This is a genomic window from Streptomyces sp. NRRL F-6492 (genome assembly GCF_001280125.1).
Taxonomy (GTDB): Bacteria; Actinomycetota; Actinomycetes; order Streptomycetales; family Streptomycetaceae; genus Streptomyces.
The window spans coordinates 1-50,675 of record NZ_LGEG01000232.1; the positions used below are offsets into that span (position 1 = coordinate 1).

At 74.0% G+C, this 50,675-nt stretch carries 47 protein-coding genes and 1 pseudogene; 23 read left to right on the plus strand and 25 right to left on the minus strand.

What is annotated here, in order from left to right; all coding sequences use genetic code 11:
* Window positions 1-103: 103 nt before the first annotated feature.
* Window positions 104-802, minus strand: a complete 699-nt coding sequence (locus tag ADL08_RS22925) for a uridine kinase family protein (protein WP_078968370.1) — start codon at window positions 800-802, stop codon at window positions 104-106.
* 52 nt (window positions 803-854) lie between these two features.
* Here ADL08_RS22925 and ADL08_RS22930 point away from each other — a divergent pair, with 52 nt between their 5' ends.
* Window positions 855-1,253 carry a hypothetical protein gene (locus ADL08_RS22930; protein ID WP_053645963.1) on the plus strand — a complete coding sequence of 133 codons (399 nt, stop codon included), beginning with the start codon at window positions 855-857 and terminating at the stop codon, window positions 1,251-1,253.
* A 57-nt stretch (window positions 1,254-1,310) separates the two neighbouring features.
* Here ADL08_RS22930 and ADL08_RS22935 read toward each other — a convergent pair whose 3' ends face one another.
* Genes ADL08_RS22935 through deoC form a run of 3 tightly spaced genes read right to left on the minus strand, consistent with a single transcriptional unit; the run spans window position 1,311 to window position 4,628 of the window.
* Window positions 1,311-2,204 carry an aldehyde dehydrogenase family protein gene (locus ADL08_RS22935; RefSeq protein WP_053645965.1) on the minus strand — a complete coding sequence of 298 codons (894 nt, stop codon included), beginning with the start codon at window positions 2,202-2,204 and terminating at the stop codon, window positions 1,311-1,313.
* Window positions 2,197-3,633 carry an aldehyde dehydrogenase family protein gene (locus tag ADL08_RS22940; protein ID WP_053645967.1) on the minus strand — a complete coding sequence of 479 codons (1,437 nt, stop codon included), beginning with the start codon at window positions 3,631-3,633 and terminating at the stop codon, window positions 2,197-2,199. Before ADL08_RS22940 ends, ADL08_RS22935 begins: the two co-directional genes overlap by 8 nt.
* Before the next feature lie 5 nt (window positions 3,634-3,638).
* Complete coding sequence (gene deoC / locus ADL08_RS22945) at window positions 3,639-4,628, minus strand: deoxyribose-phosphate aldolase (RefSeq protein WP_053646030.1); 990 nt, start codon at window positions 4,626-4,628, stop codon at window positions 3,639-3,641.
* Window positions 4,629-4,912: 284 nt separating this feature from the next.
* Here deoC and ADL08_RS38795 point away from each other — a divergent pair, with 284 nt between their 5' ends.
* From ADL08_RS38795 to ADL08_RS22960, 3 genes are all read left to right on the plus strand, one after another.
* Complete coding sequence (locus tag ADL08_RS38795; protein WP_053645969.1) at window positions 4,913-6,406, plus strand: hypothetical protein; 1,494 nt, start codon at window positions 4,913-4,915, stop codon at window positions 6,404-6,406.
* Between the two features lie 150 nt (window positions 6,407-6,556).
* The gene (locus tag ADL08_RS22955; RefSeq protein ID WP_053645971.1) at window positions 6,557-7,183 is read left to right on the plus strand and encodes a class F sortase; all 627 of its coding nucleotides are present in this window, start codon (window positions 6,557-6,559) and stop codon (window positions 7,181-7,183) included.
* Window positions 7,184-7,217: 34 nt separating this feature from the next.
* Window positions 7,218-7,889 carry a PH domain-containing protein gene (locus tag ADL08_RS22960; protein WP_053645973.1) on the plus strand — a complete coding sequence of 224 codons (672 nt, stop codon included), beginning with the start codon at window positions 7,218-7,220 and terminating at the stop codon, window positions 7,887-7,889.
* Window positions 7,890-7,968: 79 nt separating this feature from the next.
* Here ADL08_RS22960 and ADL08_RS22965 read toward each other — a convergent pair whose 3' ends face one another.
* The 3 genes from ADL08_RS22965 to ADL08_RS22975 form a co-directional block, all read right to left on the minus strand.
* A complete protein-coding gene (locus ADL08_RS22965; protein WP_053646032.1) occupies window positions 7,969-9,621 on the minus strand; it encodes a phospho-sugar mutase in 1,653 nt (550 codons plus the stop codon).
* 348 nt (window positions 9,622-9,969) lie between these two features.
* Window positions 9,970-10,773, minus strand: coding sequence for a purine-nucleoside phosphorylase (locus ADL08_RS22970; protein WP_053645975.1), 804 nt, complete (start codon window positions 10,771-10,773; stop codon window positions 9,970-9,972).
* Between the two features lie 192 nt (window positions 10,774-10,965).
* Window positions 10,966-11,403 carry a gamma-glutamylcyclotransferase gene (locus tag ADL08_RS22975; RefSeq protein ID WP_053645977.1) on the minus strand — a complete coding sequence of 146 codons (438 nt, stop codon included), beginning with the start codon at window positions 11,401-11,403 and terminating at the stop codon, window positions 10,966-10,968.
* A gap of 204 nt (window positions 11,404-11,607) precedes the next feature.
* Between ADL08_RS22975 and ADL08_RS22980 the strand changes: the two genes are divergently transcribed.
* Together ADL08_RS22980 and ADL08_RS22985 are read left to right on the plus strand one after the other, a co-directional pair.
* Window positions 11,608-13,047 (plus strand): NAD(P)H-quinone dehydrogenase, encoded by a 1,440-nt coding sequence (locus ADL08_RS22980; protein WP_053645979.1) that lies wholly within the window; start codon window positions 11,608-11,610, stop codon window positions 13,045-13,047.
* A gap of 225 nt (window positions 13,048-13,272) precedes the next feature.
* Window positions 13,273-14,193 carry a DeoR/GlpR family DNA-binding transcription regulator gene (locus tag ADL08_RS22985; RefSeq protein WP_053645981.1) on the plus strand — a complete coding sequence of 307 codons (921 nt, stop codon included), beginning with the start codon at window positions 13,273-13,275 and terminating at the stop codon, window positions 14,191-14,193.
* 64 nt (window positions 14,194-14,257) lie between these two features.
* Here the strand turns inward: ADL08_RS22985 and ADL08_RS22990 are convergent, their stop codons facing one another.
* Both ADL08_RS22990 and ADL08_RS22995 read right to left on the minus strand, forming a co-directional pair.
* On the minus strand, window positions 14,258-14,803 hold the full coding sequence (locus ADL08_RS22990) for a TetR/AcrR family transcriptional regulator (protein ID WP_053645983.1): 546 nt from the start codon (window positions 14,801-14,803) through the stop codon (window positions 14,258-14,260).
* An 84-nt stretch (window positions 14,804-14,887) separates the two neighbouring features.
* Complete coding sequence (locus ADL08_RS22995; RefSeq protein WP_053645985.1) at window positions 14,888-16,642, minus strand: acetyl/propionyl/methylcrotonyl-CoA carboxylase subunit alpha; 1,755 nt, start codon at window positions 16,640-16,642, stop codon at window positions 14,888-14,890.
* Window positions 16,643-16,997: 355 nt separating this feature from the next.
* On the opposite strand from ADL08_RS22995, the gene ADL08_RS23000 reads away from it, so the two are divergent.
* Window positions 16,998-17,447: a hypothetical protein gene (locus ADL08_RS23000; RefSeq protein WP_053645987.1), complete on the plus strand. Its 450-nt coding sequence runs from the start codon at window positions 16,998-17,000 to the stop codon at window positions 17,445-17,447.
* Between the two features lie 13 nt (window positions 17,448-17,460).
* Here the strand turns inward: ADL08_RS23000 and ADL08_RS23005 are convergent, their stop codons facing one another.
* The 4 genes from ADL08_RS23005 to ADL08_RS23015 form a co-directional block, all read right to left on the minus strand.
* On the minus strand, window positions 17,461-18,066 hold the full coding sequence (locus ADL08_RS23005; RefSeq protein ID WP_053645990.1) for a Maf family protein: 606 nt from the start codon (window positions 18,064-18,066) through the stop codon (window positions 17,461-17,463).
* 100 nt (window positions 18,067-18,166) lie between these two features.
* Window positions 18,167-18,295, minus strand: coding sequence for a morphogenic membrane protein MmpB (mmpB, locus tag ADL08_RS38800; protein ID WP_267889585.1), 129 nt, complete (start codon window positions 18,293-18,295; stop codon window positions 18,167-18,169).
* A gap of 245 nt (window positions 18,296-18,540) precedes the next feature.
* Window positions 18,541-18,753, minus strand: coding sequence for an acyl-CoA carboxylase epsilon subunit (locus ADL08_RS23010; protein ID WP_053645992.1), 213 nt, complete (start codon window positions 18,751-18,753; stop codon window positions 18,541-18,543).
* A 29-nt stretch (window positions 18,754-18,782) separates the two neighbouring features.
* Window positions 18,783-20,375: an acyl-CoA carboxylase subunit beta gene (locus tag ADL08_RS23015; protein WP_053645994.1), complete on the minus strand. Its 1,593-nt coding sequence runs from the start codon at window positions 20,373-20,375 to the stop codon at window positions 18,783-18,785.
* A gap of 134 nt (window positions 20,376-20,509) precedes the next feature.
* On the opposite strand from ADL08_RS23015, the gene ADL08_RS23020 reads away from it, so the two are divergent.
* The 6 genes and pseudogenes from ADL08_RS23020 to hutH all read left to right on the plus strand — a co-directional run bounded on the left by ADL08_RS23020 (window position 20,510) and on the right by hutH (window position 27,250).
* Window positions 20,510-21,364, plus strand: a complete 855-nt coding sequence (locus ADL08_RS23020) for a biotin--[acetyl-CoA-carboxylase] ligase (RefSeq protein WP_053645996.1) — start codon at window positions 20,510-20,512, stop codon at window positions 21,362-21,364.
* A 277-nt stretch (window positions 21,365-21,641) separates the two neighbouring features.
* Window positions 21,642-22,781, plus strand: a complete 1,140-nt coding sequence (locus ADL08_RS23025; protein WP_053645997.1) for an adenylate/guanylate cyclase domain-containing protein — start codon at window positions 21,642-21,644, stop codon at window positions 22,779-22,781.
* 69 nt (window positions 22,782-22,850) lie between these two features.
* Window positions 22,851-23,639, plus strand: a complete 789-nt coding sequence (locus ADL08_RS23030) for an enoyl-CoA hydratase/isomerase family protein (RefSeq protein WP_053645999.1) — start codon at window positions 22,851-22,853, stop codon at window positions 23,637-23,639.
* Between the two features lie 96 nt (window positions 23,640-23,735).
* Window positions 23,736-24,833, plus strand: a pseudogene (locus tag ADL08_RS23035) (diguanylate cyclase domain-containing protein); the annotation flags it as partial.
* A gap of 330 nt (window positions 24,834-25,163) precedes the next feature.
* Window positions 25,164-25,628 (plus strand): hypothetical protein, encoded by a 465-nt coding sequence (locus ADL08_RS23040; protein WP_234352236.1) that lies wholly within the window; start codon window positions 25,164-25,166, stop codon window positions 25,626-25,628.
* A gap of 80 nt (window positions 25,629-25,708) precedes the next feature.
* Window positions 25,709-27,250 (plus strand): histidine ammonia-lyase, encoded by a 1,542-nt coding sequence (hutH, locus tag ADL08_RS23045; RefSeq protein ID WP_053646000.1) that lies wholly within the window; start codon window positions 25,709-25,711, stop codon window positions 27,248-27,250.
* A gap of 92 nt (window positions 27,251-27,342) precedes the next feature.
* Here the strand turns inward: hutH and ADL08_RS23050 are convergent, their stop codons facing one another.
* Complete coding sequence (locus tag ADL08_RS23050; protein WP_053646001.1) at window positions 27,343-27,612, minus strand: hypothetical protein; 270 nt, start codon at window positions 27,610-27,612, stop codon at window positions 27,343-27,345.
* A 111-nt stretch (window positions 27,613-27,723) separates the two neighbouring features.
* On the opposite strand from ADL08_RS23050, the gene ADL08_RS23055 reads away from it, so the two are divergent.
* On the plus strand, window positions 27,724-28,065 hold the full coding sequence (locus tag ADL08_RS23055; protein ID WP_053646036.1) for a hypothetical protein: 342 nt from the start codon (window positions 27,724-27,726) through the stop codon (window positions 28,063-28,065).
* 193 nt (window positions 28,066-28,258) lie between these two features.
* A complete protein-coding gene (locus ADL08_RS23060) occupies window positions 28,259-29,530 on the plus strand; it encodes a L,D-transpeptidase (RefSeq protein WP_053646004.1) in 1,272 nt (423 codons plus the stop codon).
* Window positions 29,531-29,589: 59 nt separating this feature from the next.
* On the opposite strand, the gene ADL08_RS23065 is transcribed toward ADL08_RS23060, so the two are convergent.
* The gene (locus tag ADL08_RS23065; protein ID WP_053646039.1) at window positions 29,590-30,453 is read right to left on the minus strand and encodes a helix-turn-helix domain-containing protein; all 864 of its coding nucleotides are present in this window, start codon (window positions 30,451-30,453) and stop codon (window positions 29,590-29,592) included.
* A 128-nt stretch (window positions 30,454-30,581) separates the two neighbouring features.
* On the opposite strand from ADL08_RS23065, the gene ADL08_RS23070 reads away from it, so the two are divergent.
* Together ADL08_RS23070 and ADL08_RS23075 are read left to right on the plus strand one after the other, a co-directional pair.
* Window positions 30,582-31,634, plus strand: a complete 1,053-nt coding sequence (locus tag ADL08_RS23070) for an NAD(P)-dependent alcohol dehydrogenase (RefSeq protein WP_053646040.1) — start codon at window positions 30,582-30,584, stop codon at window positions 31,632-31,634.
* Between the two features lie 82 nt (window positions 31,635-31,716).
* Complete coding sequence (locus tag ADL08_RS23075) at window positions 31,717-32,067, plus strand: DUF1330 domain-containing protein (RefSeq protein ID WP_053646042.1); 351 nt, start codon at window positions 31,717-31,719, stop codon at window positions 32,065-32,067.
* A 43-nt stretch (window positions 32,068-32,110) separates the two neighbouring features.
* Here ADL08_RS23075 and msrA read toward each other — a convergent pair whose 3' ends face one another.
* The gene (gene msrA, locus ADL08_RS23080) at window positions 32,111-32,770 is read right to left on the minus strand and encodes a peptide-methionine (S)-S-oxide reductase MsrA (protein ID WP_053646006.1); all 660 of its coding nucleotides are present in this window, start codon (window positions 32,768-32,770) and stop codon (window positions 32,111-32,113) included.
* Between the two features lie 72 nt (window positions 32,771-32,842).
* On the minus strand, window positions 32,843-33,949 hold the full coding sequence (locus ADL08_RS23085; RefSeq protein ID WP_053646044.1) for a hypothetical protein: 1,107 nt from the start codon (window positions 33,947-33,949) through the stop codon (window positions 32,843-32,845).
* A 73-nt stretch (window positions 33,950-34,022) separates the two neighbouring features.
* Between ADL08_RS23085 and ADL08_RS23090 the strand changes: the two genes are divergently transcribed.
* Window positions 34,023-35,177: a cystathionine gamma-synthase gene (locus ADL08_RS23090; RefSeq protein WP_053646008.1), complete on the plus strand. Its 1,155-nt coding sequence runs from the start codon at window positions 34,023-34,025 to the stop codon at window positions 35,175-35,177.
* Window positions 35,178-35,330: 153 nt separating this feature from the next.
* On the opposite strand, the gene ADL08_RS38350 is transcribed toward ADL08_RS23090, so the two are convergent.
* From ADL08_RS38350 to ADL08_RS23105, 3 genes are read right to left on the minus strand one after another with little or no spacing between them, the layout of a single operon-like run.
* Window positions 35,331-35,591 carry a hypothetical protein gene (locus ADL08_RS38350; protein WP_053646009.1) on the minus strand — a complete coding sequence of 87 codons (261 nt, stop codon included), beginning with the start codon at window positions 35,589-35,591 and terminating at the stop codon, window positions 35,331-35,333.
* Window positions 35,588-36,034: a sigma factor-like helix-turn-helix DNA-binding protein gene (locus tag ADL08_RS38355; RefSeq protein ID WP_053646010.1), complete on the minus strand. Its 447-nt coding sequence runs from the start codon at window positions 36,032-36,034 to the stop codon at window positions 35,588-35,590. The genes ADL08_RS38350 and ADL08_RS38355 overlap by 4 nt, the downstream gene beginning before the upstream one ends.
* A 31-nt stretch (window positions 36,035-36,065) precedes the next feature.
* Window positions 36,066-36,617 (minus strand): MarR family winged helix-turn-helix transcriptional regulator, encoded by a 552-nt coding sequence (locus ADL08_RS23105; RefSeq protein ID WP_053646012.1) that lies wholly within the window; start codon window positions 36,615-36,617, stop codon window positions 36,066-36,068.
* A 149-nt stretch (window positions 36,618-36,766) separates the two neighbouring features.
* On the opposite strand from ADL08_RS23105, the gene ilvA reads away from it, so the two are divergent.
* From ilvA to ADL08_RS23120, 3 genes are all read left to right on the plus strand, one after another.
* Window positions 36,767-37,996, plus strand: a complete 1,230-nt coding sequence (ilvA, locus tag ADL08_RS23110; protein ID WP_053646014.1) for a threonine ammonia-lyase — start codon at window positions 36,767-36,769, stop codon at window positions 37,994-37,996.
* Window positions 37,997-38,112: 116 nt separating this feature from the next.
* Window positions 38,113-39,156 (plus strand): ATP-binding cassette domain-containing protein, encoded by a 1,044-nt coding sequence (locus tag ADL08_RS23115; RefSeq protein WP_053646017.1) that lies wholly within the window; start codon window positions 38,113-38,115, stop codon window positions 39,154-39,156.
* Between the two features lie 5 nt (window positions 39,157-39,161).
* Window positions 39,162-40,016 (plus strand): ABC transporter permease, encoded by an 855-nt coding sequence (locus tag ADL08_RS23120; RefSeq protein ID WP_053646046.1) that lies wholly within the window; start codon window positions 39,162-39,164, stop codon window positions 40,014-40,016.
* A gap of 40 nt (window positions 40,017-40,056) precedes the next feature.
* Here ADL08_RS23120 and ADL08_RS23125 read toward each other — a convergent pair whose 3' ends face one another.
* The 4 genes from ADL08_RS23125 to ADL08_RS23140 all read right to left on the minus strand — a co-directional run bounded on the left by ADL08_RS23125 (window position 40,057) and on the right by ADL08_RS23140 (window position 46,248).
* Window positions 40,057-42,360 (minus strand): protein kinase domain-containing protein, encoded by a 2,304-nt coding sequence (locus ADL08_RS23125; protein WP_053646019.1) that lies wholly within the window; start codon window positions 42,358-42,360, stop codon window positions 40,057-40,059.
* A 4-nt stretch (window positions 42,361-42,364) separates the two neighbouring features.
* Window positions 42,365-45,016 carry a serine/threonine-protein kinase gene (locus tag ADL08_RS38805; RefSeq protein ID WP_078968373.1) on the minus strand — a complete coding sequence of 884 codons (2,652 nt, stop codon included), beginning with the start codon at window positions 45,014-45,016 and terminating at the stop codon, window positions 42,365-42,367.
* Between the two features lie 143 nt (window positions 45,017-45,159).
* Window positions 45,160-45,657, minus strand: coding sequence for a transcription elongation factor GreA (gene greA / locus ADL08_RS23135; RefSeq protein ID WP_053646021.1), 498 nt, complete (start codon window positions 45,655-45,657; stop codon window positions 45,160-45,162).
* 189 nt (window positions 45,658-45,846) lie between these two features.
* Window positions 45,847-46,248, minus strand: coding sequence for a DUF4307 domain-containing protein (locus tag ADL08_RS23140; RefSeq protein ID WP_053646023.1), 402 nt, complete (start codon window positions 46,246-46,248; stop codon window positions 45,847-45,849).
* Between the two features lie 98 nt (window positions 46,249-46,346).
* On the opposite strand from ADL08_RS23140, the gene mca reads away from it, so the two are divergent.
* Window positions 46,347-47,228, plus strand: coding sequence for a mycothiol conjugate amidase Mca (gene mca / locus ADL08_RS23145; protein ID WP_053646025.1), 882 nt, complete (start codon window positions 46,347-46,349; stop codon window positions 47,226-47,228).
* Window positions 47,221-47,457, plus strand: coding sequence for a hypothetical protein (locus ADL08_RS23150; RefSeq protein ID WP_078968374.1), 237 nt, complete (start codon window positions 47,221-47,223; stop codon window positions 47,455-47,457). Before mca ends, ADL08_RS23150 begins: the two co-directional genes overlap by 8 nt.
* 226 nt (window positions 47,458-47,683) lie before the next feature.
* On the opposite strand, the gene ADL08_RS23155 is transcribed toward ADL08_RS23150, so the two are convergent.
* Window positions 47,684-50,675 (minus strand): tetratricopeptide repeat protein (locus tag ADL08_RS23155; RefSeq protein WP_053646029.1); only part of this gene is annotated, 2,992 nt, incomplete at its 5' end.

A 50,675-nucleotide genomic window follows, 5' to 3' on the forward strand; every position in this document is an offset into this window, starting at 1 on the left:
GAGCACGGGGGACCGTACGGGGGTACGGGGGAAAGAAAGAAGCGGATCGTACGGGCCCGGGGGTCTCGTACGGTCCGCTTCCTTCGTGTCGGACGGGGGGTCCCTACGGGCGGGCGGCGGGGGTGCGGTGGCGGCCCGCGGCCGCGGCGGCCAGCCGGCCCAGGGCCTCCGGCTTGGCGCAGGGGTGGGCGCCCAGCTCCGTCTGGCGGGCCACGATCGCGCGCTCGGTCCGCATCAGGCGCCAGCCGCGGCGCAGCAGGAACGGCACCGATTTGCGGCCCTCCTTGAGGTCCCGGGCGAGCCGGCGGCGGAACGTCGTCGAGGGGCGGCCGCGCAGACAGATCGCGTCGGCCAGGACGCCGAGTTCGCGGCAGCGGGTCACGATCTCGGCCGCGAAGATCCCCTCCGCCACGAACAGCGGGGTCCGGCCGATGTCCAGCCCCTCCCGGCCCGTCCGGGAGCTGGTGGCGAGGTCGTACACGGGGACGTCGGTCCGCCCCGTACGGCACAGCTCGACGACGGCGGAGACGGCGGCGTCCGCGTCCCAGGACTGCGGCGAGTCCCAGTCGATGTCCGCGCTGCCGTCGACGAGCGGGAGCGACGGGTCGTCGTGCTCCTTGTAGAAGTCGTCGAGGCGCAGGACCGGGAGGCCGGTGACGGCGGCGAGGGACGACTTGCCGGAGCCGGAGGGGCCCGCGAGCAGGACGACCCGGGTCGGGATCGGTTGGGAACTCACGGAACACCAGTGTGAGGCATTCCCCCGTGCAGGGGACCCCCGAGGGAGGGCATTGGTATCGAGCATCACACCTCCACTACTGTCGGTGTCCGCCCGAACACCCCCTGGAAGGAACGCCATGGCGCGTCACGCAGCCCCCAGCACCTCCCGTCGCAGCGCCCTGCTCAAGGCCGGACTCACCGTCACGGCGGCGGGCGCCGCGCTGGTCGGCGCGGGGGCCGGGGCCCAGGCCGCCGCCCCGCTGCCGCTGCCGGTCGACGCCCTGACGCGGACGGACGCCGGGGCGGCCGGCACGGGCGCGCTCGGCGGGATCGGCCATGCCCTGGGCCCGCTGACCCGGCTCCAGCTCGACCCGCTGGCCAACACCGGTGTCGACCCCCTCGACAACGGACTCGGCACCCAGGTCGCCGACTTCAAGCCGGTGGGCACGAACCTGGTCACCGACCACCTCACGAAGGGCGGGGCCGTGGCGGACCTGCCGGTGGTCGGACCGCTGTCGCAGGGGCTGCTCCCGTAACGCGGACGTGGGAAGGGGCCCCCGGGGTCGTCCCGGGGGCCCTTCCGTACGCGTCTTCTAGTACGAGGAGCCGGAGGCGCCCAGGCTGCCCGTCGGGTGCCAGACCGTCTTCGTCTCCAGGAACGCGGTCATGCGGTCCGTGCCCGGGGACTCCGCGAAGTCCTCGGCGCGGCGGCGCAGGACGCGCTTGAGGTTGTCCGCCGCCGCGATCTCCAGGTCGCGGGCGAGGTCGTCGTCGGACGCGCCCGTCAGGTCGATCGCGTTGACGTCCTGGTGGGCCGCGAGGTGCGGGCCCATCTCGGAGGCCTTGCCGGAGAGGATGTTGACCACGCCGCCCGGCAGGTCGGAGGTGGCGAGCACCTCGCCCAGGGAGAGCGCCGGCAGCGGGGCCTTCTCGCTCGCGACCACCACGGCCGTGTTGCCCGTCGCGATCACCGGGGCGATCACCGAGACCAGGCCCAGGAAGGACGAGTCCTGCGGGGCCAGGACCGTGACGACACCGGTCGGCTCCGGGGTGGAGAGGTTGAAGTACGGGCCCGCGACCGGGTTGGCGCCGCCCGTGACCTGGGCGATCTTGTCGGTCCAGCCCGCGTACCAGACCCAGCGGTCGATCGCGGCCTCGACGACCGCGGCCGCCTTGTTCTTGGACAGGCCCTCGGCGTCCGCGACCTCGTGCACGAACTGGCCCTTGCGGCCCTCCAGCATCTCGGCGACGCGGTAGAGGATCTGGCCGCGGTTGTACGCGGTCGCGCCCGCCCAGCCGCCGAAGGCCTTGCGGGCGGCGACGACCGCGTCACGGGCGTCCTTGCGGGAGGAGAGCGGGGCGTTCGCCAGCCACTTGCCCTTGGAGTCCGTCACCTCGTACACCCGGCCGCTCTCGGAGCGGGGGAACTTGCCCCCGACGTACAGCTTGTAGGTCTTGAAGACGCTCAGACGGTTCGCGTCAGACATCGAGGTAGGCCTCCAGACCGTGACGGCCGCCCTCGCGGCCGAAGCCCGACTCCTTGTAGCCGCCGAAGGGCGAGGTCGGGTCGAACTTGTTGAACGTGTTGGCCCAGACGACACCGGCCCGGAGCTTGTTCGCCACCGCGAGGATGCGGGAGCCCTTCTCCGTCCAGATGCCCGCCGACAGGCCGTACTGGCTGTTGTTGGCCTTCGCCACGGCCTCGTCGGGCGTACGGAAGGAGAGCACCGACAGGACCGGGCCGAAGATCTCGTCGCGGGCGATGGTGTGCGCCTGCGTGACGCCCGTGAAGAGCGTCGGGGCGAACCAGTAGCCGGCGGACGGGATCTCGCAGGCGGCGGTCCAGCGCTCGGCGCCCTCCGCCTCGCCCCGCTCGACCAGGTCGGTGATGCGGGCCAGCTGCTCCGAGGAGTTGATGGCGCCGATGTCGGTGTTCTTGTCCAGCGGGTCGCCGAGGCGGAGCGTGGACAGCCGGCGCTTCAGGCTGTCCAGCAGCTCGTCCTGGACCGACTCCTGGACCAGGAGGCGCGAGCCCGCGCAGCAGACCTGGCCCTGGTTGAAGAAGATGCCGCTGACGATGCCCTCGACGGCCTGGTCGATCGGGGCGTCGTCGAAGACGATGTTGGCGCCCTTGCCGCCCAGCTCCAGGGTCACCTTCTTGTCCGTGCCCGCGACCGAGCGCGCGATGGCCTTGCCGACGGCGGTCGAGCCGGTGAAGGCGACCTTGTTCACGTCGGGGTGCTCGACGAGCGCGGCACCGGCGTCCCCGTACCCGGGAAGGATGTTGACGACGCCCTTCGGCAGCCCGGCCTGGCGGCAGATGTCCGCGAAGAACAGGGCGGTCAGCGGGGTCGTCTCGGCGGGCTTCAGGACGACCGTGTTGCCGGTCGCGAGCGCCGGGGCGATCTTCCACGCCAGCATGAGCAGCGGGAAGTTCCACGGGATGACCTGGCCGGCCACGCCCAGCGGCTTCGGGTCCGCCCCGTAGCCCGCGTGGTCGAGCTTGTCGGCCCAGCCCGCGTAGTAGAAGAAGTGCGCGGCGACCAGGGGGAGGTCCGCGTCGCGGGTCTCCTTGATCGGCTTGCCGTTGTCCAGGGTCTCCAGGACGGCCAGCTCGCGGCTGCGCTCCTGGATGATCCGGGCGATCCGGAAGAGGTACTTGGCGCGCTCGGAACCGGGCAGCGCGGACCACTTCTCGAAGGCCTTCCGGGCCGCCCTCACCGCGCGGTCCACGTCCTCGGCGCCCGCGCGGGCGACCTCGGACAGGACCTCCTCGGTGGACGGCGAGACGGTCTTGAAGACCTTGCCCTCGGCCGCCTCGACGAACTCGCCGTCGATGAACAGGCCGTAGGAGGGGGCGATGTCGACGACGGACCGGGACTCGGGCGCCGGCGCGTACTCGAATGCAGATGCCATGTTGATCAGTCCACCGTCACGTAATCGGGGCCGGAGTAGCGGCCGGTCGCCAGCTTCTGGCGCTGCATCAGCAGGTCGTTGAGCAGGCTGGAGGCGCCGAAGCGGAACCAGTGGTTGTCCAGCCAGTCCTCGCCCACCGTCTCGTTGACCAGCACCAGGAACTTGATCGCTTCCTTGGTGTTGCGGATGCCGCCGGCCGGCTTCACGCCGATCCGCACGCCGGTCTGCGCGTGGAAGTCGCGCACGGCCTCCAGCATGAGGAGCGTGTTCGCCGGGGTGGCGTTGACCGCGACCTTGCCGGTCGAGGTCTTGATGAAGTCCGCGCCGGCCATCATGCCGAGCCAGGAGGCGCGGCGGATGTTGTCGTACGTGGACAGCTCGCCGGTCTCGAAGATCACCTTGAGGCGGGCGCGGTCGCCGCACTCCGCCCTGATCGCGGCGATCTGCTCGAAGACCTCCAGGTAGCGGCCGGCGAGGAAGGCGCCGCGATCGATGACCATGTCGATCTCGTCGGCCCCGGCGGCGATGGCGTCGGCCGTGTCGGCGAGCTTCACGGGGAGCGCGGCGCGGCCGGCCGGGAAGGCGGTGGCGACCGAGGCGACCTTGACGTCCGAGCCCGCGAGGGCGGCCTTGGCGGTGGCCACCATGTCGGGGTAGACGCAGACGGCGGCGGTCGCCGGGGCCGTGCGGTCGGTCGGATCGGGACGGACGGCCTTGGCGGCGAGCGCCCGGACCTTGCCCGGGGTGTCCGCGCCTTCGAGCGTCGTCAGGTCGATCATGGAGATGGCCAGGTCGATGGCGTACGCCTTGGCCGTGGTCTTGATCGAGCGGGTGCCGAGGGACGCGGCGCGCGCCTCCAGGCCGACGGCGTCGACGCCGGGCAGCCCGTGGAGGAAGCGGCGCAGCGCACGGTCGGACGCGGTCACGTCGGCGAATGCGAGAGCGGGGGTACCTCCCTCGCCGAAGGCCGAGGGGGAGGGTGCAGTGGTGGGCATGGTCACCAGTCGAGCATATCTACGCGCGTAGCGACCTGTACAGGGGAGGGGGTCCGTAGAGCCCGAGGTCACAGGCGGGCGGTCGGCGCGGCGGGCTCCGACGTGGGCGGCCGGTCGGCGGGGTGACCCCTGTCACAGGCCCGTGACATGGAGCGGACACGTTCTGAATACAAGATCAATAGATTTCTTCCTGCAGCCAGCCGGACCTCACCGGAAACAGTCGGACCGAGAAAAAGCGGCATGCGGCTCTCCATCCACCACCTGCCTGAAACACAGGAGTCGTTATGCGCACCGCCCTTCGCACCGCCGTCGCCACCGCCCTCGTCGCGGGCGTCGCGATCACCGCCCCGGCGTTCGCCGCCGGCGCCGCCTTCGCGGCCGACGGCCCGGTGGCCGCTTCCCCGGCCCCGGCGAAGCCGGCCGTCACCCCGGCCCCGGCGAAGCCGGCCGTCACCCCGGCCCCGAAGGGCACTCCGGCTCCGAAGGGCACTCCGGCTCCGGCTGCCGAGACCACCGCCCCCGCGCCCGCCGCCCCGGCGGTCCGTACCGTCCAGCTCGCCGGCGGACTGTCCGCCGAGGTGTACGCCAGGGGCGACCAGCACCCGTACTTCACCGCCACCGTCCTCAAGGACGGCAAGGAGCTGGGCGAGCTGAAGGCCGGCGGCGGCCACCCCGCCACGGACACCAAGTACTTCGCCCTGTACGCGGTGACGCTGGACTCCGAGGGCAACGTGAGCGCCGTCAGGGACGTCGACGTGAAGGGCACCCTCGTCCGCACCCAGACCCTCGTCGGCGGCACCATCGCCAAGATCTACGAGGTCAACGCGCTGCACCACCGCGCCGAGCTCTTCCGCGACGGCCACCCGGTCGGCGTCCTGGACGCGAACACCCGCCCCGCCGTCGGCAACGACAACGGCGAGTTCCTCGTCCTGAACCACGACGGCACCACCCACAACTGGGTGGGCAACTACCTCCCCGGCGCCGCCCCCGGCACCTACCGGCTCGCCGACGGCACCGTCCTCGAACTCGGCAGGAAGGACGGCCGCTACGGCCTCCAGCGGATCGTGAACGGCAAGGGCGACGGCTTCATTTACCTCAACGGCCACCGCCAGACCTGGACGTTCGGGAAGGCCGTCGTCGTCCTGGAGGAGGACGGCGGGTTCGCCGCCTACATCCTGGGCTCCGCCGCGCAGGCCGCCCCGCGCCCCGTCGAGGCCACCGCCACCGCCCCCGTCCCCGGCCCCGCCGTCACCATCGGCGAGTGCGCCGTCCGGCAGGTCGTGCCCTCGGTCTTCGGCGTCGGCTGGAGCGTCACCCTGACCAACGACCTGGAGAAGGGCCCGAAGGCCGTCCTCGTCGACGACCGGGGCGAGGTGCAGGGCACCGCCGACCGCGCCCACCCCTTCGACAGCCGCGTCGGCCTCAAGATCGACCGCGCCGGCACCGTCGCCCCGCGCCTCGGCCAGCGCACCCAGGGCGGTGACACGCCGTTCCGCTGGAGCTCCTTCCCGGCGCTGCCGAAGGGCTGCGAGAAGAAGACCTCCGCCCCCTCCCCGGCGCCCTCCGCCACCACCGGCACCACCGGCACCGACGTCACCACGAACAACGCCGGCCAGACCGCCGTCGTCCCGAAGGGCGGCGTCGCGGCCGGCGCCGAGCCCGGCACCGGGAGCGACTCCACCGCCCTGGTCGCGGCCGGCGCCGGTGCCGCCTCGCTCGCCGCCGCGGGCCTCGGCTTCGTCGTCCTGCGCCGCCGGACGGCCGCCGCCCGCGTCTGATCCCGTACGGGGACGATCCGCACCCCGTCGTCCCCCCACCGCGCCACCCGTCTCCCCGCCCCTTGACCCGAGCGGGAGCACCACCCCACCCCGGGCCGGTCGCCGCGTCCCGCGCGGCGGCCGGCCGCACCCGTCCGCCCGGAGCCCGCCGTGAACCGCACCCGCACCCGTCCCCGTACCGCCGCCGTCCTGCTCCTGGCCTCCCTCGCCGCGCTCACCGGATGCTCGGCCGGGGCCGGGGAGCAGACCGCCCCGCCCGCCCGGGTCACCGAGACCGCCGCACCGGCGGCGAGCACCGCCCCCGTCCGGCCGCTGGCGCGCTCCCTGCCCGTCCGGGTCCGGATGGCCTCCACCGGGGTCGACGCCGGACCCGTCCTGAAGCTGGGGCTCGCCGCCGACGGCACCGTCGAGGTGCCCTCCGTCGCGGACGCCGACCGCGTCGGCTGGTACGACAAGGGCGTCACGCCCGGCGAGACCGGCCCCGCCGTCCTCATCGGCCACTTCGACACCGAACGCGGCCCGGCCGTCCTCAAGGACGTCTCCCGCGCCCGGGTCGGCGACGAGATCACCGTCACCCGCGCCGACGGCAAGGACGCCGTCTTCCGCGTCAGGGAGCTGGAGCAGGTCGACAAGGACGCCTTCCCGACCGCCAAGGTGTACGGCGACACCACCCGGCCCGAGCTGCGCCTGATCACCTGCGGCGGCGAGCTGGCCGGCGGCCACCGCCCCGACAACATCATCCTGTACGCCGACCTCGTGGCCGTGCGGGCCGCCTGAGCTCCCGTCCGCCCGCTGAGGCAGAATCGGCGGCATGACGACCCCCGAGCCGACCCCCGAGCCGCGCCCCGAGCCGAGCCCCGGGTCGACCCCTGAGCAGTCCTACGCCGACCGGGTCTTCCGGTCGCCCCTCGGGATCGCGAGCGGGGTGTTCCTGCTGGTGCTCGCGGCCGTGTTCGCCGGCGACGCGATGCTCCGGGGCGAGGGCAGGACCCCCTGGCTCGCGCTCGCGGGCCTCGTCCTGGCCGTGCCGCTGATCGTCGCCTTCACGATCCGGCCCGCCGTGTACGCGAACGACCGGCGGCTCCGGATCCGCAATCCGTTCCGGTCGGTCACGCTGCCCTGGGCCTCCGTCGCCGACGTCCGCGCCGGCTACTCCAGCGAGGTCTTCACCCAGGAGGGCGACAAGTACCAGCTCTGGGCCGTCCCCGTCTCGCTGCGCCAGCGCAAGAAGGCCGCCCGCCGGGCCGCCCGCGCCTCCCAGGACGACCCCCACGGCCGCACCTCCGTCACCGCCGACGTGCGGCAGAGCGCCGCGCGGACCGCGCCCACCGACCAGACCGTCGCCGATCTGCGAGAGCTCGCCGAGCGGCACGCCGGGAGCCCGGAGGCGCAGGGCGAGCCGCGGGTGCGCTGGGCGTACGAGATCATCGCGCCCGCCGTCGTCGGACTGCTGCTCCTGGTGGTCCTGGGCGCGACCGGCTGAGCGGCCGGCCTCCCGGACACGCGTCGGGGCCGGTACGGAGATCCCCTTCCGTACCGGCCCCGACGCGTGTGCCGGCGGCCTACAGGCCCGCGGCCTCCGCCAGGTCCCGCTTGAGCGCGGCGAGCAGCTCGGCGGCCGTGGCGCGGGCCGCCGGCAGCGCGTCCGCCCCGGCCACCGGGACCACGACCTCCAGGTAGCACTTGATCTTGGGCTCGGTGCCGCTGGGGCGCACGATCACCCGGGCCCGGTAGTCGCCCTCCAGGCGGTAGCGCAGTCCGTCCGTGGGCGGCAGCGCCTCCGTGCCCTTCGTCAGGTCCTCGGCCGAGACGACCGTCAGGCCGGCGAGGGCGACCGGCGGGCGCTCGCGCAGCGCGGCCATCGCGCCCGCGATGATCCCCAGGTCCTCGACCCGCACCGACAGCTGGTCCGTGGCGTGCAGCCCGTGCTCCACGGCCAGGTCGTCCAGGAGGTCGGTCAGGGTCCGGCCCTCCTCCTTGAGCACCGAGGCCAGCTCGGTGACCAGCAGCGCGGCCGTGACGCCGTCCTTGTCGCGGACGCCCTCCGGGTCCACGCAGTAGCCGAGCGCCTCCTCGTAGCCGTACCGCAGGCCCTCGACGCGGGCGATCCACTTGAAGCCGGTCAGCGTCTCCTCGTACCCGACGCCCGCCGCCTCCGCGATCCGGCCGAGCAGCGAGGACGAGACGATCGACTCGGCGAAGACGCCCGTGACGCCCCTGCGCACCAGGTGCGCGGCGAGCAGCGCGCCCACCTCGTCGCCCCGGAGCATCCGCCAGCCGCCCCCGGCGGCCGGGTCCGGCACGGCCACCGCGCAGCGGTCGGCGTCCGGGTCGTTGGCGATCACCAGGTCCGGGGCCACGGCGCGGGCCGCCTCGAAGGCGAGGTCCATCGCGCCCGGCTCCTCCGGGTTCGGGAAGGCGACCGTCGGGAAGTCCGGGTCCGGGTCGGCCTGCTCGGCCACGAGCGCGGGCGGCGGGAAGCCGGCGCGCGCGAAGGCGGCCGTCAGGACGTCCTTGCCGACGCCGTGCATGGCCGTGTAGACGGTCCGCGCGGTCCGGGGCGAGCCGGGGGTCAGGACCGCGTCCGTGCGCTCCAGGTAGGCGTCGAGCACCTCGTCGCCGAGGGTCTCCCAGCCGTCCTCCGGACGCGGCACGTCGCGCAGCGAGCGGACGGCGGCGATCTCGGCGGCGATCTCCGCGTCGGCGGGCGGCACGATCTGCGAGCCGTCGCCCAGGTAGACCTTGTAGCCGTTGTCGCGCGGCGGGTTGTGGCTCGCGGTCACCTCGACGCCGGCGACGGCCCCCAGGTGCCTTATGGCGTACGCCAGGACGGGCGTCGGCAGCGGGCGGGGGAGCAGCGCGGCGCGCAGCCCGGCGCCGGTCATCACGGCGGCGGTGTCGCGGGCGAAGTCGGCGGACTTGTGGCGGGCGTCGTAGCCGATGACGACGAGGCCGCCCTCCTGGCCCTTCGCCTTCAGGTACGCGGCGAGGCCGGCGGCGGCGCGGATGACCACCGAGCGGTTCATCCGCATGGGGCCCGCGCCCAGCTCGCCCCGGAGTCCGGCCGTGCCGAACTGGAGCGTGCCGGTGAAGCGGACGGCGAGCTCGTCCGTCGTACCCGCCTCGATGAGCCGCGCGAGCTCCTCGCGGGTCTCCTGGTCGGGGTCCTCGTCGAGCCATGCCTGGGCCCGGGTGAGGAGGTCGTCCTGCGTCACGGTGTGCCTTTCGGAGGGGACGGACTCTGTACTGGTGCGGGTGCGGGTGCGGGTGCCGGTGGGTGCGGGCCGCTGCGCGGAGCCTTTCCCCACCCCGCCCCTTCCCGTAACCGGGGCTCCGCCCCGGACCCCGCGCCGCAAACGCCGGCGGGGCCGGATCTTCCGCCCTGGGGCGGAACTTCGGCCCGTACGGGGTCCGGGGGCTCGCCCCCGGTTCCGGGAAGGGGAGGGGGAGAGGCGGTCCCGCGCGGCCGGCCCTCACCGGAACCGGCGGTCGGAGGCCGCCGCAGCGCCCCGAAGCCCGTTCGGCCCCCCGGGGCCGAACGGTGCGAGGGGCGCGGAAAAGGGCTAGATCCGGTCCAGGACCCGCGTCAGCAGCTCGCCCATCCGCGCCGCCGAGTCGCGGCCCGCCTGGAGGACCTCCTCGTGGTTCAGCGGCTCGCCCGAGAGCCCCGCCGCCAGGTTGGTGACGAGCGAGATGCCCAGGACCTCGGCGCCGGCCTCGCGGGCCGCGATGGCCTCCAGGACGGTGGACATGCCGACGAGGTCGCCGCCCAGGACGCGGACCATGTTGATCTCGGCCGGGGTCTCGTAGTGCGGGCCGGGGAACTGCACGTAGACGCCCTCTTCGAGGGTCTCGTCGACCTCCTTGCACAGCGCGCGCAGCCGCGGCGAGTACAGGTCGGTGAGGTCCACGAAGTTCGCGCCGACGATCGGGGAGGCGGCCGTCAGGTTGATGTGGTCGCTGATCAGGACCGGCTGGCCGGGGCGCATGCCCTCGCGCAGACCGCCGCAGCCGTTGGTCAGGACGACGGTCTCGCAGCCGGCGGCGACGGCGGTGCGGACGCCGTGGGCGACGGAGGCGACCCCGCGGCCCTCGTAGAAGTGGGTGCGGCCCAGGAAGACCAGGGCGCGCTTCTCACCGATCTTGTACGAGCGGATCGTGCCGCCGTGGCCCTCGACGACCGGCGGCGGGAAGCCGGGGAGCTCGGTCACCGGGAACTCGGCCTCGGGGGCGCCGAGGGCGTCGACGGCGGGCGCCCAGCCCGAGCCCATGACCAGGGCGACGTCGTGGCTCTCGACTCCGGTGAGCTCGCGAAGGCGTGCGGCAGCGGCCTCGGCGGCCTCGTACGGGGTGGCAGTTGCGTTCACTGACTTCTCTCGCCTCGGGGAGGGGAGTCCGAGGCGGGCCCCGGACGATTTGATACGCGAAGAAGCGTAGCCGGAGAATCCCTACGCGCGTAGATGACGGTGCTGACGGACATGCGATCGTTGTCTTGTCGTTTCCGACGAAAACCGGAGCGGACCGGTCCGGCGAGGGGCGGCCGGCGCCCCGGAGGCGGCTCAGCAGGGGCGCTTGCGCAACTCCATCACGTAGTCGTGCGGGGCGCCCGCCGACTCGGCCGCGTCCGCGACCTCGCCCAGGTAGCGGGCCGACGGAAGCCCGCCCTCGTAGCCGTTGAGCACGTACACCCAGGCGGGCTCCTCTCCGTCCAGGGTGTGCGCCCGCACCCGCATGCGCCGGTAGACGTCGAGGCCCACGCCCTCCCAGCGGTCCAGGGAGTCCTCGTCCATCGGCGCGATGTCGTAGAGCGCCACGAAGACCTGGGAGCGGGGGGCCTCCACGATGGTGGCGAGCGCTCCCTCCCACCCCATCTGCTCCCCGCCGAAGGTGAGCCGCCAGCCGTTCAGCCAGCCGGTCCCGCGCAGCGGGGAGTGCGGTGCGCGGCGGCTCATCAGCCGCGCGTCCAGGTTGCCGGCGAAAGCGGCGTAGAGGGACATGGGACCGAGGGTACGGGAGGGGGGCGAGGGGGCGGCGGGCTTCCCCCGGAGCGCCGCGGACCCCTTCGGAGGCCCCGGCGCGTGACCGCGCCGGACGTGCGGGACAATGGGGTACGCACTTGAAGCGTGCGGGACAATGGCGTACGCACTGCAGCCCAGCGGGGGGACACCCCGGCAGAACGAGAGCGCGAGGCGTAGATCCCAGTGACCCGGATCGTGATCATCGGCGGCGGACCCGGCGGATACGAGGCGGCCCTGGTGGGCGCCCAACTCGGCGCGGAGGTGACCGTCGTCGACACCGACGGCCTCGGCGGCGCGTCCGTCCTGACCGACTGCGTCCCCTCCAAGACCCTGATCGCCACGGCCGAGGTGATGACCACCTTCGACTCCTCGTACGAGGAGCTGGGCATCATCGTCGCGGACGACACCCCCCACATCGACCAGGCCGCCCGGGTGGTGGGCGTCGACCTCGGCAAGGTCAACCGGCGGGTGAAGCGCCTCGCGCTCGCCCAGTCGCACGACATCGCCGCCTCCGTCACCCGCGCGGGCGCCCGCGTGCTGCGCGGCCGCGGTCGGCTCTCCGGCCGGCAGGCCGTGGACGGCTCCCGCCAGGTGATCGTGACCGCCGCCGACGGCACCGAGGAGACGCTGACCGCGGACGCCGTGCTCATCGCGACCGGCGGCCACCCGCGCGAGGTGCCCGACGCCGAGCCGGACGGCGAGCGGATCCTGAACTGGACGCAGGTCTACGACCTCAAGGAGCTGCCCGAGGAGCTCATCGTGGTCGGCTCCGGCGTCACCGGCGCCGAGTTCGCCGGCGCCTACCAGGCGCTCGGCTCCCGGGTCACCCTGGTGTCCAGCCGCGACCGGGTCCTGCCCGGCGAGGACCCGGACGCCGCCGCCGTCCTGGAGGACGTCTTCCGGCGCCGCGGCATGAACGTCATGGCCCGCTCCCGCGCCGCGTCCGCCAAGCGGGTCGGCGACCGGGTCGAGGTCACCCTCGCGGACGGCCGGGTCATCTCCGGCACCCACTGCCTGATGGCGGTCGGCGCGATCCCCAACTCGGCCGGCATGGGCCTGGAGGAGGCGGGCGTCCGCCTCAAGGACTCCGGGCACATCTGGACCGACCGGGTCTCCCGCACCTCCGCCCCCGGCGTCTACGCGGCCGGCGACGTCACGGGCGTCTTCGCGCTCGCCTCGGTCGCCGCCATGCAGGGCCGGATCGCGATGTACCACTTCCTGGGCGACGCGGTGACCCCGCTCAACCTGAAGACGGTCTCCTCGAACGTCTTCACCGACCCCGAGATCGCCACCGTCGGCTACACCCAGGCCGACGTGGACGCGGGCAAGATCGACGCCAAGGCCGTCAAGCTGCCGCTGCTGCGCAACCCGCGCGCGAAGATGCAGGGCATCCGGGACGGCTTCGTCAAGATCTTCTGCCGTCCGGGCACCGGCATCGTGGTCGGCGGCTGCGTCGTCGCCCCGCGGGCGAGCGAACTGATCCATCCGATCTCGATCGCGGTCGACAACAATCTGACCGTCGAACAGATCGCAAATGCTTTCACCGTGTACCCCTCCCTGTCGGGCTCGATCGCGGAAGTGGCACGGCAGTTGCAGACCCGAAAGTCGGCGGGCGACGCCTAGTCGCCGCGTCCGGCCCCGCTCCCGCCTGCGGGAACGGTTCTCCGACTCGGACAACCCCCGGCAAGCCGGGGCATAGAACGATCAACGACGGGGCCTCCCATACCACTTGGGGGCCCCGTCCGTGCGCAACTTCTGCAATTCGCCGCATACTGCTGAAAAGCATCGCGCGGCCACGTTACTGTCAGTTTCGTGTTCGCTGCAGAACGTCGCCAGTTGATCCTCGAAATGGTGCGCGCCAACGGAGCCGTGTCGCTCCGCGAGCTCGCCCGCGTCGTCCAGACCTCGGAGGTGACCGTACGAAGAGACGTACGGGCCCTGGAGGCAGAAGGACTCCTCGACCGCCGCCACGGCGGTGCGGTGTTGCCGGGCGGATTCACGCGAGAATCCGGCTTCCCGCAGAAATCCCATCTCGCGACCGCGGAGAAGACGGCCATCGCCGACGTCGCGGCGAGCCTCGTCGAAGAGGGCGAGGCCATCGTCGTCGGCGCCGGGACGACCACGCAGGAGCTGGCCCGCCGGCTCGCCCGCGTGCCCGGCCTGACCGTGGTCACCAACTCCCTGCTCGTCGCCCAGGCCCTCGCCCACGCCAACCGGGTCGAGGTCGTCATGACCGGCGGCACCCTGCGCGGCTCCAACTACGCGCTCGTGGGCAGCGGGGCCGAGCAGTCGCTCCAGGGGCTGCGGGTCTCCCGGGCCTTCCTCTCCGGGAGCGGGCTGACCGCCGAGCGCGGCCTGTCCACCTCCAACATGCTCTCCGCGAGCGTGGACCGGGCGCTCGTGCAGGCGGCGGCGGAGGTCGTGGTCCTCGCCGACCACACCAAGCTGGGCTCCGACACCATGTTCCAGACGGTGCCCACGGACGTGATCACCCGGCTCGTCACCGACGAGCCCCCCGCCCACGACGAGCGGGCCGCCACCGAGCTCCAGGCCCTCGCCGACCAGGGCGTGCAGATCGCCGTCGCGGGCACCGGCGGCGGTACGGCCGGTGGTGACCAGCTCCCCCCGGGCGCCCGGCCCCGCCGTGACGTGCCGCTCCCGGTCCAGCGCGGCCGGATGGCGGCGGGCCAGTTCCGGGGTCCGGGCGGCGCGATGGCCGCGGAGACGCTGGAGCGCACGGCCCGGGTGGCGGACCTGCGCCGCCGCTGAGGAGCGGGGGCGCAGGGACCCCGGGCGCCCGGGACCGCACGCACCCGCGTCCCGCGCACGTTCCTCAGGCCTTGATGCCCCGCAGCGTCAGCGCGAGCAGGCGGTCCGGCAGTTCCGTGTCCTGCGGGCACTGCTCCGCCGCGAGCGCGATCGCGTTGGTCAGCCGCAGCAGATCGCCGATCGACACGTCGGCCCGCACCCGGCCCGCCTCCCGGGCCCGCGCGAGCAGTCGCTCGCCCGCCGCGCGCAGCGGGTCGCCGCACCGGGAGAGTGCCGAACTCCGGTCGTGCGAGGCGGACATCAGCGCGTGCGCGAGCCCCCGGTACTCGCCCGCCCGGGCGATCAGGGCCCGCAGCCACTCCACGAGCGCCCGGCACGGCTCGTCGGCTTCCGCCAACGCGCGCGAGTGGTCCAGGAGTTCGGCCAGGGCCTCCTGGAAGACGCCGTTCAACAGGTCGGCGCGGGTGGGGAAGTGGCGGTAGAGGGTGCCGATCCCCACGCCCGCGCGGCGCGCGATCTCCTCCAGGGGCGCGTCGGCGCCCTGGCCGGCGAAGGCGGCGCGGGCCTCGACGAGCAGGCGTTCGTGGTTGCGGCGTGCGTCGGCGCGCATGGGTGACGGAGGCCCTCCCCTCGGCGAAGGGCCCGCGGGCGACTGCCCGCGGGCCCTTCGTACCGTACTGGGTGCGACCGGAGGTCAGTCCTTGATGTCGCAGATGGTGGCGCCGGAGGTGACCGAGGCGCCGACCGCGGCGTTCAGGCCCTTGACGGTGCCGGAGCGGTGCGCGTTGAGCGGCTGCTCCATCTTCATGGCCTCCAGGACGACGATCAGGTCGCCCTCCTTGACCTCCTGGCCCTCCTCGACCGCGATCTTCACGATCGTGCCCTGCATCGGGGAGGCGAGGGTGTCGCCCGAGGCCGACGGGCCGGACTTCTTCGCTGCGCGGCGCTTCGGCTTCGCGCCGGCCGCCAGACCGGTGCGGGCCAGGGACATGCCCAGGGAGGACGGCAGGGAGACTTCGAGGCGCTTGCCGCCGACCTCGACGACGATCGTCTCGCGGCCCGTCTCGTCCTCGTCGGCGTCCGCGCCGGCCGGGGCGAAGGGCTTGATCTCGTTGACGAACTCCGTCTCGATCCACCGGGTGTGGACCCGGAACGGGTCCGCGGTGAACGCCGGGTCGACCACGACCGCGCGGTGGAACGTGAGGGCGGTGGCCATGCCCTCGACCTTGAACTCCGCCAGGGCGCGCGCGGCGCGCTGGAGGGCCTGCTCGCGGGTGGCGCCGGTGATCACCAGCTTGGCCAGGAGCGAGTCCCAGGCCGGGCCGATGACCGAGCCGGACTCCACGCCCGCGTCCAGACGGACGCCGGGGCCGGTCGGGGGCTGGAAGAGGGTGACGGTGCCGGGCGCGGGCAGGAAGTTGCGGCCCGGGTCCTCGCCGTTGATGCGGAACTCGAAGGAGTGACCGCGCACGGCCGGGTCGCCGTAGCCCAGCTCCTCGCCGTCGGCGATCCGGAACATCTCGCGGACCAGGTCGATGCCGGTGACCTCCTCGGTCACCGGGTGCTCGACCTGGAGGCGGGTGTTGACCTCCAGGAAGGAGATCGTGCCGTCCACGCCGACGAGGAACTCGACCGTGCCGGCGCCGACGTAGCCGGCCTCCTTCAGGATCGCCTTCGACGCCGCGTACAGCTGCTCGTTCTGCTCGTCCGTCAGGAAGGGGGCCGGGGCCTCCTCGACCAGCTTCTGGTGGCGGCGCTGGAGCGAGCAGTCACGGGTGGAGACCACGACCACGTTGCCGTGGGTGTCGGCCAGGCACTGCGTCTCGACGTGGCGCGGCTTGTCGAGGTAGCGCTCCACGAAGCACTCGCCCCGGCCGAAGGCCGCGACGGCCTCGCGGACGGCGGAGTCGTACAGCTCCGGCACCTCTTCGAGGGTGCGGGCGACCTTCAGGCCGCGGCCGCCGCCGCCGAAGGCGGCCTTGATCGCGATCGGCAGGCCGTGCTCCTTCGCGAAGGCCACGACCTCCTCCGCGCCCGAGACCGGGTCGGGGGTGCCGGCGACCAGCGGGGCGCCGGCGCGCTGCGCGATGTGACGCGCCGCCACCTTGTCGCCCAGGTCCCGGATCGCCTGCGGCGGCGGGCCGATCCAGATCAGGTCCGCGTCGAGGACCGCCTGCGCGAACTCGGCGTTCTCCGAGAGGAAGCCGTAGCCCGGGTGGACCGCGTCCGCGCCGGAGTCCTTCGCGGCCTGGAGGACCTTGGCCATGTCCAGGTAGCTGGTGGCCGGAGTGTCACCGCCCAGAGCGAACGCCTCGTCGGCCGCACGGACGTGCAGGGCGTCCCGGTCCGGCTCGGCGTACACGGCCACGCTGCCGATGCCGGCGTCCCGGCACGCCCGGGCCACACGGACAGCGATTTCGCCACGGTTGGCGATGAGCACCTTGCGCACGATGGCTCCCTCCTTGAAACAAGCTGAGTTTAGGGACTGCCGACACGGCCTTTCGACCCGTCCCCAGTGGTGAGCTTGCCCACACGGAGCGTGACCCCGGGCCTGCTCGGGTCGTGAATTCCCTTGTCGCACCACGGTACGCAGGGTTCCTTTACGGCACAGTAGCTCCGAGGTGTGGCGCAGGTCTCTGTTCATGCGGCCAGTCGCCGTTCGGGTTTCTTTGTGGGGTCCCTACGAACGGTTCGGCGTTTCTTTGCCCGGCCGTCGGTCGTGGCCCGGCGTGTGCGAACTCTTGTCCAGGGGTTTACCGGCCAGTAGCCTTCCCGCTGTCGATCGTACTGTCGGTAACAGGCGAATGCAGGGGGTGGCCGAGGTGGCCCGCAGACCGATAGCCCTCGTGACGGCCGCGGTGCTCCTCCTCGAAGCGCCCGGCATCGTCGCGATCAACGCCGTCATGGCGCGCTTCGTGGGGGCCCAGTCGATGTCCCTCGACGGCATGGACCCCGACGCGATGGTCACCGGCACCTGGGCCCTCGGCATCGCCTCCGGGGCGGCCCTCGTCCTCTGCGCCCTCGTCGCCCTCCTCGCGGGCCTCCGCGACCGGGCCCCGGGCCGCTTCGGCCGGGGCCTGCTCATCGGCTGCGCGGTCGTGCACGGCGTCCTCGGCGCGGTCGCCGTCGGCCTCCTCGGCTGGAAGGCCTTCGCCTTCCTGATGCTGGTGCTCGGCCTGATCGTCCTCACCCTGGTGGCGTACGGGAAGGAGCCCCGGGAGCCGGTCGCGAAGGAGGCGCCGGTTCCCGCGTAGCCGCCCGGGAGCCTCAGGCCCAGAGGTCCGTGATCTCGACGTCCAGCTTGCGCAGCAGCCGCCGCAGCAGCGGCAGGGACAGGCCGATCACGTTGCCCGGGTCGCCGTCGATGCCCTCGATGAACGGCGCCGAGCGCCCGTCCAGGGTGAACGCGCCCGCCACGTGCAGCGGTTCGCCGCTCGCCACGTACGCCGCCACCTCCGCGTCCGTCGGCTCGCCGAAGCGGACCACCGTGGAGGCGGTCGCCGACTCGAAGCGCTTGGCGGCCGTGTCGTACACGCAGTGACCCGTCTGGAGGATGCCGACCCTGCCCCGCATCGCCTTCCAGCGGGCGACGGCCTCCTCGGCGTCGGCCGGCTTGCCCAGCGCCTTCCCGTCCAGCTCCAGGACCGAGTCGCAGCCGATGACGAGCGCGCCGGACGCCTCGGGCCGGGCGGCCACGTGGGCGGCCTTCGCCTCCGCGAGGGTGAGCGCGAGCTCGGCCGGGGTCGGGGCGTGGACCTCGTCCTCGTCGACGCCGCTCACGATCACCTCGGGGGCGAGTCCGGCCTGCCGGAGCAGACCGAGCCGGGCGGGGGAGGCGGAGGCGAGCACGACACGGCGCGGATCAGCAGTCATGGGGGCAGCGTAGCCAGTGCGGAGGGCCCGGACCCACCGGACGGCGGGGGTCCGCGCGGGGTCGCGCCCCGGCCCGTTGTCCGGGGGCACGCGCGCGGGGTCAGCGCACGCCGGCCGCGAACATCGCCACCACCATCGCGAGTGCGAGGAGCACGCCCGCGCGGCGGAGCATCGTCTGCGTCTCGCGCATGAACTTCGGCGGCTCGTTCTCCGGGTCGGACCACAGCATGCCTACGATCCTGCGGCCGGAAGGGCCGCGGCGCCTGAGTACGGATACTCAACCGGCCCGGTGTCCGGGGACACGCGCGCGAAGGAGCCGGAAAACGGAAGCACGCGCGCGAAGGAGCCGGAAAACGGAAGCACGCGCGCGAAGGAGCCGGAAAACGGGAGCACGCGCGCGAAGGGCCGGACCCCCCGCACACGGGGTCCGGCCCTCCGGCCCTGACGTCCAGGGCCCATCCGGCGGATCGGGGCCTAGGCGGGCCAGTACGACCTCGCCCAGGTCCGCGGGCCCGGACGGGGCCGTACGGCCCGCGCGATGCGGGAGGGGTCCGACCACCCCTCCGGCACCGCCGGGCCGCCGCCCCCGGCGGACGCCGCCGCCGTGGCCGCGGCCCGGGCCTGGACCACCGCCAGTGCGGCGGCCAACTCCTCCGGAGTCGGGTTTCCTCGTACGACCTTGATCATGTCGGCTCCCTGAGGGTCCGGAGGGGCTGCTAGAGCGGGATGTTGCCGTGCTTCTTCGGAGGCAGGGATTCCCGCTTCGTACGGAGCTGACGCAGCCCCTTGACGATCTGCGGGCGCGTGTCGGACGGCAGGACCACGCCGTCGATGTACCCGCGCTCGGCCGCCGTGTACGGGTTGAGCAGGGCGTCCTCGTACTCCTGGATCAGCCGCGCCCGCGTTCCCTCCACGTCCTCCGCCTCCGCGATCGTGCGCCGGTGCAGGATGTTGACCGCGCCCTGCGCGCCCATGACCGCGATCTGCGCCGTCGGCCACGCCAGGTTCAGGTCCGCGCCCAGGTGCTTGGAGCCCATCACGTCGTACGCGCCGCCGAAGGCCTTGCGCGTGATGACCGTGATCAGCGGGACCGTGGCCTCCGCGTACGCGTAGATCAGCTTCGCGCCGCGCCGGATGATGCCGCCGTACTCCTGGTCCACGCCCGGCAGGAAGCCCGGCACGTCCACGAAGGTCAGGACCGGGATGTTGAAGGCGTCGCAGGTGCGCACGAAGCGCGCGGCCTTCTCGGAGGCGTCGATGTCCAGGCAGCCGGCGAACTGCATCGGCTGGTTGGCGACCACGCCGACCGGGAAGCCCTCGACCCGGCCGAAGCCGGTCAGGATGTTCGGCGCGAACAGCGCCTGCGTCTCCAGGAACTCGCCGTCGTCCAGGACGTGCTCGATCACCTTGTGCATGTCGTACGGCTGGTTCGCCGAGTCCGGGATCAGCACGTCCAGCTCGCGGTCCTCGTCCGACACCTCGGTGTCCGCGGTCTCCGGGAAGGCCGGCGGCTCCGACAGGTTGTTCGAAGGGAGGTAGGAGAGCAGGGACTTCACGTACTCGACGGCGTCCTTCTCGTCCCCCGCCATGTGGTGCGCCACGCCCGAGGTCGCGTTGTGCGTCCGGGCGCCGCCCAGCTCCTCGAAGCCCACGTCCTCGCCGGTCACCGTCTTGATGACGTCGGGACCCGTGATGAACATGTGCGAGGTCTGGTCCACCATCACCGTGAAGTCGGTGATCGCGGGGGAGTACACCGCGCCGCCCGCACAGGGGCCGACGACCAGCGAGATCTGCGGGATCACGCCGGAGGCGTGGGTGTTGCGGCGGAAGATCTCGCCGTACATGCCCAGCGCGCTCACGCCCTCCTGGATGCGGGCGCCGCCGGAGTCGTTGATGCCGACGACCGGGCAGCCGGTCTTCAGCGCGAAGTCCATCACCTTGATGATCTTCTGGCCGTACGTCTCGCCGAGCGCCCCGCCGAAGACCGTGAAGTCCTGCGAGAACACCGCCACCGGACGCCCGTCGACCGTGCCGTAGCCGGTGACGACGCCGTCGCCGTACGGACGGTTCTCCTCCAGGCCGAAGTTGGTGGAGCGGTGCCGGGCGAACTCGTCCAGCTCGACGAACGACCCTTCGTCGAGGAGGAGGGCGATCCGCTCGCGCGCGGTCAGCTTCCCCTTCGCGTGCTGCTTCTCCACCGCACGCTCCGAGCCGGCGTGGGTGGCCTCGTCGATACGGCGCTTGAGGTCCGCGATCTTGCCCGCGGTCGTGTGAATGTCGATCTCGTACTGCTCTGCCGGCTCGGACATCGGGATGCGGCTCCCTGCCTGGTCACGGGGGGTTCGATGACTGCGAATGGGCTACTGCTGCCCTACTGACCCGTAGCGTATCCACGCCGATACGGTTCGGCACTGCGGTCTTTGCCACACCTACTCTGGCTTGCATGACGTCCTCACAAGGCTCCGGCGGACGCTGGTCCGACCTCGACCGTCCCCCGCTCAACGAGACCGCCCTGCGCCGCGCGCTCGTCCTCCCCGACGGACTGTGGACCTCGCTCGACGTGGTCCCCACCACGGGATCCACCAACACCGACCTCGCCGCCCGGGCCGGTGAACTGCCCGAGGGCGCGGTGCTCGTCGCCGAGGAGCAGACCTCGGGCCGGGGCCGCCTCGACCGCGACTGGAGCGCGCCCGCCCGCTCCGGGATCTTCGTCTCCGTGCTGCTCAAGCCGGACGTGCCCGCCCACCGCTGGGGCTGGCTCCCGCTGCTCACCGGCGTGGCGGCGGCGACCGGCCTCGCGAAGGCCGCCGGGATCGACATGTCCCTCAAATGGCCCAACGACCTCCTCGTTTCCGTCAAGGGCGAGGAGCGCAAGACCGGCGGCATCCTCGCCGAGCGGGCCGGCACGGACGGCGTCGTCGTCGGCCTCGGCCTCAACGTCACGCTCCGCGAGGACGAACTCCCCGTCCCCGGCGCCGGGTCCCTCCTCCTCGCCGACGCGGTCTCCACCGACCGCGACACCCTCCTGCGGGCCGTCCTGCGCTCCCTCGCCCAGCGGTACGGGGAGTGGACGCGGGCCGGCGGCGACCCCGAGGCCTCCGGGCTCCAGGAGGCCTACGCGGCCGGCTGCGCGACCCTCGGCCGCCGGGTCAGGGCCGAGCTGCCCGGCGAGCGGACCCTGGAGGGCGAGGCGATCGCCCTGGACGGCGACGGGCGCCTGGTGGTGGCCACGGAGGGCGGCGGCACGGAGGCGGTGGGCGCGGGCGACATCGTCCACCTGCGCACGCCGGGCGTCTGACACCGGTGGGCGTACGTCCCGCGGGGGCGTGAAGTCCCCCCGTACGGAGTCCGGGGAGGGCGGCCGCGCTCCCCGGCGCGCGCCGCGCCCTCCCGGCCGTCCGCGCCCCCGTCCGCGCGGGGCGCCCGCGCGCCCGGGAACCCGTACGGCCCGGGAATCCGGAACACGGGCGGCGGCCGTCGGGGCGTGAGCCATTCCACACCTGCCGTATCGTGGAGCGCGATCCAGGCGACAGATCGGCAGGGCAAGTGGGCAGGGAACGGGCAGGAGGCGGCCGGTGACCGTCGACGACGAGGACTCGGGCGGCGCGCCCGAGCCTCCCGCGTACCCCACCCCCCATCACGAGGTCGACCACACGGCCGAGCCGAGCGACGACCCCCTCGCCATCCGCCTCGAACAGCTCATCCTCGGCGCGGACCGCCGCTACACCCCCTTCCAGGCCGCCCGCACCGCCGGCGTCTCCATGGAGCTGGCCTCCCGCTTCTGGCGCGCCATGGGCTTCGCCGACATCGGGCAGGCCAAGGCGCTCACCGAGGCCGACGTGCTCGCCCTGCGGCGGCTCGCGGGCCTCGTCGAGGCCGGGCTGCTCAGCGAGCCGATGGCCGTGCAGGTCGCCCGCTCCACCGGACAGACCACCGCCCGGCTCGCCGAGTGGCAGATCGACTCCTTCCTGGAGGGCCTCACCGAGCCGCCCGAGCCCGGCATGACCCGCACCGAGGTCACGTACCCCCTGGTCGAGCTGCTCCTGCCCGAGCTGGAGGAGTTCCTGATCTACGTGTGGCGCCGGCAGCTCGCCGCCGCCACCGGCCGGGTCGTGCAGGCCGCCGACGACGAGGAGATGGTCGACCGGCGGCTCGCCGTCGGCTTCGCGGACCTCGTCGGCTTCACCCGGCTCACCCGGCGTCTGGAGGAGGAGGAGCTCGGCGAGCTGGTCGAGGCCTTCGAGACGACCTGCGCCGACCTGGTCGCCGCGCACGGCGGCCGGCTCATCAAGACCCTCGGCGACGAGGTGCTCTACGCGGCGGACGACGCCGGCATCGCCGCCGAGATCGCGCTCCGCCTGATCGAGACCCTCGGCCACGACGACACGATGCCCGCGCTGCGCGTCGGCATCGCCTTCGGCACCGTGACGACCCGGATGGGCGACGTCTTCGGCACCACCGTGAACCTCGCCAGCCGGCTCACCTCGATAGCCCCCAAGGACGCCGTCCTGGTCGACAGCGCCTTCGCGAAGGAGCTGACCAGGACCGGCGAGGCGCCCGTCTCGGAGGCGGAGGCGGCCGAGGAGGCGGCCCGCGCCGAGAAGGAGGGCCGCACGCCCGCCGCGTACCGCTTCGCGCTCCAGCCGATGTGGCAGCGCCCGGTCCGCGGCCTCGGCGTCATCGAACCCTGGCTCCTGGGCCGCCGTCCGTCCTAGGATCTCCTCCGTGAACGCCGGTTAACAGCCGTTAACGGGCGGAGCCGGCTGGTGGGAGGGTGTGCGGTCATGTCCGAGCAGCGTTTCGGTGAGTTCGTGGTGGTCCGGCGGGAGGGGCACGTCGCGGAGCTGGTCCTCGACCGGCCCAAGGCGATGAACGCGGTCTCCTCCGAGATGGCCCGCTCCCTCGCGGCCGCCTGCGACGCGCTCGCCGCCGACGCCGCCGTCCGCGTCACCGTCCTCACCTCCTCGAACGACCGGGCCTTCTGCGTCGGCGCCGACCTCAAGGAGCGCAACTCCTTCACCGACGCCGAGCTGGTCCGCCAGCGCCCGACCGCCCGCGCCGCCTACACCGGCGTCCTGGAGCTGCCCATGCCGACCGTCGCCGCCGTGCACGGCTTCGCCCTCGGCGGCGGCTTCGAGCTGGCGCTCGCCTGCGACGTGATCGTGGCCGACGCGACCGCCGTCGTGGGCCTGCCCGAGGTCTCCGTGGGCGTCATCCCCGGCGGCGGCGGTACGCAGCTGCTCCCGCGCCGGGTGGGTGCGGCCCGCGCCGCCGAGCTGGTCTTCACGGCCCGCCGGGTGGAGGCGGCCGAGGCCCGCGAGCTCGGCCTGGTGGACCTCCTGGCGGAGGACGCGCGGACGGGCGCCCTGGAGCTCGCCGGGCGGATCGCGGCCAACTCCCCGGTGGGCCTGCGCGCCGCGAAGAGGGCCATGCGGCTCGGCCAGGGCCTGGACCTGCGGGCGGGCCTGGAGGTCGAGGACGCGGCCTGGCGCTCGGTGGCCTTCTCGGGCGACCGGGCCGAGGGCGTGGCGGCCTTCAACGAGAAGCGGAAGCCGGAGTGGCCGGGGGAGTGAGCCCCTGCCGTCCGACATCCTCCCGATTTGTATTAAATATCACTTAACGTGACGCCCCGGCGGGGAAAACGGATCAAACCTCCCTAAGCTGGAGGAATGGGTGAGGACGGGCGGCTGCGGGCCGTAGTGGCGCTGGCGCAGGGGATGGCGGCGGCGCACACTCCACGGGAGTTCTGGCGGGCGGCTGCGCTCGGGGCCTGCGGCGGGCTCGGCGGGAGCTTCGCCGCCCTCTCCGTCTGGCAGCGGGACCACGGACGGCTCAAGGTCCTGGTGAACGCCGGGGAGCGGGCCGTGGGGGAGGAGGAGTTCCCGGACGCGGAGACGTATCCGGTCCACCAGTTCCCCGAGATCACCGAGTTCCTGCACGAGCGGTGGGCGGGCGGCGGCGAGCCGGACGCCTGGGTGGAGACCGCCGCCGACCCCGTCCCGACCGGCCGGGTCAACGGTCTGCGGCGGCGCGGGCGCGGCTGCTGCGTGGTCGCCCCGATCGTGCTCCACGGGCGGGCCTGGGGCGAGCTGTACGTGGCCAGGCCGCCCCGGCAGAAACCTTTCACCAGCGCGGACGCCGGCTTCGCGACCGTGCTCGCCGCGGTCGTCGCGGCGGGCATCGCCCAGGCCGAGCGCCTGGAGGAGGTCCGCAAGCTGGCCTTCACCGACCCCCTGACGGGCCTGGCCAACCGGCGGGCCGTCGACGCCCGTCTGGACGAGGCCATCGAGCGCTACCGGACGGACGGCTCCGTGGTGAGCCTGGTGGTCTGCGACCTCAACGGCCTCAAGCGGGTCAACGACACCCACGGCCACGCGGTCGGCGACCGCCTCCTCGAACGCTTCGGCTCCGTCCTCTCCCGCTGCGGCGCCCGGCTCCCCGGCGCCCTCTCGGCCCGCCTCGGCGGCGACGAGTTCTGCCTCCTGACGGTCGGCCCGACGGCGGACGAGGTGGTCGCGGTCGCCGAGGAGCTGTGCGTACGGGCGGCGGAGCTGGAGCTGGGCGAGGGCGTGGCCTGCGGGGTGGCGTCCACGGGCGACCCCATCGGACCCCTCAAGTCGGCCCGCCGCCTCTTCCGGCTCGCGGACGCCGCCCAGTACCAGGCCAAGGCCGGCCGCTCGGCGAAGCCCGTGGTGGCGGGGCGCGACGGCACGGTCGTACGCCTCGCGGACGCCCCGCCGGGCGCCCGCGACCGCCGCCGCTTCCGCGACGCGCCGACGGTGGAGCTGCCGGCCCCGGGACCGGCGCAACCCGGCCCGGATCCCGCCCCGGACTCGGCCCCGGCCCCGGACCCCGCCCCCGCCCCGGACTCGGCCCCGGCCCCGGGTCCCGCCCCGGCCCCCGCCCCGGAGCCGGGTCGGGACCGCCCCGGGCCCGCGGCCTGGCCCGTGGAGCCTCCGGGCGAGGAGCCGACGGAGACGGCCCTCCGCCCCGGGGAGCCCCCGTCGGCGGACCGGTGAGACCGGGTCCCGGGTACTCACCTGAGGTGAGTACGCGCGCGCTGTCCGGGCCCGGAGCCGCCGCGGAAGACTCGGCGCATGGAACGGAACGCAGGACAGAACGCAGGACGGAACGCAGGACAGAACACGGGGCAGGACGCGTGGCGGGCGCTCGCCGTCCTCCTCCTGACGGCCCTCCTCGCCCTCGGCGCCTGGGCCGCCTGGCTGGGCTGGGACCAGCACCGCGACCAGCACCCCGACGGATCGGTGAGCGGCCCGTACGAGGTCTGGCAGGTGGCGGGCCTGGTGCTCGGCCTCCTGGTGCCGGTGTGCTGGGCGGCGGCCCGGCGACAGGCCCCGGGCGCCGTCCTCGGCACCACGGCCGGCCTGACCGCCGCCGCCTTCTGGGACTGGTCGGACGACGCCAGCGGCCTTTTCGTGATCGGGGTCGGCATGGTGGCGGCGGGCAGCCTGGCGGCGACCTCCGTCGTCTCGCTCCTGACCGCCCGCGCGACGGGTTCCCCGAGGGGAGGCGGAGCGACGGCGACGGCACCGGCCCGGTAAGGGACGCCCCCCGGTCGGACCGGTGACGAAATCCCCTAGTGACAGGTCGGTCTTCAATCCGTAGGGTGCTGAATATGGATATGCAGACAGTCGTCCTCGGCACGTCCGGCACGACCCCGCAGGACGTCGTCGACGTCGCCCGCCACGGCGCCCGCGTCGAGCTGTCGACCGAGGCCGTGCAGGCCCTCGCCGCCGCCCGGGAGGTCATCGACGCGCTCGCCGCCAAGCCCGAGCCCGTCTACGGGGTCTCCACCGGCTTCGGCGCCCTCGCCACCCGGCACATCAGCCACGAGCTCCGCGCGCAGCTCCAGCGCAACATCGTGCGCTCGCACGCCGCCGGCATGGGCCCCCGCGTCGAGCGCGAGGTCGTGCGCGCCCTGATGTTCCTGCGCCTGAAGACCGTGGCCTCCGGCCACACCGGCGTCCGCCCCGAGGTCGCGCGGACCATGGCCGACGTCCTCAACGCCGGCATCACCCCGGTCGTGCACGAGTACGGCTCCCTCGGCTGCTCCGGCGACCTCGCCCCGCTCTCCCACTGCGCCCTCGCGCTCATGGGCGAGGGCGACGCCGAGGGCCCCGACGGGCGCGTCCGCCCCGCCGGCGAGCTGCTCGCCGAGCACGGCATCGCGCCCGTCGAGCTCAAGGAGAAGGAGGGCCTCGCCCTCCTCAACGGCACCGACGGCATGCTCGGCATGCTGGTCATGGCCCTCGCCGACCTCGACACCCTCTACAAGTCGGCCGACGTCACCGCCGCGCTCTCCCTCGAAGCCCTCCTCGGCACCGAGAAGGTCCTCGAACCCGAGCTGCACGCCATCCGCCCCCACCCCGGCCAGGCCGCCTCCGCCGCCAACATGCTGGCCGTGCTCAAGGGCTCCGGCCTCACCGGCCACGCCCAGGCCGGCGAGGCCCCCCGCGTCCAGGACGCCTACTCGGTCCGCTGCGCCCCGCAGGTCGCCGGCGCCGGCCGCGACACCCTGGCCCACGCCCGCCTCGTCGCCGAGCGCGAGCTGGCCGCCGCCGTCGACAACCCGGTGGTCCTCGCGAACGGCGAGGTCCGCTCCAACGGCAACTTCCACGGCGCCCCCGTCGCGTACGTCCTCGACTTCCTCGCGATCGCCGCCGCCGACCTCGGCTCCATCGCCGAGCGCCGCACCGACCGGCTCCTCGACAAGAACCGCTCGCACGGCCTGCCGCCCTTCCTCGCCGAGGACGCCGGCGTCGACTCGGGCCTGATGATCGCCCAGTACACGCAGGCCGCCCTGGTCAGCGAGATGAAGCGGCTCGCCGTCCCGGCCTCCGCCGACTCCATCCCGTCCTCCGCGATGCAGGAGGACCACGTCTCCATGGGCTGGTCCGCCGCCCGCAAGCTGCGCACCGCGATCGGCAACCTCGCCCGGATCATCGCCGTCGAGCTGTACGCCGCCACCCGGGGCGTCGAGCTCCGCGCGGGCCTCACCCCGGCCCCCGCCTCGCAGGCCGTCATCACCGCCCTGCGCGAGGCCGGCGTCCAGGGCCCCGGCCCGGACCGGTTCCTCGCCCCCGACCTGGCCGCCGCCGACGCCTTCGTACGCGAGGGAAGGGTGGTCGCCGCCGTGGAGCCGGTCACCGGCCCGCTGGCGTAAGGACGTTGGAGTACGGGTGAGGGCCCGTTCCCACCGGATGCCTCCGGCGGGAACGGGCCCTCACCCGCAAGTGCGCGACGGGGGAACGCGGTTCAGGAGGCCCGGCCCCGGCGGCGCATCGCGAGCACCACGAAACTCGCGCCGACCGCCAGGAACGCCGTCCCGCCGAGCAGGTACGGCACCGTGTCCCGGCCGCCGGTCTCCGCGAGGCGCCCGTCGTTCGCGGCCGGGCCACCCCCGCTCACCCCGACCCGTACTCCGCCCCGTTGGTCGGCGGCGTTCGCGGACGGCACGAACCACAGGGCGCACAGCAGCGTTCCCGCGACGGCGGCGGTCAGCAGGAGGCGACGGGCTGCGGACACGGAGATCTCGATCCTCCTTGCGGAAACCACGAATTGTTCGGCGTGCAGATGCTAATGAACACAGCGGGTCGCGGGAAAGCCGAGGCCCTCCGGACCCCTACGCTCCGACTCATGAGTACTTCTGACACCGCACGCTATGTACGCCTTCGCGTCGATGTGGTCCTGGAGATCGACGGACCCGCCGAACTGGCCGAGGCCGCCGAGGCCCGGATCGACGCCGACGAGTTCATGCCCGAGGAGGAGCGGGCACACGCCCGCGCCGCCGCGCGCGAGGACAGCGCCGAGGCCCTCGCCCACCTCGTCGAACCCTTCGACCTGATCCGCGACGTCCCCGGCATCGAGATGGTCCAGGCGTCCTGGAGCAGCGAGGAGATCGATTACGACCCCGATGCGCTGGAATGGGACCTCGGAGAGGAAGATGGGGCGGAGGAAGACGAAGACGACCGGCCGTAGGGCCGGTGTCCTGCCTGCTCACGGGCCCCGGGACACCGTCCCGGGGCCTTTCCGCGACACCGGGCGACCGGCGGGGAACCGAACGCTCCGCCGGTGCGTGTCGATCAGTGGTGTTCCCCACAAACCGTCCGGTTCCCGCACCGAACGGGTTGTCATGGGTAGGGAAGCAAGCGTGCACAGGGAATCGGCGACGATGGAGAAGCGTGTGATGACGGACGGCAAGCGCCGCAGGAGCCTGGCCGCCGCGGCTGCCCTGCTCAGCGGTGTGTTGGTGCTCTCGGCGTGCGACGACGGCGACAAGGGCGGCAGCGGCGCCTCCGGAACCGCGACCCCGCAGTCACAGGAACAGGTCGACGAGGCGGCCGCGCAGAAGACCTCGAAGGCCCGGATCACCATCTCGCCGAAGAACGGCGCGCAGGACGCCTCCATCAACAACGACGCCAAGGTCACCGTCGCCGACGGCAAGCTCACCGAGGTCGTCATGACCTCCGCCGAGGGCGACGCGGTCAAGGGCGAGATAGCGGCCGACGGCCTCAGCTGGAAGCCGACCGGCGCGCTCAAGCGGGCCACGGTCTACCGGATCACGGCCACCGCGGCGGACGCGGCCGGCCTGGAGGCCCACGAGAACTCCTCCTTCACCACCGTCTCGCAGGCCAACAGCTTCATCGGCAACTTCACGCCCGAGGACGGCTCGACCGTCGGCGTCGGCATGCCGGTCTCGATCAACTTCAACAAGGCGATCACCGACAAGAAGGCCGTCCAGAGCGCCATCACCGTCACCTCCAGCTCCGGCCAGGAGGTCGTCGGGCACTGGTTCAGCACCCAGCGCCTCGACTTCCGCCCCGACGAGTACTGGACCGAGGGCTCGACCGTCACGCTGAAGCTGGACCTCGACGGCGTCGAGGGCGCCGACGGCGTCTACGGCGTCCAGCAGAAGACCGTCACCTTCAAGATCGGCCGCAACCAGGTCTCCACCGTCGACGTCGCCACCAAGACCATGACGGTCAAGCAGGACGGCAAGACGATCAAGACCATCCCGATCTCCGCCGGCTCCCCGGAGAACCCGACCTACAACGGTCAGATGGTGATCTCCGAGAAGTTCAAGGAGACCCGGATGAACGGCGCCACCGTCGGCTTCACCGACGACGACGGCAAGGGCGAGTACGACATCAAGGACGTGCCGCACGCCATGCGCCTGTCCAGCTCGGGCACCTTCATCCACGGCAACTACTGGGGCCCGGACTCGATCTTCGGCTCCTCGAACACCAGCCACGGCTGCGTGGGCCTCAACGACGTCAAGGGCGCCGGCGACCCCAACCAGTCGGCCGCCTGGCTCTACGACCACTCGCTCATCGGCGACGTCGTGATCGTCAAGAACTCCAAGGACAAGACGATCGCCCCCAGCAACGGCCTCAACGGCTGGAACATGGACTGGGCGGAGTGGAAGGCCGGCTCGGCCGTCTGACCCGCGCACGAAGGGGCCCCCTCCCGACGGAGGGGGCCCCTTCTGCTTCCCCGACCGCCCTACCGCGCGTCCACGGGCTCGTCCACACCCCACTGCGCGAGCAGCCGCAGCGCGTCCGCCGAGGGCGTGCCCGGCTCCGCGTGGTACGTCACGAGCACCAGGTCCGGATCGGCGCCGGACACCTTCAGCGTCTCGTACGACAGCGTCATCTCGCCCACCAGCGGATGCCGCATCCGCTTCGCGCCGTGCCCCTTGTCCGTCACCGTGTGCGCCGCCCACAACGAACGGAACTCCTCGCTCCGCACCGACAGCTCGCCCACGAGCGCCAGCAGCAGCGGATCGTCCGGATAGCACCCCGCGTACAGCCGCAGCACGCTCACCACCTCGGTCGCCTTGCACTCCCAGTCGAGGTAGAGGGAGCGCGCGTTCGGATCGAGGAAGATCATCCGGGCCATGTTCCGCTCGTGCGGCTCCCAGGTGGTGAAGTCGCCGAGCAGCGCCCGCGCCGTCCGGTTCCAGGCGAGCAGGTCCAGGCGGCGCCCCAGGACGACGGCGGGCACCCCGTCCATCGAGTCGAGCAGGTGCAGGAGCCCCGGCCGCACCTGCTGGGGACGGGAGATCGCCGCCCGCTGCCGCTTCTTCACCGTCGGCTTCGCCAGGTGCGTCAGATGCGCCCGCTCGGTGTCGCTCAGCCGCAGCGCCCGCGCGATCGAGTCCAGGACCTCCATGGACACGTTCCGGCCGTTGCCCTGTTCGAGCCGGGTGTAGTACGCCACCGACACCCCGGCCAGCTGCGCCAGCTCCTCGCGGCGCAGCCCCGGCACCCGCCGGTGCCGCCCGAACTCGGGCAGCCCCACGTCCTGCGGCTTCAGCCGGGCCCTGCGGGAGCGCAGGAATTCACTGAGTTCGGCACTGGGGTCCATCCATCCCATTATCGCCGCCGGACCGCGCCGGCGGACGTACGTTCCTGACCCTGCCAGTGGTAGGCACGCCGGTCGTAGGCAGAACAGGTGTCTGGGTGACACCGGCTTTCCCGGGCAGGCTCGTGGCCATGACCACGAACGTGACCACCGTCCCCGCCTACGCCGCCCCCGCCGCCCACGCCCCCCTCGAACGCACCACCGTGCCGCGCCGGCCGGTCGGCGAACACGACGTCCTCATCGAGATCAAGTACGCCGGCATCTGCCACTCCGACATCCACCAGGCGCGCGACGGCTGGGGCGAGGGCATCTACCCGATGGTCCCCGGCCACGAGATCGCCGGCGTGGTCGCCGCGACCGGCTCCGGCGTGACGCGGTTCACGACCGGCGACCGGGTCGGCGTCGGCTGCTTCGTGGACTCCTGCCGCACGTGCGACCACTGCCTGCGCGGCCTGGAGCAGTACTGCGAGCAGGGCAACACGGGCACGTACAACGCCCTCGACAAGAACGGCGAGCCGACCTACGGCGGCTACTCCACCCACATCGTCGTCGACGAGAACTACACCCTGCGCATCCCCGAGGGCATCGGCCTCGACGAGGCCGCCCCGCTGCTCTGCGCCGGCATCACCCTCTACTCGCCGCTCGCCCACTGGCAGGCGGGCCCCGGCAAGAAGGTCGCGATCGTCGGCCTCGGCGGCCTCGGCCACATGGGCGTCAAGATCGCGCACGCGCTCGGCGCCGAGGTGACCGTCCTCAGCCAGTCCGAGAGGAAGCGGGAGGACGCCCTGAAGCTGGGCGCCGACCACTACCGCGCCACGAGCGACCCGGAGACCTTCACCGCGCTCGCCGGCACCTTCGACCTGGTGATCTCCACCGTCTCCGCGCCGCTGGACTTCGACGCCTACCTGGGCCTGGTGCGCACGGACGGCGCCCTGGTGAACGTGGGCGCGCCCGAGGAGCCGGTCAAGGTCAACCTGTTCTCCCTGATCGGCGGCCGCAGGACCCTCGCCGGCTCGATGATCGGCTCCATCGCCGAGACGCAGGAGATGCTCGACTTCTGCGCGGAGCACGGCCTGGGCGCCGAGATCGAGGTGATCGCCGCGGACCGGATCAACGAGGCGTACGAGCGGGTCGTCGCGAGCGACGTCCGCTACCGCTTCGTGATCGACGCGTCGACCATCTGACGGCGACCGGGCCCGGGCCCGGTTCCGGGGCATGACGTCGGGAGTAATCGACCCGTACGGCATGCTCCGGCACGCTGTCCCCATGACCGCATACGCCCTCGGAAACCTGCACCCGAAGCCCGTCCTCGACGAGGAGGTCTTCACGTACATGGAGCGGATCCAGGCCACCCTGGACCCCCACGGCGGCCGCTTCCTCGTCCACGGCGCCCCCACCCGCGAGGTCCCGGAGGGCACCTGGCCCGGCGCCCTCGTGATCATCGCCTTCCCGACCTACGAGAACGCCCGCGCCTGGTACGCCTCCGCCCCCTACCAGGCCCTGATCCCCCTCCGCACCCGCCACATGACCGGCGACGTCCTCCTGATCGACGGGGTCCCGGAGGGGTACGACCCGGCGGCGACGGCGACGGCACTGCGGGCGGCGACGGCCGGGTGACGGGGCGGCGCGGGGCACTACAGGAGCGCCACGCCGCGCCGCGCTACTCCGCCTTCGCCACCCCGATCGGGCACGAGACCCCCGTGCCGCCGATGCCGCAGTAGCCCGCCGGATTCTTGTCCAGGTACTGCTGGTGATACCCCTCCGCCGGGTAGAACGGGCGGTCGGCGGCCGGCAGGACGTGGGTGGTGATCTCGCCGTAGCCCGAGCCCGTGAGGACCTTCTGGTAGGCCTCGCGGGAGGCCTCGGCCGCGGCGGCCTGGGCGGGGGAGTGGGTGTAGAGCGCCGAGCGGTACTGGGTGCCCACGTCGTTGCCCTGGCGGAAGCCCTGCGTCGGGTCGTGGGACTCCCAGAACAGCTTCAGGAGCGTCTCGTACGAGACCTTCGCCGGGTCGAAGACCACCCGGACGACCTCCGTGTGGCCGGTCAGGCCCGAGCAGACCTCCTCGTAGGAGGGGTTGCGCGTGGAGCCGCCCTGGTAGCCGACGAGGGTCGTCCAGACGCCCTCGGTCTGCCAGAACTTGCGCTCGGCGCCCCAGAAGCAGCCCAGGGCGAAGTCGGCGACCTCCAGGCCCTCCGGGTACGGGCCGACGAGCGGGTTGCCGAGGACCGTGTGGCGCGCGGGCACGGAGAACTCCGGCTCGGCGCGGCCGGGCAGGGCCTGCTCGGGGGTGGGGAGGACGGGGGTGCGGGACAGGAACATGCTGCATCTCTCCTCGACGGTCGTCGGCAGTTCGCACAACAAGGGAGGGGACGCGGGGATTCCCCCGTCCGCTCAGCGCGGCAGCGTCAGCGGGCTGCCGCCGTTCGCCTCGTACCCCGCCACGGCCAGGTTCCGGAAGACCGTGTACTCCGCCGCCGGGTCCGCGCCCAGCGTCCACGGCACCGCGCCCACGTGCCCGTCCACCTTCACGAACTGGTGCATGGCCTCCGCCCAGCGTTCGTCCCGCACCAGGAACCAGACCAGCAGGTGGCGGACGTGCGCCAGCATCGGGTCGTCGGGGCGGGCCGAGTGCACCGCGTACAGCGCGCCCTCGACCGCCTTCGACACCACCGCCGTACGGAAGAAGTCCTGCACGAGCACCACGTCCGGCACGTGCTCGTAGACCGCGAACAGCGGCAGCGCGGCGAGCAGCGAGCCGCGCGGGGCGCGCGCCGCGGCCGTCGTCGCGAAGTGGTCGGCATCCTCGCGCGAACCGTGCCACTTCTCGCACCAGTAGTGCAGCGCCGCCAGGTGCGCCCCCATGTGCTCCGGCGCCCGGTCGATCACCTTCGCCCACACCTGGTCGAACTGCTCGGGCCCGTAGCCCAGACCGCGCGCCACGGCCAGCCGCGTGATGTAGGGGACGGGGTCGCCCGGGGCGAGCAGCGCCGCCTCCTCGGTGACCTTCAGCGCCTCCTCCAGGATGATCCGGAAGTCGTCGCTCCCGGCCGCCGAGGAGCGCCACGCCTGCTGCACCAGGAACTCGGCGTGCACGGCCGCCCCGCCCGGGTCCTTCGGCGCGTCCGCCCGCCAGGCCCGCAGCCACGCCCCGCCGGCGCCCGGCCTCTCCCCGAGCTCCAGGGAGGCCGCGCCCGCGAAGGCCTGCACGCGCTGCCAGCGCGTCTCGCCGTCCTTGCCGGTGCCGGCGAGCAGCTGCGCGGCCGCCCGCCAGTCCTGGGTGGCCTGCACGACGTTCAGCACGTCGAGCAGGTCCTCGTCCGCCCCCGGCAGTCGTACGTCCTGGTCCTCCTGCGGCACGAACCCGTACGCCGCCGGGTCCGCCGCGTCGGGCGACCCCGGCACGGCCAGCCGGATGCCGCCGCTCCTGCGGCGCAGCACGTAGGGGCCGAGGACGCCGAACAGCAGCCCGAGCGCGATGAGGAACCAGAGAATGTCCATGGTGTCCATTGTCCAGGACACCCCATGAGACGAACGCGGCACCGGGGGCCCCGCGGCACTACGCTCCTGAAGCATGAGCGACCAGCACATCCACCAGAGCTTCGAGACCCGCGCGATCCACGCGGGCAACACCGCCGACCCGCTGACCGGCGCGGTCGTGCCGCCCATCTACCAGGTGTCCACGTACAAGCAGGACGGCGTGGGCGGGCTGCGCGGCGGTTACGAGTACAGCCGCAGCGCCAACCCGACCCGTACCGCCCTGGAGGAGAACCTGGCGGCCCTGGAGGGCGGCCGGCGCGGTCTCGCCTTCGCCTCCGGCCTCGCCGCCGAGGACTGCCTGCTGCGCGCGCTGCTGGTCCCCGGCGACCACGTCGTCATCCCGAACGACGCCTACGGCGGCACCTTCCGGCTCTTCGCCAAGGTCGTCGAGCGCTGGGGCGTGGACTTCTCGGTCGCGGACACCTCCGACGTCGCCGCCGTCCGCGACGCGATCAACGACCGCACGAAGCTGATCTGGGTCGAGACCCCCTCGAACCCCCTCCTCGGCATCACCGACATCGAGGCCGTCGCGGGCGTCGCCCGCCAGGCCGGCGTGAAGCTCGTCGTCGACAACACCTTCGCCTCGCCCTACCTCCAGCAGCCGCTGGCGCTCGGCGCGGACGTCGTCGTGCACTCGCTCACCAAGTACATGGGCGGCCACTCGGACGTCGTCGGCGGCGCCCTGGTGACGGCCGACGCGGCCCTCGGCGAGGAGCTGGCCTACCACCAGAACGCGATGGGCGCGGTCGCCGGGCCGTTCGACTCGTGGATCGTGCTGCGCGGCATCAAGACCCTCGCCGTGCGCATGGACCGCCACGGCGAGAACGCCGAGAAGGTCGCCGAGATGCTGACCCAGCACCCGAAGGTGACCCAGGTCCTCTACCCGGGCCTGCCGGAGCACCCGGGCCACGAGATCGCCGCCAAGCAGATGCGGTCCTTCGGCGGCATGATCTCCTTCCGCGTGGCGGGCGGCGAGGAGGCGGCGGTCGAGGTCTGCAACCGCGCGAAGCTCTTCACCCTGGGCGAGTCCCTGGGCGGCGTCGAGTCCCTCATCGAGCACCCGGGCCGGATGACGCACGCGAGCGTCGCGGGCTCCGCCCTGGAGGTCCCGGCCGACCTCGTCCGCCTCTCGGTGGGCATCGAGAACGCCGACGACCTGCTGGCCGACCTGCGCCAGGCGCTGGGCTAGACGACGGGCCGGTAGACGACGTGCCACGGCCGGGCGGGGCCCACGGGTCCCGCCCGGCCGTTTCCGTCTCCTCCGTCGCCCGGCGACCCTCCTGGTCACGTCGGCCTCCTCGGCACCCGTGCGCGTGCCTCTCCCGCCGGCCCAGGACCGTCCTCACCAGGCTTCGAGCGGCGGCGACGTCCCGGCCGGCGGGGGCTCCCACGGGCGGGCCGCCGACGCCCACACCACGAAGGCCAGGAGGGCGAGCGCGGCCAGGGTCCACAGCAGGCGCCGGGCCCGGCGGGCCCGGCGGAGCCGTCTCGCGCCGAGGGCCGCCGCCCGGGGCACGAGGTCGCGCGGGACCGGCGGGTGCGGGGCGTCGAGGAGCCGCCGGACCGCCTCCTCCTTGCTGTCGCCGTCCTCCCGGCGCCTCACGCGGCGGCCCTCAGGGCGGCGACCGCGCCGGCGCAGAAGGCCAGGACGCGCGCCTCGGAGATCCCGAGCAGCGCCGCGACCTGCTCCTCGGCGACCCCCTCGTACAGGTGCAGGACGACGACGAGCCGCTCCCGCGGGCCCAGCGCGGAGAGGACGCCCCCGCGTCCGGCGCGGTGGCGGCGGGCGGTGCGCGCGAAACGGGCCACCAGGTCGCCGCGCGCGCAGGCGTACGGGTCGTCGTCGCGCAGCCGGTCCCACACCGCGTACGTGTGGGCGAGGGCGTCCGTCAGGAGGGCGCGGGCGTAGGGGTTCCGGGCGCGGGTCTCGGCCGTCAGCAGGGTCGCGACGTGCAGCAGCCGCCCCGCCGCCCCGGCCGCGAACGCGTCGAACTCCCGGGCGCGGGAGGCGCGTCGGACGTCCCGGCCGCTCCGCCGCTCTCGCACCCCCTCATCCGACGACAGCGCGGGGACGGGGTCAAGAGGCGGGGGCGGACTCGCTTCCGGGAGCGGTCCCGCCCGCGGTCCCCGGCTCGGCCGGGAGCTGTCCCGCGTGCGCCGACTGGCGTGCGGACAGGGCGGTGTTGAAGCGGGTGAGCAGGGTGCAGAAGGCCTCGCGCTCGTCCGGCGTCCAGCCCTCCGTGACCTCGACCATCAGCTGGCGGCGCGAGGCGCGGACCTCCTCCAGGCGGGCGAGCCCGCGCGGCGAGAGCTGGAGGACGACCGCCCGCCCGTCCTCCGGGTGCGAGGTGCGCTTCACCAGGCCGGTGTCCACGAGCGGGGCGACCTGGCGGGTCACGGTCGAGGAGTCGATCCCCATGCCCGCCGCGAGCGCCTTGACGCCCATCGGACCTTCCTGGTCGAGCCGGTTGAGGAGCAGGTACGCGGCCCGGTCCATGGAGTTGCGGAGCTGGCCGGTGCCGCCGAGGCGGGTCTGCTCGGCCCGGCGGGCGAAGACGGCCACCTGGTGCTGGAGGGCGTCGAGGAGACCGGGGTCGAGAGCGGTCGTCATGTCCTGGGACGGGGGCATGGCTGTGGGTCTCTCTCGTGCGGGAGCGGGCGGACGGTGGGGGACAGAGTACGCGGACCCGGGGGGGTCCGTACCGGGCCCGTCCAAACCCGTCGGGGCGCCCGTCCGCCGGGCGGTCACCAGGGCCGTGAGCTGCGAGACTTGCTGTCATGAGCTTCCGTACACCACACCCCTTGCACCGGCTGATGCTGGACGACGTGCGCGGGGCGCAGAAGATGCTGTCCGGGGTGGCCCGCGTGACGGCGATGGAGGGCAGCCGGTACCTGTCCTCGCTCGTGGGGGCGCCGGTGCACCTCAAGTGCGAGAACCTCCAGCGGACCGGCTCCTTCAAGCTGCGCGGGGCGTACGTGCGGATCGCCGGGCTGCGGCCCGAGGAGAAGGCCGCCGGGGTCGTCGCCGCCTCCGCCGGCAACCACGCGCAGGGCGTCGCGCTCGCCTCCCGGCTGCTCGGGGTGCGCGCCACCGTCTTCATGCCGGTCGGCGCCCCGCTGCCGAAGGTCGCGGCGACCCGCGAGTACGGGGCCGAGGTCCGGCTCCAGGGGCAGGTCGTGGACGAGACCCTCGCGGCGGCGGAGGAGTACGCGCGGGAGACCGGCGCCGTCCTCATCCACCCCTTCGACCACCCCGACGTCATCGTCGGGCAGGGCACGGTCGGCCTGGAGATCCTGGAGCAGTGCCCGGAGGTCCGCACGATCGTGGTCGGCGTCGGCGGCGGCGGTCTCGCGGCCGGCATCGGGCTCGCGGTGAAGTCGCTGCGCCCGGACGTGAAGGTGATCGGCGTGCAGGCCGAGGGCGCCGCCGCCTATCCGCCCTCGCTGGCCGCCGGGCACCCGGTGGTCGTCGAGTCGCCGGCGACGATGGCCGACGGCATCAGGGTGGGACGCCCCGGTGACGTGCCGTTCGACCTGGTCAGGGAGTACGTGGACGAGGTCCGCACGGTCTCCGAGGACGCGCTGTCCTCCGCGCTGCTGCTCTGCCTGGAGCGCGCCAAGCTGGTCGTCGAACCGGCGGGTGCCAGCCCGGTCGCGGCCCTGCTCTCCGACCCGGAGTCCTTCCGGGGTCCGGTGGTCGCGGTCCTCTCCGGCGGGAACGTCGACCCGCTCCTCCTCCAGCGCGTGCTGCGGCACGGCATGGCCGCCGGGGGCCGCTACCTGAGCCTGCGGCTGCGCGTGACGGACCGGCCGGGGGTGCTCGCGTCGCTCCTCGCGGCCCTGACGGTGGTCGACGCCAACGTCCTGGACGTCAGCCACGTGCGGACCGACCCGAGGCTCGGCCTGACCGAGGCGGAGGTCGAGCTGCACCTGGAGACGAAGGGCCCGGAGCACTGCCGGGAGGTGACGGAGGCGCTGCGGGACGCGGGGTACACGGTGCTCGGCTGACCCTTGTGCCCCCCTGGCCTCGGCATGTGTCCCGAGTCACGAATTCACTGGGCGCGGGCCGTCCCGGAAACCTAGGATCGGTGGGAAAAAGGCCCCAATCCATTGGGAGTACCCACATGCCAGGCGCGATCTACGCCGAGGGTCTGGTGAAGACCTTCGGCGACGTACGAGCTCTGGACGGGGTGGACCTCGACGTACCCGAGGGCACCGTCCTGGGCCTGCTCGGCCCGAACGGCGCGGGGAAGACCACCGCCGTGCGCGTACTGACGACCCTCCTGCGGCCCGACAGCGGGCGGGCCGTGGTCGCCGGGATCGACGTCCTCGAGCACCCCAACGAGGTGCGCCGCTCGATCGGCCTCTCCGGCCAGTTCGCGGCCGTCGACGAGTACCTCACCGGCCGCGAGAACCTCCAGATGGTCGGACAGCTCTACCAGATGAAGGCGAAGGCGGCGAAGGCGCGGGCGGGCGAGCTGCTCGAACGGTTCCACCTCGCCGAGGCCGCCGACCGCCCCGCCAAGACGTACTCGGGCGGCATGCGGCGCCGCCTCGACCTCGCGGCGGCCCTCGTGGTCTCCCCGCCGGTCATGTTCATGGACGAGCCGACCACCGGCCTCGACCCGCGCAACCGGCAGGAGCTCTGGGAGGTCATCAAGGAGCTCGTCGCCGGCGGTACGACCCTGCTCCTCACCACCCAGTACCTGGAGGAGGCCGACCACCTCGCCCACGACATCTGCGTCGTCGACCACGGCCGGGTCATCGCGCGCGGCACCTCCGACCAGCTCAAGGCCAGGACGGGCGGCGAGCGCGTCGAGGTCGTGGTCCGCGAGCGCGAGATGCTCACCGGCGCCCGGGAGGTCCTCGGCCGCTACGGCGCCGCGGGCACCGGCGCGGGCGGCGGCGAGGTCTCCGTCGAGGAGCACACCCGCATGCTGACCGTCCCCGTCACCGGCGGCGCCAAGCTGCTCGCCGAGGTCATCCGCGACCTGGACGCCGTCGGCGTCGAGATCGACGACATCGGTCTGCGCCGCCCGACCCTCGACGACGTCTTCATCTCCCTCACCGGCCACGCGGCCGAGCAGGAGGAGGCGGGGGAGGGCGGCGCCCCGGACCAGCCGGGCGGCCGCGGCCGCAAGCATCCCGCGAAGGAGGAGGCGAAGTGAGCACCGTGACCACCGAGGCCCCGAACCGGGCCCCGCGGCCGCGCGGGGGCATCGCCCAGTCCCTCGGCGACTCCCTCGTCGTCGCCAAGCGCAACCTCATCCGGATGACCCGGATCCCCGAGATGATCCTCTTCGGGGTCATCCAGCCGGTGATGTTCGTGGTGCTCTTCACGTACGTCTTCGGCGGCTCGATGGCGATCGGCGGCACCCTCGACCCCGACGTCTACCGGGACTTCCTGATGGCGGGCATCTTCGCGCAGACCGTCACCTTCGCCACGGCGGGCTCGGCGGCCGGCATCGCCGACGACATGCAGAAGGGGATCATCGACCGCTTCCGCTCGCTGCCGATGGCGCGGGGCGCGGTCCTCACCGGCCGCACCGTCGCCGACCTCGCGCAGACGTCGGTCACGCTGCTCGTCCTCGCGGTCGTCGCGCTGCTCGTGGGCTGGCGCACCGGCTCGGCCGAGCCGACCAACGCGGGAAAGGTCCTGGGCGGCTTCGCCCTGCTGCTGCTCCTCGGCTACGCCTTCACCTGGATCGGTGCCCTGATCGGCCTCTCCGTCCGCACCCCGGAGGCCGCCACCTCGGGCGGCATCATCTGGCTCTTCCCGGTCACGTTCATCTCGAACGCGTTCGTGGACTCGGACCAGATGACGCCCTGGCTGCGGCACATCGCCGAGTGGAACCCCTTCAGCGCCACCGTGCAGGCCTGCCGGGAACTGTTCGGCAACCCCGGCGTCTCGACCTCGGACGCCTGGCCGATGCAGCACCCGGTCTGGGCGTCGATCATCTGGTCGGTCCTGATCATCGCCTTCTTCCGGACCCTCGCGGTCCGCAAGTACCGCTCGGCCGCGTCCTGATCCCCGGCCGGGGGCGGGGCCGGTCCGGCTCCGCCCCCGGTCAGGGCAGGTAGCCGGAGACGACGAGGCCGCCCGGGAGGGGCGCGAAGGCGGCGCCCCCGGCGGTCAGCAGCTCTCCGGCGACCTGCGCGTCGAAGTCCCGGGGCAGGCCGAACCGGTAGACCTCGTGCTCCCCCGTCCCGCCGGGGCCGGAGGCCGGATAGGAGCGGATCTCCGTCGCGTCCGCGACCACGACCCGGTCGCCCGCGAAGTAGACGCGGTCCGCCGTGGTGTCCGGCACCCGCCACCGCTCCCGGCCGCTCTCCAGGTCGTACACGACGAGCGCGCCGCGCCCGGTCGCCGAGCCGCTCCCGTCGTCCTCGCCGATCACGGCGACGAGGCCGTCCGCGCGCACGGCGGGCCCGGCCGTGACCCCGGTGCCCAGGGTGCGCAGCGGCCGCAGCAGGGCGGAGTCGAGCACGGCGACGGAGCCGTCCCGGCGGACCCGGCAGAGCACCCGGCCGCTCTTCTCGTGGACGGTGAACCCGCCGCAGTACTCCGTGCCGCGCGCCGTCTCCCTCCCGGTGCGGGCGTCGAGGGACACCGGCGTGGTGCCCACCGGGACGAGCACCCGCCCCGCCGCCGCGACCGGCTCCTCCGGCAGGCCGTCGAGCGGCGACCGCCACAGCTCCTTCCCGTCGCGCAGACGGACGGCCGTGACCAGGCCGGTCCGCTCGTCGCGCACGTTCACGTACGTGGAGTAGAGGACCCCGTCCCGCAGGTCGGTGCCCTTCACGGCCCAGTCGCGCCCGGGCGCGGGGACCCGGCTCCGCTCCCGGCCGTCCGCGAGCCCGTACGCGACGATCCCGTCCGGCCCCGTCACGTACGCGGTGTCGCCCACGACCGCCGGGTACTGCGGCCCGCCGCGCAGCCCCTCGCCCCGGCCCGGGACCTTCCACAGCTCCTTGCCGTCCGCCGCGCCCAGGGCGGTGACCGCGCCGCCCCCGCCCGGGCAGACCAGCGCCTTCGGGGAGAGCGCGCAGGCGCCGACGCCCGGCTCCACCCCGGCCGTCCAGGGCGACCAGCCCGCCGGGCGGTGCGCCCGGTCCGTGCCCACCGCGCCGAAGTCGTTGGCGTGGCCCGCCCCGCCGTACGGCAGGACGACCCGGTCGAGCGCGGCCGGGGCCGGGGCCGTGGAGGCGCCCGGGGCGGCGGCCCCGTTCCCGCCGGGTTCGCCGCTCCCGCCGTCCGCCAGCACCACGCCCGCCGTCGCCAGGACGGCCACCGCCACCGCGCCCGCCGCCAGGGCGCCCCACCGCCGCCGCCCCGCCGGGACGGCCGCCGGGGCGACCGGCCGGTCCGTCACCGCCGTGGGGGAGTAGGGCACCACGGGGCCGAGCGTCGGCAGGTCCGCCACGCCCGCGCCCGAGGCCGCCGCCTCCCCGACCGTCCGGGCCGCCTCCCCGTACTCCGCGACCAGCGAGAGGACCCCGCCCGGCCACGGAAAGGCCCCGGGCACGGCCCCGCCCCCGTCCCCGCCGTCTTCTCCGAGGAGCGCCGCCAGCTCCGCGGCCGTGGGCCGCTCCGCCGGGTCGAGCCGCAGACAGCGCTCCAGGACGGGGAGCAACTCCCCCGGAACACCGTCCAGTTCGGCCTCCGCCCGGCTGATCCGGTAGACCACGGCGGCCAACTCGTCGTCGTGGAAAGGCCCCCGGCCGCTCACCGCGAACGCGAGCACCGCCCCCAGGCAGAACACGTCCGACGCGGGCACCACCGCCCGGCTCCCCACCAGGTGCTCCGGCGCCATGAACCCCGGCGAGCCCACCACCAGACCGGTCGACGTCAGCGCCGTCGCCTCGAAGGCCTGGGCGATCCCGAAGTCGATCAGCTTCGGCCCGGCCGCGCCGAGCAGCACGTTCGCCGGCTTCAGGTCCCGGTGCAGCACCCGCGCGCCGTGCACGGCCGCCAGGGCCCGGGCGAGCGCGGCCCCCAGGGCCCGTACGGCCGCGACGGGCAGCGGCCCGGTCCGTACGACGGCCTCCGCGAGCGAAGGACCCGGCACGTACTCCGTCGCCAGCCACGGCGAGGGCGCGTCCGCGCCGGCGTCCACCAGCCGCGCCACCCCCGGCCCGTCCACGGTCCGCGCCGCCGCGATCTCCCGCCGGAAACGGGTCCGGAAGTCCCCGTCGACCTCCAGGTCCTCCCGCACGGTCTTCACGGCGACCATCCGGTACGGATCGGCCGTCGGCGCGTCCGCGCGGCAGGCGAGGTGCACCTCGCCCATGCCGCCCGCGCCGATCCGGGCGAGCAGCCGGTACGGTCCGACGAGCCGGGGCGGCCGCCCCGGGGGCAGGGCTTCCAGCAAGGGACTACTCCTTCTCTCCGGCGGCGGGGGCGGGGGCCTCGCCGAGGGCCTCGCGGGGAAGCCCGACGGAGACGACGACCCCCTTGTCGTACACGACGTGGGCCACCCCGCCCAGCGGCAGCACCAGCGGCGGGCGGACCTCCCGGTCCAGATAGGTCCCGCCCGAGAGGTCGTACTCCTCGTCGGCGCGCGGCCCGGGCGCCCCCGGCACCGGCACGGCCCGCTCCGCGCCGGGCCGGCCGTCCGCGCCGAGCGGCACCACCCGCAGGGCCGAGAAGTCCGCGTACACCAGCGCGCTCCCCGTGATCAGCGGGTTGGAGACGAGTTGGCGCCGGCCGTCCGCCGTGGTGAGCGGGGGGAGCGGGTAGTGGCCGAGGCTCTTGCCGGTGGCCGGGTCGAGGACGTACACCCCGCCGGGCTCGCCCTTGTTCCCGCTGCTCGCCCAGCGCATGGGGCCCGCGTCGAGGACGACGGCGGCGCGGTCGGACACGGCGGTCGGCCAGGCGCCCGAATCCGCGACCCCGGCGGGCACCGCGAGCCGTCCCGGCCCCACCGGGGAGAGCGTCACGGCGTCCAGGCGGTGCAGGACGAGCGGCTTCGTGTTCAGCGCGTCGAGCGGCGCGCAGTACGCGTACCGGCCCCGCACGAGCAGGGCGTCGCACTCCTCGGCCTCCGGCGGGACCTGGCCGCGCTGGTCGCCGGTCCTCGCGTCGTACGCCACGAAACCGGCGTCGCTCAGCGCGTACACCAGCCCGTTCGCGTACGCCACCGGCTCGAAGTCGCGGTACTCCGCCCGCGAGAGGTCGGCGTTGGTGAGCGCCTTGGACCACCGCTCGCGCCCGTCGGCCAGCGCGAAGGCCGTCATCCGGCCGCTGGTGTCGTCGCCGGTCGGGACGAAGACGGTGCCGTCGGCGACGACGGGCCGGGTCGCGAGCCCGCCCCCGCCCGGGCCCTCCTTCTCCCAGCGCACCGTGCCGCTCCGGGCGTCCCGGACCTGGAGGCGTCCGCCGGACAGCAGGACGGCGTACGGGCCGTGGACGGCGGGCACCCCGGTGCCGCCCGCCACGAAGACGCCGCCGGTGGGGCCGATGAAGCTCTGGTCGTCGCGCGGGTCGTCGACCAGGTCGGCGGCCCACAGCCGCTTCCCGTCCGCCGGGTCGAGCGCCTCGTACCGCCCGTCCGTCGTCCGGCAGACGACCGCCGCCTCACCGGCCGAGCAGCCGAACGCCGGGGCGCCCAGCTTCGCCCGCCAGGGCCGCCACCCGGCCGGGCGCTGGGCCGCGTTCTGCGCGACGAACCCGGACGTGTCGGCGGGGCCCCGGTCGTCGACGCCCGGCACCCGGGGCCCGGCGGCCTTCGCGGGCGCCTTCCCCTCCCCGCCGCCCTCCGGCCACAGCAGGTACGCGCCGGCGCCGCCGGCCACGACCGCCGGGGCCAGGACGGCGGCGAGCAGCCGGCCCCGGCGCGGGCGCCGTCGCGGGAGACCGGCGGGGGCGAGCGTCGGCGCGGAGTGGAGGCCCCGGGAGGCCGGGCCGACGACGGGGCCGAACCCGGCCGGCGCCTCCAGGAGCGGCCCGCCCGACGCGACGAGCTGGGCCAGCTCCCGGCCGTACTCCCCGATGTGCTCCCGTACGCCCTCCGGCCACGGGAAGACCTTCGCGGGCGCCGGCCCGAGGAGTTCCACGAGCCGCTCCGGGGCCGGCCGGGCCGCCGGGTCCACGGCCAGGCAGGCGGCGACCGCCCCGCGCAGCTCCTCCGGCACCCGGGACAGGTCGGCCTCGGCCCGCGAGACCCGGTAGAGGACGGCGGCGAGGGGCCCGTCGCCGAAGGGGTCCTCGCCGGTCGCCGCGTAGCAGAGCAGCGAGCCGAGGCAGAAGACGTCCGAGGCGGTGGTGACGCGCCGGGCCCCGGCCACGTGCTCGGGGGACATGAAGGAGGGGGAGCCGACCATCACGCCGGTGGCGGTCATGGTGGTGGCGGTGCTGCTGCGGGCGATGCCGAAGTCGATGAGGCGGGGGCCGTCGACGGACAGCATGACGTTCCCCGGCTTGAGGTCCCGGTGCAGGACCCCCGCCCGGTGCAGATCGGCCAGGGCGCGGGCGACCCCGGCCCCGAGCGCGCGCACGGCGTCGACGGGCAGCGCCCCGCCGCGCCGCACCGCTTGCGAGAGGCTGGGCCCGGGGACGTACGCGGTCGCCAGCCAGGGCGTCTCCGCGTCGGCGTCCCCGCCGACGGGCGCGGCGGCGTACGCGCTGTCGACGAGCGAGGCGATCCTGATCTCCCGCCGGAACCGGTCCCGGAAGGCGGGATCCCCGGCGACGTCCCGCCGCACGGTCTTGACGGCGACGAAGACGTCCCGGACGGGCGCGCGCCCGGGCCCGCCGGCGGCGCCCGGGGGGCCACCGGCGCCCGGCACCGGGGGCGCGCCTCCGCCCGCACCGGGCGGGGGACCGGCTCCGGGTACCGGGGGCGCGCCTTCGGCCGCCCCCGGCACGGACCCGGCTCCCGGTCCCGTACGGGGCGGGGACCCCGCCCCCGAATCCGTTCCGGCCCCCCGGGCGAGGAAGACCTCGCCCATGCCGCCCGCTCCGAGCCGGGCGAGGACCTCGTACGGGCCGATCCGGCGCGGCGCGCCCTCGCGCAGTGGTCCCAGCATCTCGTCGTCCCCCCTGTGCCACGAACGTGACGCGACGTCAGCGCCGCATCATCGCACGCGCACCCGCACGTGTGTGCGCGGGTGCGCGCACGACGGAGGGCCGGACCCCGCGGGGTCCGGCCCTCCGTGGAAGAGCGGGGGACTCAGCCGGCGTACGGCTTCGCGCTGAGGATCTTCACCGCGGCCCTCTTGCCGTTCGGCAGCTCGTACTCGGCGTCGTCACCGGCCTTCTTGCCGTTGACGCCGACGCCCAGCGGGGACTGCGGCGAGTAGGTCTCGATGTCACCGCTCGCGTACTCGCGGGAGGCGAGGAGGAAGGTCAGGGTGTCGTCCTCGTCGCCGTCGAAGGCGATCGTGACGACCATGCCGGGCTCGACGACGCCGTCGTCCGCCGGGGCCTCGCCCACCTTGGCGTGCTGGAGCAGCTGGGTGAGCTGACGGACCCGGAGCTCCTGCTTGCCCTGCTCCTCCTTGGCCGCGTGGTACCCGCCGTTCTCGCGCAGATCGCCCTCTTCGCGCGCGGCGGCGATCTTGGCGGCGATCTCGGTACGCGCGGGACCAGACAGGTACTCAAGCTCGTCCTTGAGCTTGTTGTACGCCTCCTGGGTGAGCCAGGTGACGTTGTCGCTGGTCTGGGTCACAGGTGCTCCTCGTAGGTACTGGGAATACAAAGCATCGCCCTACACGGGAATGCTGTGCTGTCCCGGGTGGGCGAAACCACGAGCCTAACAATGAGTGGCGAAAAGCGGGAGGACATCAGCCACGGAATAGCGTCACCCCAGGTCACCGCGGTGACCCGCCGGGACTCGTCACCGGCTCCCTACCCACCGCTACCGGGTCGTACACCCGAGCAGTTCGGCGCTGGTCGCGCGCGCGGTGGTGCGCAGGGAGAAGACCTGGTCGACCCGGGCGGCGGGATCGTCGATCCGCACGTCCTTGCGGGCCACCTCCGTCCCGTCCTCGGAGCGCGAGCGCAGGGTGCAGACGCCCTCGGCGCCCTCGTCCTTGCGGACCTCCAGGTGCACCTGGACCTCGGAGGCGCTCACCACGTCGAACTTGATCATCTCGGCGCTGATCTCGCTGTCGACGACGTAGTACCAGCCGAACCAGCCGAGGAGCCCCAGGAAGAGGACCCCGAGCACCGATCCGACGGCCTTGAGCCTGCGGTCGGCCCGCTCGTCCGCGGAGCGCCCGTAGCGGCCCTCGGGCGGCTGCTCTCGCACCGCGCTCATGATCGATCCTCTCGAAGCCGGGGGTGGCGGAATTTTCGGCCCCCCGGTTCCGTCACTATAGAGACCTCCCTCCGCGACCAATCACTGAGGATCGAGTCTTGACTGACCAGCTGCGACTGATGGCCGTGCACGCCCACCCCGACGACGAGTCGAGCAAGGGCGCGGCCACGATGGCCAAGTACGTGTCCGAGGGGGTGGACGTCCTGGTGGTGACGTGCACGGGCGGTGAGCGCGGCTCTGTCCTCAACCCCAAACTCCAGGGCGACCCGGAGATCGAGGCGAACATCCACGAGGTGCGCCGCAAGGAGATGGACGCGGCCCGCGAGATCCTGGGCGTCTCCCAGGAGTGGCTGGGCTTCGTCGACTCGGGCCTGCCCGAGGGCGACCCGCTGCCCCCGCTCCCCGAGGGCTGCTTCGCCCTCCAGGACGTCGACGAGGCGGCCGGCCGGCTGGTCCGCAGCATCCGCTCCTTCCGTCCCCAGGTCGTCACGACCTACGACGAGAACGGCGGCTACCCGCACCCCGACCACATCATGACCCACAAGATCACGATGGTGGCCTTCGACGGAGCCGGCGACCCCGAGGCGTTCCCCGAGGACGAGTTCGGCCCGGTCTGGCAGCCCCTGAAGCTCTACTACAACCAGGGCTTCAACCGCCCCCGCACCGAGGCGCTGCACCAGGCGCTCCTCGACCAGGGCCTGGAGTCCCCCTACGGGGAGTGGCTGGAGCGCTGGAAGGAGTTCGAGCGCAAGGAGCGGACCCTGACCACCTTCGTGCCCTGCGCCGACTTCTTCGAGGTCCGCGACCGGGCGCTGATCGCCCACGCCACCCAGATCGACCCGGACGGCGGCTGGTTCCGCGTCCCCATGGAGATCCAGAAGAAGGTCTGGCCGACGGAGGAGTACGAGCTCAGCAAGGCGCTGGTGCCGACTTCCCTCCCCGAGGAAGATCTCTTCGCGGGCATCCGCGACAATGCCTGACATGAGCGCACACCTGGCACTGACCCAGCTTGTCCCCTTCGCCGCCGAAGAGCTGGACAAGAACAAGGTGACCCCCGGCGTCCTCGGCTTCGTCGTCTTCGCCGTCATGGCCGTGGCGGTCTGGATGCTGATGAAGTCGATGAACCGCCACATGGGCCGGGTCTCCTTCGAGGAGGCCCCGGACCCGGCGACCACGCCGGCGACGCCGGCGGAGACGCCCAAGAAGTAGCGGCCCTCCCGGGCCACGGACACCCCGCCCTCCGGGGCGTACCACCGCGGTACGCCCCGGAGGGCGTCCGCATGTCCGGGGCCCCGGGTGCCGGAGTCCGGGCGGGAAGGCCTCACGGGCCGGGGGCCGGAGTCCGGGCGGGAAAACCTCACGGGCCGGGGGCCGAAGCCCCGGCGGGAAGGCCCTACGCCCCCGGCGGGAGGCCCTCACGCCCCCGCCGGAGGCCCTACGCCCCCGGCACCCCCAGCACGTCCCGCGCCTGCCGGTTCGGGACCAGGCCCAGGTCCCAGGCCTGCCACGGCGTCCCCGCGTCCACACCGCGCGCCAGGACCGCGCCGTACGCCTCGGCGCAGTCGTCCAGGCGCGGGTCGCGCGCCGGGTGCCGGTCCGCGACCAGCGCCGCCAGCTCCTCGCGGGCCGTCGCCGTCCCCGGCTCAGGGGAGCCCGGGACGGCGTGCGGGAGCAGGGTGCAGCGCAGGAGACGGGCCCAGTCCGCGCCGCGCAGATCGCCGTACGAGGCGAACAGCGCCCGCGCCTCGTCGCACAGGACCAGCGCCTGCGGCACGCGCGCGTTGCCCGCGTCGACGACCGCCAGCTCCAGGCAGGTCCAGGCCTCCCCGTGGGCCACCCCGATCCGGTGGAAGTCCGCCCGCGCGTCCACGAGCAGCTGACGGGCGAAGCCCGAGTTCCGCAGGCCCCCCGTGCGGGCCGCGAGCTGGTCGCGGGTGACCCGGCCCGAGTGGTGCCGGGCGCCGGCGAGCCCGTACACGTCCCGCATCCGGGAGAACATCGTCCGCGCCCGCCCCAGCTCCCGCACCGCCTCGTCGCGGTCGCCGCGCTCCTCCAGGGCGTGCCCCAGGTGGTACAGCGTCCACGCCTCGCCCCGCGCGTCCTCCTGCTCCCGGTGGCGGGCGAGCGCGCCGCGCAGCCCCTCCACGGCCGGCTCGGCGTCCCCGGCGGCGAGCCGGGCCCGGGCCAGCTGGGTCAGCGCCCAGGCCTCGCCGCGCCCGTCGTGGATCCGCCCGTACCCGTCGAGGGCGGCCCGCAGCTCGGTCTCGGCGCCCGGCACGTCACCGCGCAGCAGCAGCACCTGGCCCCGCTGGAAGTGCGCCCACGCCTCGCCGTGCGGGGACTCGTGCGCCCGGTGCAGCGCGAGGGACCGGTCGAGCAGCTCCGCCGCCTCCGCGAGCCGCCCCCGGTCCCGCTCCACGGCCGCGAGCGCGTGCAGCGTCCAGCCCCGGTCGGCGGCCAGCGCCTCCGGCTCCTGGAGCGCGAGCGCCTCCCGCAGCCGGTCCGCCGCCTCCGCGAGCCGCCCCTGGTGGTGCAGGGTGATCCCGAGCGAGCAGAGCGCGAGGGCCGCCCCCGGGTCCTGACGGTCCTCCCGGTACGAGGAGACGACCGAGGTCAGGGTCGTGCGCGCCCGGTCGAGGTCGCCGATCTGCCGGGCCGCGATGCCGGTCCGCCACCGCACCGAGCGGGACAGCGGCCCCTGCCCGAGGGACGCGGCCAGTTCGTCGATCTCCCCGAGCCGGTAGAGGTCGCCGCGCAGCAGGCAGTAGTCGCAGAGCGCGCCGAGCAGGTCCAGGACGGTCTGCTGGTCGGCGCCCCGGTGGTGCCGCAGCGCCGCCGTGATGAAACTGGTCTCCTCGTCGAGCCAGCTCAGGGCCGCCTCCAGGGAGCCGAAGCCGTGCCCGCCGAACCGGTCGGCCCGGGTCGACATCTTGCCGTCGACCATTCGGATCACCGCGTCCGCCAGCTCCGCGTAGTTGCGGACGAGGCGTTCCTGCGCCGCCGCGACCTCCGCCGCGTCCTCCTCGTCGAGGAGCCGGGCCGCGGCGAAGCCGCGCACCGCGTCGTGCAGCCGGTACCGCTCCCCGCGCACGTGGTCCAGGAGCCCCGCGTCGGCGAGGCCGCGCAGCAGCCGCGCCCCCTCGGCGCCGTCCGCGCCGAGCAGCGCCCCGGCCGCCGCCGCGCCCAGCGAGGCCCGCCCGGCGAGCGAGAGCCGCCGCAGGAGCCGCCGGGAGCCGTCGTCGAGGTCGAGGAGGTAGCGGGTGTTCAGGGCGCGTTCGACGGGACCGGGGCCCCGTTCCGGCCGGCCGAGCAGCTCCGCCACCTCGTCCGCCGGCCGCCGCCCGAGCAGGGAGCCCGCCGCCCGCAGCGCCAGCGGGAGCCCGCCGCACAGCTCCCGGATCCGCCCGGCGGCCTCCGCGTCGTACGGGCCGGAGCCGCCCGCCGCCCGCAGCAGCTCCTCCGCCCCGGCCGCGTCGAGCGCCGCCACCGGCAGCGCGTGCACGGCGGCCGGCACGTCCGGGCCGAGGTCCAGCGGCTCCCGGCAGGTCACCAGGACCAGGCTCTCGGAGCGGCCGGGCAGCAGGGCCCGCACCTGGGCCGCGTCCACGGCGTCGTCCAGGACCACCACCACCGGCGTCCCGGCCAGCTGCCGGTGGTACGACTCCGTGAGCCTCCGCACCTGTTGCTCCACCGGCGCGCCCTCCCGGAAGAGCAGCCGTTCGCGCGGGGCGCCGAGCCGGTTCAGCAGGTGCAGCAGCGCCTCCCGGGTCGCGACCGGCCCCTCGCCCGCCGTACCCGGCAGGGCCGTGGCGTTCCCCCGCAGGTCCACCACGCAGGCCCCGCGGAACCGGTCGCGCAGCGCGTGCGCGGCCCTGACCGCGAGCGCCGTGCGCCCCGACCCCGGCTCGCCGTGCAGCAGCACCACCGTGGGCCGGGTCTCCACCGACGCCCTGTCCTCCCGCACCCACCCGGCGATCCGCTCCAGCTCCTCCCGCCGCCCCGCGAACGCCCCGCCCGGGTCCGGCAGCTGCCCGAAGGACCGCTCCAGGACGGTACGGCTCCGAGCCGCCGCACTCCGGTCGACCCCGCGCAGAGGCCGCGCGGAAGGCCCCCCGGCCCGCTCCCGCTCCTGTTCCCGTTCCCGTTCCCGTTCCCGTTCCAGGAAGGGCCGCACCCCACGGCTCTCCAGGGCGCCCAGCCACCGCGCCCGCGCCTCCTCGACGCTCCCCGGCCCCGCCGTCCGGCCACCGGAGGTCGCCTTCAGCACGGTCGCGGCCGCCCCGGCCACCGCCACCACGGCACCCGCGCCGAGCGCCGTCCCCGCCGTCGTACCGAACGCCAGGTCGGCCCCGACGGCGGCGACCGCCGCGACCCCGACGACCAGCGAGGACGCACCCGCCCGTCCCCCGGAACCCCGCCCGCCCCCC

Coding starts and splice junctions, on each gene's coding strand:
- ADL08_RS22925 (WP_078968370.1), bottom strand. CDS start 802: ATGCTCGATACCAATGCCCTCCCTCGGGGGTCCCCTGCACGGGGGAAT.
- ADL08_RS22930 (WP_053645963.1), top strand. CDS start 855: ATGGCGCGTCACGCAGCCCCCAGCACCTCCCGTCGCAGCGCCCTGCTC.
- ADL08_RS22935 (WP_053645965.1), bottom strand. CDS start 2,204: ATGTCTGACGCGAACCGTCTGAGCGTCTTCAAGACCTACAAGCTGTAC.
- ADL08_RS22940 (WP_053645967.1), bottom strand. CDS start 3,633: ATGGCATCTGCATTCGAGTACGCGCCGGCGCCCGAGTCCCGGTCCGTC.
- deoC (WP_053646030.1), bottom strand. CDS start 4,628: ATGCCCACCACTGCACCCTCCCCCTCGGCCTTCGGCGAGGGAGGTACC.
- ADL08_RS38795 (WP_053645969.1), top strand. CDS start 4,913: ATGCGCACCGCCCTTCGCACCGCCGTCGCCACCGCCCTCGTCGCGGGC.
- ADL08_RS22960 (WP_053645973.1), top strand. CDS start 7,218: ATGACGACCCCCGAGCCGACCCCCGAGCCGCGCCCCGAGCCGAGCCCC.
- ADL08_RS22975 (WP_053645977.1), bottom strand. CDS start 11,403: ATGTCCCTCTACGCCGCTTTCGCCGGCAACCTGGACGCGCGGCTGATG.
- ADL08_RS22985 (WP_053645981.1), top strand. CDS start 13,273: ATGGTGCGCGCCAACGGAGCCGTGTCGCTCCGCGAGCTCGCCCGCGTC.
- ADL08_RS22990 (WP_053645983.1), bottom strand. CDS start 14,803: ATGCGCGCCGACGCACGCCGCAACCACGAACGCCTGCTCGTCGAGGCC.
- ADL08_RS23000 (WP_053645987.1), top strand. CDS start 16,998: ATGCAGGGGGTGGCCGAGGTGGCCCGCAGACCGATAGCCCTCGTGACG.
- ADL08_RS23005 (WP_053645990.1), bottom strand. CDS start 18,066: ATGACTGCTGATCCGCGCCGTGTCGTGCTCGCCTCCGCCTCCCCCGCC.
- mmpB (WP_267889585.1), bottom strand. CDS start 18,295: ATGCTGTGGTCCGACCCGGAGAACGAGCCGCCGAAGTTCATGCGCGAG.
- ADL08_RS23010 (WP_053645992.1), bottom strand. CDS start 18,753: ATGATCAAGGTCGTACGAGGAAACCCGACTCCGGAGGAGTTGGCCGCC.
- ADL08_RS23015 (WP_053645994.1), bottom strand. CDS start 20,375: ATGTCCGAGCCGGCAGAGCAGTACGAGATCGACATTCACACGACCGCG.
- ADL08_RS23020 (WP_053645996.1), top strand. CDS start 20,510: ATGACGTCCTCACAAGGCTCCGGCGGACGCTGGTCCGACCTCGACCGT.
- ADL08_RS23030 (WP_053645999.1), top strand. CDS start 22,851: ATGTCCGAGCAGCGTTTCGGTGAGTTCGTGGTGGTCCGGCGGGAGGGG.
- ADL08_RS23040 (WP_234352236.1), top strand. CDS start 25,164: ATGGAACGGAACGCAGGACAGAACGCAGGACGGAACGCAGGACAGAAC.
- hutH (WP_053646000.1), top strand. CDS start 25,709: ATGCAGACAGTCGTCCTCGGCACGTCCGGCACGACCCCGCAGGACGTC.
- ADL08_RS23055 (WP_053646036.1), top strand. CDS start 27,724: ATGAGTACTTCTGACACCGCACGCTATGTACGCCTTCGCGTCGATGTG.
- ADL08_RS23060 (WP_053646004.1), top strand. CDS start 28,259: ATGGAGAAGCGTGTGATGACGGACGGCAAGCGCCGCAGGAGCCTGGCC.
- ADL08_RS23065 (WP_053646039.1), bottom strand. CDS start 30,453: ATGGACCCCAGTGCCGAACTCAGTGAATTCCTGCGCTCCCGCAGGGCC.
- ADL08_RS23070 (WP_053646040.1), top strand. CDS start 30,582: ATGACCACGAACGTGACCACCGTCCCCGCCTACGCCGCCCCCGCCGCC.
- ADL08_RS23075 (WP_053646042.1), top strand. CDS start 31,717: ATGACCGCATACGCCCTCGGAAACCTGCACCCGAAGCCCGTCCTCGAC.
- msrA (WP_053646006.1), bottom strand. CDS start 32,770: ATGTTCCTGTCCCGCACCCCCGTCCTCCCCACCCCCGAGCAGGCCCTG.
- ADL08_RS23085 (WP_053646044.1), bottom strand. CDS start 33,949: ATGGACATTCTCTGGTTCCTCATCGCGCTCGGGCTGCTGTTCGGCGTC.
- ADL08_RS23090 (WP_053646008.1), top strand. CDS start 34,023: ATGAGCGACCAGCACATCCACCAGAGCTTCGAGACCCGCGCGATCCAC.
- ADL08_RS23105 (WP_053646012.1), bottom strand. CDS start 36,617: ATGCCCCCGTCCCAGGACATGACGACCGCTCTCGACCCCGGTCTCCTC.
- ilvA (WP_053646014.1), top strand. CDS start 36,767: ATGAGCTTCCGTACACCACACCCCTTGCACCGGCTGATGCTGGACGAC.
- ADL08_RS23115 (WP_053646017.1), top strand. CDS start 38,113: ATGCCAGGCGCGATCTACGCCGAGGGTCTGGTGAAGACCTTCGGCGAC.
- ADL08_RS38805 (WP_078968373.1), bottom strand. CDS start 45,016: ATGCTGGGACCACTGCGCGAGGGCGCGCCGCGCCGGATCGGCCCGTAC.
- ADL08_RS23140 (WP_053646023.1), bottom strand. CDS start 46,248: ATGAGCGCGGTGCGAGAGCAGCCGCCCGAGGGCCGCTACGGGCGCTCC.
- ADL08_RS23150 (WP_078968374.1), top strand. CDS start 47,221: ATGCCTGACATGAGCGCACACCTGGCACTGACCCAGCTTGTCCCCTTC.